The organism is Flagellimonas aequoris, from assembly GCF_003584165.1.
In the GTDB taxonomy this organism is placed as follows: Bacteria; Bacteroidota; Bacteroidia; order Flavobacteriales; family Flavobacteriaceae; genus Flagellimonas; species Flagellimonas aequoris.
Genome location: NZ_QXFJ01000030.1, coordinates 1 through 57,671 on the forward strand (window position 1 = coordinate 1; position 57,671 = coordinate 57,671).

A 57,671-nucleotide genomic window follows, 5' to 3' on the forward strand; every position below is an offset into this window, starting at 1 on the left:
CAAGGTGCAGTACGCCAAGACAGGATTTATAGGATTGTTCGGGATGCTGCTTCTTGTCCAATATGGCCATGATGTAGCCTTGGCAGCTTTCCCCTATGTTTCCGGCCCAGGCAATGAACCTTTCACTGCTCCATTCGCTGACGAAGCGGTGGTGGGAGGGCATGTGCTCGGCCAAAGTGGTATAGCCGTAACGTTTCCTGTTTCTTCGGTGCACGGCCAGCCTTTCATGTTTATGGTAGACCTCGACCATACTGTCGGTATAGACAAGCTTTACCTGTTTGCCGATATGCCTGTAGTGTACGCTGTAATAGTGCTTGTCCCTGCCAAGGTAGATATGGCTGTTCTTGTGCACGGTGGCCTGGGCGTACCGTTTTATCTCATAGCGTTTTTCGGGCAGGGGCATCAGTTCCCGGCTTTCCACCTCGAGGAACAGTGAACGTCGGGAGTATTCCCTTCCCCTGAAGGACATGTCGTTGTGCTTTTCCAACAGTTCCCGGATCGCGGTGTTGATATCGGCCACACTGTGGAAGGTCTCGTTCCGTAAGGGCGCGAACACCCTTGTGTAGATGATGCGCACGGCGTTCTCCACTATGGCCTTGTCCCTTGGCCTGTAGGTGCGCGTGGGAAGGACAGCCGTTTCGTAATGCTCGGCAAAGTCGGCAAACACCTCGTTGACCTTTGGTTCATAGCGGCTGCTCTTGGTAACGGCCGACTTAAGGTTGTCGGGCACCAGTGCCCTCGGCACACCGCCGTAGAACCACAGTGCGTTCTCGGTGCAGCGGATGAAGTCCTCGAGCTTCTGGCTGGCACATGCCTCCACGTAGGTATACTGGCTGCTGCCCAATATGCACACGAACACTTCCAGTTCCTTTAGCTCCCCGGTGTCCCTGTCGACAATGGTGAGCTTCTTGCCCGTAAAATCGATGAAAAGCTTGTCGCCGGCCTTGTGCTCCATCCGCATCACGGGGGAGGTCTCCTTTTGCCATTCGGCGTACCAGTACTTGAACTGTGAGAGCCTGAACCCATCGGGATGCTTGGCATAATATTCCTCCCAGAGCAACTGTCGGGTCACCCCGGTCTTTCTTATTTCCTTGTCAAAGTAGGGAAAGTACCGCTGTAGCTCGACCAGTTTTGGGCTCTTCGGCCTTTGGTCGGCCTTGAAGAGGCCGTGCAGTTCCTCCAGGGTCATCTTCTCAACCTCATAGGCCGTCAGACGGTAACGCTTGAAGAAATCGATGTACTTGGCCACTGTATTGCGGGAGATGCCCAACTGCTGGCTTATCCGCCGCTTGCTCACACCCGAGGTGTAGAGCTTGAATATCCTTTTTATTTTTCGCATGTCTATCTGCTTGTTCGCCATGGTCCTTTTTCACAAAAAAAGACCTTTGGCACATTACAGACAGATCAGGTCCAAAAGTGGCTCACTTTCGTCCGGCGCGGGTGGCTCACTTTCACCGGCCAGCTATGCTCACTTTGGTCCGGCGAAGGTGGTATACTATGTCCGGCGTTTCCACCCAGTGCACGGTTTACCTATAAATTGGGGGGGCACAACAAATTGTCGGTGTTCTACAACCGCAGGGTCGACCGTCCGGGGGAACCGGAACTTCGGATTTTTCCAAAGTACGACGATCCCGAACTGCTCAAAGTGGGCAATCCCTATTTGCGGCCACAGTTCACCAATGCCGTGGAGTTGGCCCATAAATATAGCTGGTCCACAGGATCCATTTTTACGGCAGTGTACCACAGGATGATCAAGGACCAGTATATGAGGGTCTACAGCATTGATGCTTCCAATCCGGACTATGACATTGTCAACCGCATTTACCAGAACACGGGAAGGGCCACCAACACAGGGGTCGAACTGTTGTTGGCCCAGGATATTTCCAACAAGGTAAAGGTATCGGGTACTTTTAATTGGTACTCCAATGCCATTGATGCTTATCAGGGGACTTTGCTATTCCCCTATGAAAGGACTTTTACGGTGGAGGAATCCACAGCAGATGCCTGGAATGCCAAGTTGAATGCGGAGCTTCAATTGGAACATGATCTGGCCATCCAATTGACAGGTATCTATTATTCGGACAAGAACATCCCCCAAGGCAAGGAACTCTCAAGATCTTCAGTGGACCTAGGCCTCAAAAAGGGTTTTTGGGACAAAAAGGCGGAACTGACCTTCTCCGCCACCGATATCTTCAATCGGTTCGGTATCCGCCAAGAAGTAACGGACCAAGGATTTACGGCCCTGTACCAAAACTATTTCGAGACCCAGATTTTTAGGTTGGGGCTTCGGTACAAGCTATAGGGAGGTAAATGAATGGCGATGGGGCCATCTTTAGATTTGCTTTAAACCATCTTTAGAATTGGAGTGTACTTTTAGGTCAGATATAAAAATTGGAACCATGAAGAACAAAAAAATTATTATCGGATTACCCCTCGCTGCCCTTTTGGGACTTGCACTCTTTGCCTTTGCAAGTAACCGTTCCGTGCCCCTTCGGGTAAAGGCAGCCTTTGTTAAAAAGTTTCCCCAAGTGAAGAAAGTGAAATGGGACAAGGAATCGGATGCTGAATGGGAAGCTGAATTCAAAATGAACGGGATGGAATATTCCGCGAATTTCCTGGAAGATGGGACTTGGAAGGAAACGGAACATGAAATTGAACAAAAGGATATTCCAGACGCCGTTAAGGCCACTTTGGACACGGAATTATCCGGGTATGAAATCGAAGAGGCGGAAATTTCCGAAACCGTTGATGGCCTGACCTATGAATTTGAAATGGAAAAAGGCGAGCAAGAACTGGAAGTAAGTATCGATGTCCATGGAAAATTGATCCATAAACAGGTCGTCGATGAAGAAGGGGAAAAGGATCAAGACTAAAGTTTAGGTTTGAGTTTGAGTTGGTTTTTGATGGAGGTCGGGAGTTCATGCTTCCCGACCTTTTTCTACTTGTGGAATCCCATGGGTACTGTCGGTTTTCCTAAAATACGTTGAAGACCATGGAGTGGAAGATTCAATTTTATAAAATGTAAGGAATGAGGATTTTATGGATAAGAGGTAAGCGTTGGCTTGGCCAAGTGAATTTGGATCCGGGAAGGCTCCTGGGATGTTTGCTGCTGCTGGCAGTGGCCTGTACCAGAAAAGTACCTGATACCATCGATAGGGCCTTTACCTCCAAGTTCTTGAACGCAAGGGATATCGAATGGCACTTTAGTCCTGATGGCCATTGGCTGGTAAATTTCTATATGGAAAAATTCGACTATATGACCGCGAGCTATACCTTGGATGGCCTGTTGGAATATTTTGAGTTGGAGCTGCATGGGGAAGAAGTTCCCAAGCAGCTAATGGATAGGGTCAAAAAGACCTATCCCGAAGGTGACGTATACGAGGTTTATGAGCGGAACCGGGGAAATTCGACGGAGTACATCTTTGAACTTGTGGACCACGGAAGGCTTTTTGGGGTCGATTTTTATGAGGATGGCCACAGCCAGATCATTCCCTCCGATGACTATCGTTTTACCTCTAGGATCTTGGTCGGGGACTGACCTAAAATTTACAAAGGGATAACTTTAAATTTCCTTAAGAATTGGATCCTACCTTGGCTTTTTAAAAAGTACCATGTTGACCAAACTCTTTCCGGCCCGGTATGCATTGTTGAGGGCTTTTGTTCTTATTTTTTTGTCCATTTCCCTTGTCGTACGGGGCGTATTGTTGGTTTGGGACTTTCAGGAGACCGATACTGGTCCCTTGTCCCTTATTTGGACGTTTGTGGTAGGTTTTGTGTTCGATTTGGCGACGCTTTCCTTTTTTGTGATCCCCTATCTGGTCTATCTTGTATTGGTGCCCTCCAAATGGTCCGGTTCCCTCTTGGATCGCGTCCTGACCTTCTTTGGGTTCTTTTTGGGCATCTTTATCCTATATTTTTCGTTTCTGGGGGAATTTACCTTTTGGGATGAGTTCCATAGAAGGTACAATTTTATAGCAGTGGATTATTTGATCTATACCTATGAGGTCGTGCAGAACATCAATGAATCCTACCCCTTGCCCTTGTTGATCGGGACCCTTCTGGGACTGGTGGCGTTGACCTTTTGGTTGTTGTTCAGGTTTGGGATCTTTCAAAGGACTTTTTCCCCTGGCACCCATTTCGCACAACGGTCCATATCTGCTGTACCATGGTTGGTGGTCTTGGTGCTCTCGGTATTTTTATTGACCAATGAACAGGCGGAATGGTCAAGTAACCGCTATAACAACGAAATTTCCAAAGCGGGTATCTATTCCTTTTTTGCGGCCTTTCGGAACAATGAACTTTCGTTCCCGGATTTCTATATGACCGTTGACGATAAAGAGGCCTTTTCCCGTGTAAAAAATGGCCTGGGGATGGATGGGGCGACCTTTGTGCACCCAAATACGGATGAAATCCTTCGAACCGTAACACCCACGAACAGTACCGCACAGGAAATTAGGCCCAATGTGGTCTTTATCTGTGTGGAAAGCCTTAGTGGAAAGTTCCTGAAATCGTTCGGGAACGAATTGGATCTGACCCCAAATCTGGATTCCCTGGCAGGGGAAAGCCTCTTCTTTACCCAACTGTATGCAACAGGTACCCGAACGGTTCGGGGGATGGAGGCCATTACCTTGAGCATTCCCCCCACACCGGGGAGAAGTATTGTCAAACGGGTGGACAATGCAGGGCTGTTCACCATCGGGGAGGTGTTCGAACAAAAAGGGTATGAACGGAACTTTTTCTATGGAGGGGACGGTTATTTTGATAATATGAACTCCTTTTTTGGGGGCAATGGTTTCAACATTGTGGACCGTGGCCGTGGATTTTTAATGGATAAGAGCATCCGGACCAAAAGGACCAATATCGATGATGACGAGGTCACCTTTGAAAATGCATGGGGTGTCTGTGATGAGGACATCTACAATAAAGTTTTGAAAGAAGCCGACCGGGCCTACGGTGCCGGGCAGCCTTTTTTTGATTTTGTGATGACCACTTCCAATCACAAACCCTATACCTATCCCGAGGGGAAAATAGACATTCCCTCCGGTACGGGACGGAACGGGGCGGTAAAATATACGGATTATGCCATCGGGGAGTTCCTGCGCAAGGCCAAGGGGAAGCCATGGTTTGCCAATACGGTCTTTGTGATCATGGCCGATCATTGTGCCAGTAGTGCCGGCCGGTGGGAATTGGATGTGCAGAATTACCAGATACCCGCATTGATCTATAACCTGCCCCAAAAAAATACAGGAAAGATCAATAACCTCTGCTCACAGATCGATATGTTTCCGACCCTGTTCGGCTTACTGGGCTGGGACTATACCTCCAACCTTTTTGGAAAGGATGTATTACAGATGACACCAGAAGAAGAAAGGGCCTTCATCGGTAACTACAGAAAGTTGGGGTTGTTGAAAGGGAACCAGGTCATGGTACTTGGAGATCAAAAGAATGCCAATTTCTATGATTGGGATCCTTCCGATAACAGTCTGAAAAGTATCCCCACGGACCGGGTTTTTCTCGATGAGGCCATTTCGTGGTACCAGGTGGCTGATTTCCTCTATTCCAATGGAGGGCTTAAACTTCAAGATTAATGGGGTATCAAAAAATTCATTTTATTGTCAATCCCATTGCGGGCAAGGGGGAAAGAGTGCTCAACGAAGCTTACTTGGAGCAGTTTTTTATCAGGAGCTTTCATCGGTTGATCGTAAAATATTCCCAATACAAGACCCACGCCATCAGCTTGACCAAAGAATCGGTTGCCGAAGGTGCGGATATCATCGTGGCCTGTGGTGGGGATGGGACCATCAACGAAGTGGCCTCCTCTCTCGTGGGGACCAATATCCCCTTGGGCATCATCCCGTTTGGCTCCGGAAATGGCTTGGCCTCCAACCTCCATATCCCCAAGAACCTGCGTGAGGCCCTGGGACTTTTGCGGAATGCACATACCATCCGCATTGATGCTGGGCGGATCAATGATCGCTATTTTTTCAGTAACACAGGAGTCGGTTTTGATGCCAGTGTCATCAAAAATTATGAATCGTCCAATAGAAGGACCCTATCCGGGTACCTGGGTGCCTGCATGACCTCCTTCAAGGAATTGAAGAAACCCAAGGAAATTGGGGTCAAGGCCAATGGAAAGCAATGGAGGACAAACCCCTTTCTGGTGTTTGTTTCCAATACCAATGTGATGGGATACCACCTGAGCCTTACGCCCCAGGCATCTTTACAGGATGGGCTTTTGGATGTATTGGTCATTACCAAGATCAACAGGTTCAAAATGTTGGTATTGGGTGTTCTGCTCTTGATGAACAAGCCGCATTTACTCAAGGAAGCAACGCATTTTCAAACCACAGGTCTTGATCTGTCAAGTCTGCCCGGTGCCCATTTCGATTCCCAGATCGATGGGGAGTTCCATCCCATGGAGGACAATGCCATTTCCATCGGCATTGAAAAGAAAGCCTTGACCGTCATTGTGCCCAGACCAAAAGGATGATGGATGGTACTTCGGCCACAACTTAAAATTGTCTTTAGATTTCAGTACTACTTTGGTTCCATAATGTTAGGGGAGGATTTTTGGTCCCCATCCTTACAAACGAAAGATACCATCATGGAAGTACGGTTTTTTGGAGCCACTGGAATCAAGAAAAACATATCGGCCTTAGGGTTGTTCCTGCTTTTGGCCTGTACGGTTTGGGACACCCATGCCCAGGACAAGACGCTACAAACAGCAGGGGACGTATTGCTGGTTTCCCTTCCGGTGGCCAGTCTTACCGGGACATTGCTCATCGGGGACCATAAGGGGAGTTGGCAGTTTGCCAAAGGGTTTGCATTGAACCAGGCCGTGACCCTTGGGATGAAATATGCCATCAACAAACCAAGGCCCTATGATAATGGGTACCGGGCCTTTCCATCGGCCCATACCTCCACGACCTTTCAAAGTGCTGCCTTTTTACAAAAACGTTACGGTTGGAAATTCGGGGCGCCTGCCTATGCCTTGGCGGCATTTACGGGCTATAGCCGTATCCAGGCCCACAAACACGATGGTTGGGATGTCCTTGCGGGAGCCGTGGTGGGTATCGGGAGTTCCTATCTATTCACAAGGCCCTATAAGGAAGATCGCATGGAACTCACTTTTTCAAGCGATGGACAAGGGGTCGTCCTTGGATTTAATTATGCTTTTTAAATGATACAGACTATTGATATAATCATTACAAAGATTTGGAAAAGGGTATGAAAGAAAAAGATCATACCCATAAATCCGACATACTTCCTTTGGCCAAACAATTCTGCGTGTCATTGTTGAAAGGAGGCCGATGTGGGTCCCTACCGTTCCACAATGTACAACATACCTTGGAAGTGTTTGACCATGTCCGGGTGATCGGGAGGGACGAAGGGCTGTCGGAAAAGGCATTGGAGCCGGCGCTATTGGCAGCCTTGTTCCATGATGTGGGAAATGCATCCGGTTTTGAAGGACATGAGGTCCAAAGCAAGACCATCGCAACAAAGTTCCTGGAATCATGGGAGTATCCAAAAGAAGCATTGCAAATGGTACAGGCCTGTATCATGGCTACTAGAATGCCACAATCCCCCAATACCTTATTGGAAAAGATCCTTTGTGACGCAGATCTGTTCCATTTGGGAACTGTATCCTTTTTTTCAAAGAACGCGCTGTTAAGGGAAGAGTGGCAGCATTTTCATGGGTGGTCCTATTCCGAACGCGATTGGGTCTTGCTCAATATTTCCTTCTTGGAGGAACACAGGTATTTCACCGCCTTTGGACAAAGGGAGCTTGAACCTGTAAAACAGCAACATCTGGCCACTTTGCGGGGCCGACTTGATACGGAAATTATAAATGAACCATAAAATCGATACGTCATGGTAAAGTATGCCATTTTATTGTGTTTTCTGCTGGCCCTGAACAGCATGTATGGGCAACAATTGGACTCACCCGAAGAGATTGCAAGAGAAACCTCCATTGAAAAGATCGGGGATTATGCACAATTCGCCCCAACGGCCTTTTCGTTGATCACCGTTTTGGCCAAAGGGGACAAGGAAGGGTTTTGGCAATTGGGAAAATCGGCAACCGCCAATTTAACGGCCACTTGGATCTTGAAATATGCCATCAACAAACCAAGGCCCGAAGGTAGGCTCGATGGGCATGCATTTCCATCCGGGCATACTTCATTTGCTTTTCAGGGTGCTTCCTTTTTACAACGGAGGTACGGTTGGAAATATGGAATCCCTGCCTATGCCGTAGCCGCCTACGTTGCCTACAGTAGGATTGAGGGGGTGAACGATAGGCACGATGGTTGGGATATTTTGGGCGGGGCCTTGACAGGAATTGCCTCGACCTATCTGTTTACCACCCCCTACATGAAGGAACATTTTGATGTGAGCTTCCAAAGTGGGGACGGTTCCTATGCCCTTGGGGTGGTCTATAAGTTCTAAAAGGGAAGACAACTTGGATCGGGCTTTTCTCGATTTGTGATTATCCATGGATTTTGAAATAGAATGATATATTTGAAAAACAGTAATGGTTTGGTAATGAGGTATTTTGTGTGTATGGTGGTTTTGTTCGGATTGGTACATCACAGCTGTGCACAGGAAAGATCCCTTGGATTCTTTGTGACCAATGCCGAAGAAAATGCCCCTGGACTTTTGGAAAATGCCAACCTTCAAAAGGTAGGGGAACTGCAGAACGAAATCATCAGGGCACAGAACAATGCCTTTCAGGTCAATGCCACCTCAGAAGTATTGGTGGCCCCTTATTTCAACAGTAATGGCAAGTTTTTGGATGTGACCACAAACCCTTCCGTCAATGCCCTGGGGTATGATGTGGGCATTACCAATGGGGGACTCTATTCCGCCCAAGTGAATATTACCAAAAACATTTTCAATAAGACGATTGTGGACAATCTGTTGCTCCAAAACCAATTGTCCAATGCGTCCCTGGCCTTGGGACAGGAGGAAATGACCAGAAATCTGGTCAAGAACATCACGGACCTCTATATCTTCACTTACCAATTGCAACTCCAAAAGGACTTTACCCTTGGTATCATTGAAGATCTCAATAATCGGTTAAAGGTCATGGAGTTGTTGGTAAAGCGGGGCATTTTGGCCGAAAGTGATTATTTGGCCATCCAATCGGATATAGGGACGAAACAATTGGAATTGGATCAGATCGATATCAACTTCAAGAACCTTTATACCCAAATGGGAAACTTGTCAGGGGTATCCCTTACAAACTTCGATCCCTTGGCCGAACCCCAAATTGAAACAACATCCCAAAAGGACACCTTGCTCTTCGAAAAAAGATTTGCCCTGGATAGCCTTCAGATATCCGCCGATCAAAATGTATTTGAGAACCAATACCGGCCACAGGTTTCAGTGTACGGCAACTCTGGATTGAATGCAGTGGACCTGAACAACCTTCAACGTAGGTTCGGACTCAGTGCAGGGCTCCGGTTGACCATACCGATTTACGATGGTCACCAGAAAAAATATAATGAGCTCCAAAATAAACTGAAATTGGACAACCTGGATTATTACAAGAAGTACAATGAGACCCAGGCCCAAAATACCCTTGAAAGCCTTCAGATGCAGATGGAGGGACAAACGGCATATTTGAAACAGATGGAACAACAACTGCAACTGCAGTCGAACATCCTGGATATCTATAAACAAAAAATGGTTCAGGGACTTGCTTCCGTAATCGATTATTTGAACCTGGTCCAAACGTATAAACTGACAGCCTATGCCAAACTGCAGGCCCAGACCAACCTCTGGTTGTTGCGTAACCAATATAACTATACAAACTGGTGATATGATGAAAAAATTAGGGTACACTTTTCTTTGCATATGGGTCTTGACGTCCGTAGGGTCCTGTAAAAGTGACCCCCAAACCACAACCACATCGGAAGTGCCCATTCAGGTAAAGACCGCTGCGGTTCAACAAGGTGACATAAAGGAATATATTACCTTCAATGGCGTGACCCTGTACCAGAAAAAGGAGAATGTGCGTTCCAATGTTACGGGATATGTCTCTTGGTTGCCCCATAAATTGGGGTCCCATATCCGTGCTGGACAAACCTTTGCCACGGTCAGGACCAAGGAACAGGATGCGCTGGCCGAAGCCGTAAGGATAGATAGTACCTTGGCCAAACTTTCAGGGCCTATTTCAGTCATCAGTAATGGTACAGGGGTCATTGCCCAACTCAATGTGCAGCGTAATGATTATGTGGCGGAAGGGGATGTGCTGGCCATAATTTCAGAACCAAGTTCCCTCGTGGTCCAAGTCAACGTGCCCTATGAATATGGGGACCATATCGATATCGGGACCCTTTGCGAGATCATGCTGCAGAACGGAACGGTCATCCAGGCCAAAATATCGGCCATCCTTCCAGTGATCGACCCTATTCCCCAATCCCAACAATTTTTGATTGAACTCCCAGGGCAGGAACTCCCCGAAAATCTGAACGTGCAGGTCAAGACGGTCTACAAGGAAAAAAAGAATGCCATGACCATACCACACTCCGCCCTTCAATCCAATGAATTGTTGACCGGTTTTTGGGTTATGAAGGTCTTGGGTGACACCTTGGCGGTCAGGCAAGATGTTCAGACGGGCCTCAAAAACGATTCCTTGATCGAGGTCATGTCAAAAAAACTGGGAATCCATGACAAGGTGGTTACCGAGGGCAGTTATCAAATGCAGGATTCCACCAAAGTCAGTATCGAAAAATAATGAAGCTATCCTACTCCAAATACAAATACCCACTTTTGGCCATAGCCCTGATGTTATTGATCGGGGGAGCTTTTTCCTATCGGGGACTGAAGACGGGATTGTTTCCCGATATCACCTTTCCGAAGATCAAAGTGATCGCGGATGCCGGTCAGCAACCTGTGGACAAAATGATGACCACGGTGACCATCCCCTTGGAAAATATCATCAGAAGAACGGAAGGGCTACAATATATCCGTAGTACCACCTCAAGGGGCAGTTGTGAGATTTCGGTCTTTTTGGATTGGAGTACCGATATCAATACGGCCAAATCGCAGATTGAATCCTTTATCAACCAGTCCCAAGGGGATATTTTGCCCAATACGACCACATCCGTAGAGAAAATGAACCCCTCCATTCTGCCGGTAATGGGGTATTCCCTGGAAGGGGAGGGGCTCTCCCAAGTGGATTTGAAGAAAATAGCGAAATATCAGATAAAGCCCTATTTGGCCGCAACGCCGGGGGTGTCGGACATTGCGGTGATAGGGGGCAAGGACAAGGAATACCAAATTGAATTGAAACCCTATGTCATCCATACCCTTGGTATTTCGATTGCTGCGGTTACCAGTGCCGTGGTCAATTCCAATATTTTGCAATCCAATGGATATGCCTCGGACTATAATCGGTTGTATCTTACCTTGACCGACAATGCCATCGATGATCTGGATGATCTTCGCAACCTGGTCATCATCAACTCCCCAAATCGATTGATCCGGTTGAAGGATATTGCCGAGGTCAAAGTGACCGAGGCCAAATCCTATACCAAGATCCTGGCCAATGGTAAAAATGTTCCCCTGATCGCTGTCATCAAACAGCCCAATTCCAATCTTGTGGAGGTCAACAACACTATTGAAAAAAAGGTAAGGGAACTGGAGTCCATTCTCCCAAAGGGTGTAAAACTCTTACCCTATTACAAGCAAGCGGATTTTGTCAATACCAGTATCAGCAGTATCAAGGATGTACTTTGGATAGGTCTGGTACTGGCCCTATTGGTGGTCATCCTGTTCCTACGGTCTTTTTCGGCCAGTATGGTGGTACTTTTTACCATTCCCCTTTCCCTTTCCTTGACCCTTATTGTTTTGGATGCCATTGGATACACTTTCAATATCATGACCCTTGGTGCCATTGCCGCTGCCATTGGCCTGATGATAGACGATGTGGTCATCATCGTGGAACAGGTGCATAAGATCAAAGAGGAGCATCCGGACCAGAACGCTGCATGGTGGTCCAAGGAGGCCATTGCCCATTTATTTCCGGCCATGGTAGGGTCGTCCTTGAGCACATTGGTGATTTTTATTCCCTTTGTGTTGATGACAGGGGTGGCAGGGGCCTATTTCAAGGTGATGGCGTTTAGTATGATCATTGCGTTGGCTTGTTCCTTTTTGGTGACATGGCTTGTGGTGCCGGTGCTTTCGATGCTGTTTGCCTCGAAAAAGAAGATCACGAAAAAACATCATACGAATACCCAATGGATCCATACGGTTCTGACCAGACCAATGATTGGGGTTCTTTTTGCCCTCGGATGTTTGGCCATCATTTGGCTGGTTCCCTCGAAATTGGCGTCCGGATTTTTACCGGAAATGGATGAAGGCAGCATTGTTTTGGACTATTACAGTCCTGCGGGGACCACTTTGGAGGAGACCGATCGGATGCTACAGGTGGTCAACCGGATTTTGGACGGGCAACCGGAAGTGGAGGCCTATTCTGCTCGCTTGGGTACACAAATGGGATTTTTTATAACCGAACAGAACCGAGGGGATTATCTAATAAAACTAAAGGATAAACGGAAAAAGACCACCACTGAGGTCTCCGATGAGATCAGGGGCCGAATTGAAGCGGCGGTGCCACCGCTGACGGTAGATTTTGGTCAGGTGATCGGTGATATGTTGGGAGATCTTATGAGTTCCGTACAACCTATCGAGATTAAGGTGTTCGGTGATGATATTGGCAAGTTGGAGGATTTCTCCAGGCAGATCGCAACATTGGTGGAGCAGGTAAATGGTACGGCCGATGTGAGCGACGGAATCATTGTGGCGGGCCCCGAGGTGCTCATACAGCCCAACGTTCCCATTTTGGCACAATTGGGATTGACGCCGTCCGACTTTCAAACGCAATTGGAAACCCAGATCCAAGGGGTGGTCATCAGTAGTATTATTGAAAGGGAGCAGGTAGTGAATATCCGGTTGGTATTTCCCGGCACCAACACCAATTCGGTTTCCGATATCCAACAAATGACCCTGCAATTGCCCAGTGGGGATATTGTACCCTTACAAAAAGTGGCGAAAATTGAAATAGGGAAGGGAGTGGCAGAGATCAATCGGGAAAACCAAAAATCCATAGGGGTCGTTACGGCTCGCTTGAACAACAGGGACCTTGGGTCTACCTTGACCGATATCCGAAACAATCTGTCCACGAAGATCAGCCTTCCCCCGGGGTACCATATTGAATATGGAGGGGAATACCAGCAACAACAACAGGCTTTTAAGGAATTGATGCTCATTTTGATTACTGCGGTACTGTTGGTCTTTACCGTCATATTGTTTCTGTTCAGAAAGATCAAGATTGCTCTTGCCATCATATTCATTGCCATTTTAGGGGTTGCAGGTTGCCTGTTGAGTCTATTATTGACAGGAACACCTTTGAACGTAGGAAGTTACACAGGTATCATTATGATAGTCGGGATTATCGGGGAGAATGCCATTTTTACCTATCGACAGTACCAAGAGTGTGATGTTTCGTTATCACACCTTCAAAAGATCGAATATTCCATAGCGCAACGATTGCGGCCCAAATTAATGACGGCCACTGCGGCAATAATGGCCTTGATCCCCTTGGCCCTGGGTATTGGAGCAGGGGCCCAGTTGCACCAACCTTTGGCTATTGCCGTCATCGGAGGGTTGGTCTTCGCATTGCCATTGTTATTGGTGGTACTTCCAATAATGCTTAAATTGTTGAAAACGTAGAAACAATAAAAAATGCGATTGATTGGAATTGCTTTGTCCGGAGGTGGTGCCAGGGCAGCAGCCCATATAGGGGTCCTTCAGGCCCTTAACGAGCACGGAATATTTCCAGAGGATGTTTCCGGATCCAGTGCGGGAAGTATCATCGCGGCATTGTACTGTTTTGGATATACCCCGTTGGAGATTCTTGACCTTTCACACGAAAATGAGTTTTTAAAGATCTTTAAATTGGGAATCTTCAATAAGGGAGTTACCGAGCTTACCTTTTTGAAGAGATTTCTTGAAGCCCATATTCATATACCTGGGCACGAGAATCCTAGGAATAGACTTCATGTCTGTATGTCCAATATCAATTCAGGGAAGTTTGAAATAGCCTCAGAGGGTAGTTTCATCGTTCCCTTGTTGGCATCATGCGCCTTACCATTACTGTTCAAACCTATTGTTCACAATGGATATACCTATGTCGATGGAGGTTTGTTGAATAATTTGCCCATTGAGCCCCTAGTGGCCAGCTGCGATACTGTTATCGGTTCCAGTGTCTGTCCCCATGAGGAACGATATGATATCCAGGGAAGACGGAATGTTGGCTCACGTTGTTTTCAATTGGCCATTTGGAACACGGTCTATCCGCGTCTCAAGCAATGCGATTTGGCCTTGGAAATTGAGGACAGCTATCGGTTCAATATGTTTGACATCAAGGAATCCAAAACACTTTTTGAAATCGGTTACGAGTCCACCTTGAAGAAAATACCAAAGCTTATGGAAATCCTTGAAGAAAACAGGTAGGGTTTACTTTGATGATTTTTCCGAAAGCATTTTTTTCAATTCCTTGATCTCCTGCATCAAAAGCGCAATTTCCTTTTCGGCCTTGATGTTGACGTTGTAGTCGTTTTCAGCCCTGATCTCCGCTCTTTTGGCCTGAAGGTTTTGCCCCACCATCAACAAGGGCATCAGAAATATCTGGATCATGTTGGAAATGAACAACCAAAGTACAAATGCGGGGTAGGGGTCGAAACGTAAATGGACGGGCGCGAACATGTTCCATCCTAGCCAAGTTACGGTCCATATCAGAATCAGAATAAAAAAACCGATGGTTCCGATCCGATCCGTGATCCATATGGCGAAACGTTCCGATGGTTTTAAATTGTTTTTATAGACGTGGTTGGTGTTCTTGATTTCCATTAGATTTCATTTTTGTCCATGGTATTGGGGAATGTAACGGTGCGTTGGGGGAATGGGATTTCGATACCTGCATCATCAAACCTTTTCTTGATATTCTGTAAAAGGTCGCATTGAAGGACAAAGGCATCCGCTGAGTTGGCCGCCCAGGCCCATACCCGTAGGTTTACGGATGAATCGTTAAGGGCCGTTACCCTGGCAATCACAGGAGGAACTTTGTTCTCCAAATCCTCCTTGTTTCTGGGATCGATATGCAGTGGGTGTTTCGCTACTTCTTCCTTCATGATATCCAAGGCTTGTTCCACATTCGAGGAATAGCCTATGCCAATGTCAACCATTTTGCAACACTTGGTATCCCCCAAATGGGCGTTGATGATCAAATCGGAACTTATCACTGAATTTGGGACAATGATCCTATTGTTCTCAAAGTCACGAATCACGACTTGGCGTAAATTTATGTCTTCAACAATTCCAGTAAAACTTTCACGGATGGTAATCTTGTCATTCACACGAAAAGGTTTAAAGATGACAATCAAGATGCCGCTCATGATATTGCTAAGCGCTTGTTGGGATGCCAGACCGGCAATCAGGGAAACAACACCGGCACCTGCCAAAAGGGAATGACCGACAATTTTGAATTCAGGAATCTGTACCAAGGCACATGCAATGCCCACCACATAGATCAGTGCAGTAGAAATATGTTTGATGAAGAGAAACCCGGTCAAATCCTTGTGATGGTTCAGCAAGGATTTTTTGATAAAACGGTTTAGGAACCAGTTAAAGGCCAAAGCAATTGTAATCGTGAGAAGTATGATAATTACAATCAACGTCAATGTCCTGAATTCTGTAAAAAGCGTTTTGATCATTTTAAATTGTGATGATTTGTTGATTAAAGGTAAAGTTTAAAGTTATTGGATTTATTTCTTAAGAATGAAGTTTTTAGACATAATCCATCAGTCGAGTGATGATTCGAGTGCGGGTATGCAAGAGCCCCACCTTTTCCTTGAAGTGGCCTAACAGGCTTTCGGAAACACTGAAAATGGGGATGCCCTAATATGTACTAAATTGCTCTAATTGCCTATCATCCTTCGATTACCTTCCTATCTTACGTCTTAACAGCTGCGCATTGATGGCCACAATGATGGTGCTCAGGCTCATGAACACCGCACCGACGGCAGGGCCCATGACAAACCCTGAGGAATACAGTACACCGGCGGCCAACGGAATGGCCACCACATTATAGGCCGTTGCCCAAATCAGGTTCTGGATCATTTTGTTGTAGGTGGCCTTGCCGAACAGGATGAGATTGGCTATATCCTTGGGGTTACTGTTGACCAAGATGATGTCGGCGGTTTCCGCCGCAACGTCCGTACCGGAACCAACGGCAATGCCCACATTGGCCTTTGCAAGGGCCGGGGCATCGTTTACACCGTCCCCGGTCATGGCCACGAACTCGCCCTTACGTTGGAGTTCTTCCACTATTTCCACTTTTTCGTGGGGCAACACTTCGGCATAATAGCCATCCAAACCGAGTTTTTCGCTAACGGCCCTGGCCGTTTTTTCATTGTCCCCAGTGGCCATCAATACCTTGATGTCGTTCTTCTTGAATACCTGGATGGCCTCTTGGGATTCCGATCGTATCTCATCGGCCAGTGCAATGTATCCGGCCAGTTTTTCCTCGATCAACACAAATACCACGGTTTCGGCGGCATCGCTATAGGCGTCTTTGGGAATGGGAATGTTGTTGTCCCTTAAAAAACCGGGACTGACCACTTTTACCGGTTTGTCCTCCACGGTTGCCTCGACCCCTTTTCCAGTGATCGCATGAAAGTTCAAGGGATTGGGAATGGTGACCTTTTCCTCTTGGGCCTTTTTGATGATACCCACGGCAATGGGGTGTTCCGAGCTTTGTTCCAAGGCACTTGCCAGGCGAAGGACTTCATCCTGGGAATAGTTGTCATCGACCGATTGGATTCGGGTAACGCCAAAATCACCTTTGGTCAGGGTCCCCGTTTTATCAAATAACAAGGCCGATATCTTCCGGGATTCCTCAAAGGCGGTCCTGTTGCGGATCAATAGGCCGTTTTGGGCGGATACCGCGGTGGAAATGGCCACCACCAAAGGGATGGCAAGACCCAGGGCATGGGGACAGGCAATGACCATAACGGTCACCATGCGTTCCAGGGCATAAACAAAGGGGAAACCCAGGGCCAGCCATACCGCCAGGGTCCCAAAACCAATGGTCAAGGCGATATAGGTCAACCATTTGGCGGCCCTATCGGAAAGGTTTTGCATTTTGGACTTGGTCTTTTGGGCCTCTTCCACCATCGTGATCACTTTGTTGAGGTAACTATCCTTGCCCGTGTGCTCCACTTTGATTTTTAAGGTGCTGTTGCCATTGACGGAACCGCCGATCACCTTGTCCTTTTTCTCTTTCTTTACAGGTTTCGATTCCCCCGTGAGCATGGATTCGTTCAGGTAACTGCTGCCTTCGACGATGGTACCGTCGGCTGGGACCTTTTCCCCCGGCTTGACCAGTATGATGTCATCTTTCAATACCGCTTCCAACGGTATGTCCTCTATGGTTTCCCCTTTGACACGGTGTGCTTCGGCAGGCATCATGCTGACCAACAACTGTAAGGCTTTTGAGGCACCAAGGACGCTCTTCATCTCTATCCAATGCCCGAGTAGCATGATGGCTATAAGGGTGGACAGTTCCCAGAAAAAGTCTTGGCCCTTCAGTCCGAATACGGTGGCCGTGCTATAGAAATAGGCTACGGAAATGGCCATGGAGATCAAGGTCATCATTCCCGGTGCACCCTGTTTTATTTCTGACCAAAAACCTTTCAAAAAAGGCCATCCCCCATAGAAATATACAATGGTGGAAAGCCCAAAAAGAAAGTAAGGGTTGCCGGGAAGCAGGAATTCATATCCAAAAAAATCCTGGATCATAGGCGATAGGAACAAAATGGGTATGGTGAGTGCCAGTGTTGTCCAAAATCGCTTTCGAAAGTCGGCGATCATCATTTTGTGGTGGTCGTGGCCCATTTGGCCATGTGCGGGGTTGTGCCCCGAATGGCTCCCAGGGCCATGGTCCATTTTGGAGTGGTCGGTCTTATCGTGGTTCATCCGTGAATGGTCGTGGTGTTGGTGCTTTTCCATCATCGGTCCTTTTTAAGGGTTATCGTAATTTTTTTCTCATTTTTTCAGAAATGTTTTCGGCATAGACACCATAGGCATCCACCAGGATGCCCCTGATGCCATCTTTGGAGGCTATGGCGTACAGCACGCTGTTGTCATCGGTGCTGCTCATCCCCTCAAAACGATGGGTCTGGTCGACCTTAAAGTCTTCCGGTCGAATTTCGATTTTAAGGGAAGCGCATTCCAGACAATGGGGCTTGAGATTAAAATCATAGGTGTAGCCCTTTGCCTGTAAATCGGATATGGCTTCTGAAAGGGTATCATAATTTTTCATAGGGTTTCGATTTTGGGTTATTGTGATATAACCATTTGTTGTTACAATCTCCATTGATAAATCGTCGTTTTTACAACAGATCAGAATGTATTGTCCTGAAAATGCCCCAGCCATTTAAAGGACGAATGTCCTTACAAAGGGACAAACCAGGGCATAGTGCCCAAGGTGGAAAAAAAAATCAAATCAATAAAGTCCTGTGGAGGATAGGGAGGTTTCGTTCGACCCAAGGGGGGATATAGTCTTTAAAAGGAACAATGCTTTCCTGTAGCCCACCAAAGCTATCGGTATGGTAAAAAATGGAGGTATATGGAACTAAGAGTGTATCGAAATCAAGGTCAAAAGATCGAACCATCAGGTCATTCTTGCCGAAATTGGCATAAGTAGCCGTGCTACAGCAATTCTTTTGCTCCAAAGAACACTTCCTTAAGGGGCTTTTGGGGTTTTGAAGCTTTTGGTCGCAGGGTTTTGCCTTTCCTGTCACGGAAAAACTGACCAATTTGTTACAACAAAAATGGGCGTTGGAAGCAAAGGAAGTCGTACTGACCAACACGGAACAGGCTAGAAACAGGGATAATATTTTCGATATGGTTTGCTTCACCTATTAAAATTAAAAAAAATAGTGCACCGATCATAAAACATATTGAAATCAATTCGATCTTAACTCACTCATACATTAGTAGTTTTTTGTATTCTGATAATGTGGATTGTTCCTGTTTCAAAAGTATGGGAACTACTTCTGAAAAAACATGATGGACATCATGTTTTGGATTGGGTGGAACAACTTCATATGCCCATTCGATTTCTGTTGCTTGGGCAACAGGTGAAGCTAAAGGTCAATGTGCCCGATCCACCGACAGGATGTGGTATGGGACAACCTTTGTGGCCCGGCCTAAGAAATTGGTATACCATATATTCCCTATGGAAGACAAAATAGCATAGCCCGTCCTTCCTTCATTTCTGACATAAGGCCGACCTGAAAAAGCCGTTATGTCATTGCTGGCCAGGGAACGTTTTGTCATACTATATGTAATTGAAAATCAAACCGATGATTTTGTGGGACCTGCTTAGGTTCAGGGCTGTGGAATGGCAAGGATTTTACATGAAATCGCCATAAAAAATATGTTAAATAAAATAGGGTTGTTAAAATTATTGTAGTTTTGTAATCGCATATGAAACTATTTTGGTTCAAAATATTATCTTGTTTCATGGCACTGAATGTGCTGGCCTCCACATTTTCCTTTGCGGTGGGGCAACACTATTGTGGTGAGGATCTTGTTGATTTTTCCTTCTTCGGTAAAGCGGAATCCTGTGGAATGGATGTGCAACAAGCTTCCGATTCGCATGAACATAATCTGCAAAAAAATGGATGCTGTGAAGATGAGACACTTTCTGTCCTCGGGCAGGAAGATCTTCTACTTTCAGTTGAAAATGTAAGTATAGGGGAGCATCAGTTCCTAATTGCCTTCACCTACAGTTACATCAATCTTTTTGAGGGATCACAGGAAAATATAGTTCCTGTCGTACATTACCCTCCGCCCCTTTTGGTCAAGGATATTCAGATTCTTGATCAAACTTTCCTTATTTAAGAGCATATCGATGACGTTTGGCCGTGCTATGGTTTTTGGCATGGCCCTAGGTATTTATTGCCTTTGGAACAATTTCACTATTTCCAACACAATAAACTCATGATATGCTCAATAAAATCATAAAATACTTTTTAGAGAACAAACTGGTGACCGTTCTCGTTTTAATAATGTTGGTTACCTGGGGGATTGTCACTTCCCCCTTCAATTGGAATACGGGCTTTTTGCCCAAAGACCCGGTGCCCGTGGATGCCATTCCCGATATTGGGGAAAACCAGCAAATTGTTTTCACGCAATGGCCCGGACGTTCGCCACAAGATATCGAGGATCAGATTTCTTATCCAATGACGACCTATTTACTGGGGATTCCAGGAGTGAAAACAATCCGTAGTTCATCCATCTTTGGATTTTCCAGTATCTATATCATTTTTGATGATGATGTGGAATTTTATTGGTCGCGTTCCCGGATCCTGGAAAAATTGAATTCACTTCCCACGGGTCTGTTGCCCGATGGCGTTACCCCGACTTTGGGTCCCGACGCCACGGCATTGGGACAGGTATATTGGTATACCTTGGAAGGAAGGGACAAGGATGGCAACCCTACGGGAGGATGGGATCTGCACGAGATACGGACCGCCCAGGATTTTTATGTGAAATATGGATTGAATGCCGTGGACGGGGTGTCCGAAGTGGCTTCGATCGGGGGTTATGTCCAAGAATATCAAGTGGATGTAAATCCGGATGCCCTAAAGGCCTATAATATCCCCTTATACAAGGTCATGGAGGCCGTACGGAAGTCGAACAGGGATGTGGGCGCCAAGACCATTGAAGTCAATCAAGCAGAATATTTGGTCAGGGGCTTGGGGTATGTCAAAAATACGGAAGACATAGAAAAGGCCGTGGTTGCCGTATTTGACAATGTCCCGGTTCGGATCAAGGATATTGGGGTGGTCAGCTTGGGACCGGCCACACGAAGGGGCGTGCTAGATAAAGGGGGCGCCGAAGTGGTAGGTGGCGTAGTGGTCGCCCGTTATGGTTCCAATCCCTTGGCGGTCATCAATAATGTGAAGGACAAGATCAAGGAAATCGCACCCGGATTGCCCAAGAAGACATTGGCCAATGGTGTGGAAAGCCAATTGACCGTGATCCCATTTTATGACCGGACACAGCTCATCCACGAGACCATAGGCACTTTGGAAAATGCCCTGTCGCACGAAATACTGATCAGCATCATCGTTGTACTGGTACTTGTCCTCAACTTGAGGGCCTCTGTGATCATATCCAGTCTATTGCCCGTCGGGGTACTAATGACCTTTATTGTCATGCAATATGCCGGGGTAGATGCCAATGTGGTCGCGCTTTCCGGAATAGCCATTGCCATAGGGGTGATGGTGGACGTGGGGATCGTGTTCGTCGAGAACATTATCCGACATTTGGAAATGCCCGAGAACCATGGTGCCAAGGGCAAGGAACTCATTCAGGTAATATATAGGGCCACCGTGGAAGTGGCCTCGGCAATTACCACGGCATTGGCGACCACTGTCGTGAGCTTTGTGCCTGTCTTTGCCATGCAATCGGCAGAAGGGAAGTTGTTTAGACCCCTGGCCTTTACCAAGACCTTCGCCCTGTTGAGCGCCTTTGTACTGGGAATCGTTGTACTGCCTGCCTTGGCCCATTTTGTACTGGGGGTGGATTATGACAAGAAACGGGTGCGACGATTTTGGTCCATTCTATTGATATCCACCGGGCTTATCTTTGCATTCTATGCCCAGATGTGGTTGCCATTGGTCATTTCACTCATTGGGTTGAACAATTTGATGGAACCCAAATGGCCGGAGCACTATAAATCGTTTCCCAACTATATCAATTTGGGATTGACCGTTTTTATCGCCTCGTTCTTCTTGACCGAGGAATGGATGCCCTTGGGACCCCAAAACGGTATTGTGGTCAACTACTTTTTTGTGTTGTTTCTAGTGGGCATTATCCTGGCCGCTTTGATGGGAATCGTACATTTCTATACACCGGTCCTAAAGTGGTGTCTGGAAAACAAGGGAAAGTTCATGCTCATCCCATTCGTGACCCTGTTTTTTGGGGTATTGGTTTGGCTGGGGTTCGATAGCACCTTTGGAATCGTGGCCAAAGGCTTTGAATCGGTAGGTTGGAAAAGTGTCAGACAGACCTCGGGATGGCAGGCAGCTTCCAAGAGATTCCCGGGAATAGGATCCGAGTTCATGCCATCACTCAATGAAGGTTCGTTCCTGTTGATGCCGACATCCATGCCGCATTCAGGGGTGGAATACAACAAAAGGGTGGTTGGACAGTTGGATATGCTCTTGGGAAGCATACCCGAAGTGGACTTGGTTGTCGGTAAACTCGGTCGCGTTGAATCCGCACTGGACCCTGCACCCATTTCCATGTATGAGAACATCATCAACTATAAACCTGAATTCATTGTGAATGAAGACGGACATAGGGTCCGTTATAAAGTAGATCGAAAAGATAGGTTCATTACCCAGCATAAAGACACTTTGACCAATGAGGAGGCCTTGCAGCGAGGGATTGCCGAGAAGGACCTGATCGTGGATGAGGACGGTGAGTTTTTCCGAAACTGGAGGCCCCATATCAAATCCCCCAACGATATCTGGGATGAGATCGTAAAGGTCACCAAAATACCGGGCATAACCTCTGCTCCCAAATTACAGCCCATTGAAACCCGGTTGGTGATGCTGCAGACCGGAATGCGCGCTCCCATGGGGATCAAGGTTTTTGGACCCGATCTGAAGACCATCGAGGATTTTGGGATGCAATTGGAAGGTATCTTGAAGGAAGTGCCCTCAGTCAAGGCAGAAGCCGCATTCGCCGATAGAATAGTCGGCAAACCTTATTTGCACCTCAATATCAACAGGGACGGGATATCCCGATATGGTTTGAACATTGAAGATGTGCAGCAAAGCATCGAAACAGCGATCGGTGGGATGAAAATCACCTCCACCGTTGAGGGTAGGGAACGTTTTCCCGTGCGGGTGCGCTACCCGAGGGAATTGAGGGACGACCCGGAATCGTTGAAGAAAATTTTGATTCCCACACCGGTAGGGGCGCAAATTCCCTTATCCCAAGTGGTGGATTTTGAATATGTCCGCGGGCCTCAGGCCATCAAGAGCGAAAACACCTTTTTGGTGGGCTATGTGCTTTTTGATAAACGGGACGGTTTTGCGGAAGTCGATGTGGTGAACGATGCCCAAGAAGCCATCCAGAAAAAAATCGATGCAGGGGAATTAACGGTCCCCGCAGGAATAAGCTATAAGTTTTCAGGGAGTTATGAAAACCAAATCAGGGCAGTGAAAAGACTGTCCATTGTCATACCGATCAGTTTGATCGTGATTTTCTTGCTCCTGTTTTTTCAGTTCAAGACGGTCATCGCATCCTCCATCCATTTTTCCGGAGTTTTTGTTGCTTTTGCGGGAGGTTTCATAATGCTCTGGCTCTATGGTCAGGATTGGTTCATGAATTTTGCCATTGCAGGGGTCAACATGCGCGATCTGTTCCAAATGCACACGATCAACTTAAGCGTTGCGGTTTGGGTAGGATTTATCGCGCTTTTCGGTATTGCCACCGATGATGGTGTCATCATGGGTACGTACATCCACCAGGTTTTCGAGGAAAAGAACCCTCAAACCGTACCGGATGTGAGAGCGGCAGTTTTGGAGGCCGGGAAAAAAAGGGTGCGTCCCGCCATGATGACGGCAGCGGTGGCCATTATCGCCCTTTTACCAATACTCACCTCGACCGGAAAAGGGGCCGACATTATGATTCCCATGGCCATCCCGACTTTTGGGGGAATGACCATACAGATCATGACCATGTTCGTGGTCCCGGTACTCCAAGCCTATTGGAGGGAAACAGTCATTAAAAATCGCAACAAAGCATTGAAAAAAATACAGTAAAATGAAAAAGGTAGTGACCATTATATTTATCTTGACAAGTATCCTATCCAATGGCCAGACCTTGGAAGACTACTTTGAGATTGCTGCTGGGAACAACCCGGGGCTTCTTTCACAGTACAAAGATTTTGAGGCGGCGTTACAAAAGGTACCGCAGGTAAAGGCTTTACCAGATCCAAACCTGTCCTTTGGGTACTTCATCTCCCCGGTCGAAACCCGGGTAGGGCCCCAAAAGGCAAGGTTTTCACTGACTCAGATGTTTCCTTGGTTTGGAACCTTAAAGGCCCAAGGTGATGCCGCTGCACTTATGGCAGAGGCCAAGTACCAGTCTTTTTTGGATGCCAGGAACAAACTTTATTACGAGGTTTCAGCAGCTTATTTTCCATTGTACGAACTTAAGGAGTGGGTACGGATCGAAGAGGACAACATTGCCATTCTGGAATCCTACAGGACGGTTTCCAATACGAAATTCAAAAATGGCTTGGGATCATTGGTCGATGTCTTAAGGGTGGACGTGCTTTTAAAGGAAGCCCGGACGAATCTGGGTATCCTTAAACATAAGGAAATCCCCCTTTTGGCGTCCTTCAATAAACTATTGGACCGTAAGGAAGATGAACAAATAAACATCCCTGAGACCTTTGGGGTCAATGTACTGCCCATTGATTATGTCAAAGATTCCTTGGTAGTGGACCATCCGCTCTTGAATTCCCTGGAATTAAAGGTCAAGGCTGCAGCGGCATCCGAAAGGGCAGCCCTTAAACAAGGCCTGCCAAAAGTGGGGGTCGGACTGGACTATGTAATGGTTGATAAGCGTACCGACATGGTGGTTCCCGATAATGGCAAGGATGTATTGATGCCCATGGTTACCTTGAGCCTGCCCCTATTCAGGGGTAAGTACAGGGCAGCCGAAAAGGAGGCCCAATTGATGCAGGAAAGTTATGCACTGCAAAAAAAGGAAGTCACCAATACATTGAAGACCAATTATGAAATGGCCGTTTTTGACATAAGGCAGCAGACGGATTTGATTTCCCTCTTTGATGAACAGATCATGGAATCGGAACAAGCACTCAATCTGTTGTTCACAGCCTATGGGAATTCCGGGAAGGACTTCGAGGAGGTGTTACGAATGCAGCAACAATTGTTGAAGTATACTAAATTGAAAATAAGCGCATTGACGCAATATGAAATAGCGTTGGCCAAGTTTAACTATATCACGGCAAAAAAATAATCAGATGAAATCAGAAACACAAAAAATAGTAAAAATAGCCTTGTCCACCTTGGTTCTTGGACTTTTGCTGGGATGGCTATTGTTCGGGGGCTCGAAGGGCAATGACACGGAGGAACACCAACATACTTCGGTAGTATCGGGAGAAACCATTTGGACCTGCTCCATGCATCCCCAGATCAGACAGACGGAACCGGGAGATTGTCCCATTTGTGGGATGGACTTGATCCCTTTGGAAAATGACAACGGTTCGGAACTGGACCCCATGGCCGTTAGCATGTCGAAAACCGCCATGCAGCTTGCCAATGTCACTACGGAAATCGTGGGCAAGACCGCCCCGGTCAAATTGATCGATCTTAATGGCAAGGTGGAAGCGGATGAACGATCGATCTATTCCCAATCTTCCCATATTCCCGGGAGGGTGGAACGGCTAATGGTCAATTTTACAGGGGAGTACATCAAACAGGGGCAGATCATCGCCTATATTTATTCCCCTGACCTGGTCACTGCCCAAGAGGAACTTTTTGAAGCAAGAAAGGTAGCGGACACCCAACCGCAGTTTTTTAATGCCGCCAAGGAAAAATTAAAAAACTGGAAGCTTTCCGACAACCAAATCGCACAGATACTTCAATCCGGGACCGTTAAGGAGGAATTGCCGATACATGCCGATGTTTCAGGCTACGTTACCGAAAAAATGGTAAACCTTGGCGACTATGTCAACAAGGGCAAGGCATTATATCAAATTGCCAACCTGAACAGCGTTTGGGTATTGTTCGATATTTATGAGTCCGACATGCCCTGGGTAAGGAAAGGCGACGAAGTGGTCTTTACCATACCCTCCCTCCCGGGCGAAAATTTCAAAGGCAGGATTTCCTATATCGACCCGGTGATCAATCCCATGACAAGGGTTGCCAAGGCCAGAATCGAGATCGGGAACACCGGTTTAAGGTTAAAGCCGGAAATGTTCGCTTCCGGAACCGTAAAAGCAAAACAGCCCATTGCATCAGAAGCGATAACCATTCCTAAGTCGGCAGTGATGTGGACCGGGGAACGTTCTGTGGTATACATCAAGAATACCACATCCAATGGGGTGAATTTTGTGTTGCGCGATGTCACCTTGGGACCATCGTTGGGAAATGGTTTCATTGTCAAGGAGGGGCTGCAAGAAGGGGATGAGATCGCGGTAAACGGGACCTTTAGTATCGACGCGGCGGCCCAATTGGCCGGGAAACCGAGCATGATGAATCCTGAAGGTGGGCCCGCCATGACGGGACATAACCACGGAGGCATGAAGATGGGGGATGACAAGGGTACAGGCGGTAGCGATCATTCGGAAATGGATATGGGGGATCCCGGCTTGGAAAACAAAACAGACCATTCTGATATGAACCAGCGAATGACGGCGACAGCGACTTTTAAAAACCAATTAAAACAGGTGTTGAGCGCCTACTTGGAGTTAAAGGATGCCCTTGTCAATGATAATGGTACCAAGGCAAATGCCGCTGCAAAAAAAGTGTTGTCGGCCTTGGAACATGTGGATATGAAACAATTGACGGACAAGAAGGCGCACGGCCATTGGATGACGATATCGAAGGAAATCTCCAGTTCGGCGAATTCCATTTCAAAGATATCGGATGTCAAGGTGCAACGCAACCATTTTAAACAGCTGTCCGCCCATTTATCCAATGGTATCAAGCTTTTTGGGGTGGATCAAAAGATATACGAACAGTTTTGCCCGATGGCCGATAACAACAAAGGTGCCTATTGGTTGAGTACGACCAAAGAGATCACAAACCCCTATTTCGGAGAGGCTATGTTGACCTGCGGTGAAATCACCGATGAAATGTAATTGAACAAATGTAAATGAATGAATGATGAAAATATTGAAATCTAAAATCTTGTTTTTTGTCCTAACTGCCTTGACGACCCATGTTTTTGGGCAAGTGGGGACAAATGGTGAGGACAGAAAAGAGGAAGGTAGACCCGTTCGGGAATACAATCTTGTACTGGAACAGAACAAATTGACCCTCGGTGGGGTCACTGCCGATGCAATGACCATCAATGGGAGTATTCCGGGACCGGTCTTGGAATTCAACGAGGGTGACTTCGCCCTGATCAACGTGACCAATAAGATGGATGTGGAAACCTCCGTACACTGGCATGGATTGATCTTGCCCAATTTTTATGACGGGGTTCCCTATTTGACCACACCGCCCATAGAACCTGGCACAACTTTCCAATATCGGATTCCGATCAACCAATCAGGTACCTATTGGTACCATTCCCACACCATGCTGCAAGAGCAAAAGGGGGTGTATGGCTCGATACTGATCCATCCCAAGGAAAAGACGTTGGACTACGATAAGGATTTGGTCGTGGTGCTCTCCGATTGGACGAACGAAAAGGCCATGAACGTGCTCCGAAACCTTAAACGGGGAAACGAGTGGTACCAGGTCAAAAAAGGGACCGCGGTGCCCTTGAGCAGGGTCATCAAGGAAGGTGCACTAGGTGCACAACTCAAATTTTGGCGAGATCGTATGGAAGGAGCGGATATTGCGGATATCTACTACCCCGCATTTTTGACCAATGGGAAAACATTGGCCGAATACCCTGATTTCAAACCAGGGGAAAAAGTGCGGCTCCGGTTCGTCAATGCCTCTGCCTCCACCTATTATTGGATGGATTTCGGTGGCGGTAACCCCATGGTGGTTTCCGGGGATGGTGTCGATGTGGAGCCTGTTTCCAAAAGTCGTTTTCTTTTTGGCATTGCCGAGACCTATGATGTCATCGTGACCGTTCCTGAAGGCACTTTGGAGGTAACGGCCACGGCACAGGACGGCTCCGGGCATACCTCGTTGCATTTAGGGCAGGGAACGCTTTTTCCCGCAACGACCATCGATAGGCCCGACAAAGTGGCGATGATGAAACAAATGGCCCAAATGGACATGAAAATGGGAGCTCCGGCAATGGCCGGCAACAAGAAGAAAAATACACCCGAATATTTGATGCAAAAGTATGGGATGCAGATGGACATGAAGGATGGCAGCATGGATATGGGTATGCACAATGGGATGTCGATGGATAAGACCGAAATGAGCGGTCAAAAGGATAAACCCATTGCGAAGATGGATGATAAAAGGCCTATGAATGCGAATGAAGATCATAGGCACATGGAGATGGATAAAAAGATGGGGGATATGGCAGGAATGGAAAAGGATTCAACGTCAATGAAATCCACCGGACATAAGGACAAGATGGAAAACCCTATGGTTCAGACTATGCCAATGATGCAGAAAGACACTTCAGCTTTTGATTACGATACCCGTAAAACGTATTTCAACTATGACTTCTTAAAAGCAAAGGAAAGTACTACCTATAATGCCGATCTGCCCGTCAATGACATTCTGTTGAACCTGACGGGAAATATGCAACGGTATATCTGGAGTATGAACGGTGTGCCACTTTCAGAAACCGATAAGATCAAGATCAAAGGTGGGGAAGTAACCCGGATCACCCTCAACAACCTGACCATGATGCACCATCCGATGCACCTCCATGGGCATTATTTCAGGGTCATCAATGAGAATGGTGAAAAGTCACCCTTGAAACATACGGTCAATGTGCCGCCCATGCAGAAAGTGGTCATCGAATTTTATAATGAAGAGTACGGGGATTGGTTTTTCCACTGTCATATCCTCTACCACATGATGGGGGGCATGGCCAGGGTTTTCAGTTATGATACCCCAAGGGATCTGAGGATGAAGGATTTTCCTGTTCAAAAGTTGGTAGATGAAACTGACCATTATTATGCTTGGGGTGCTGCCAGATTGGGTTCCAATTTTAATGAACTCTTCCTTGTTTCAAGTAATATCAGGAATGAATTTGGGGTACGGGCAGAATTTGACTACGACCAAAATGCCGAGGTGGAAGTCAATTATAACAGGTATCTCAATGACTGGGTACGGGTCTATGCAGGGGTAAACACGGAAACCTCCATCCCTGATTCCTATGACCGTTTCAATACAGTGGGACTGATAGGGGTCAAGTATTTTACCCCATACCGCTTTAATATGGATGTGAGTATGGACCACCAGCTGCGTCCAAGAATAAGGTTGGATAGGGAACTATTGCTTTTTCCCAGGATTTTCCTCGAGGGGGAATATGAATTTCGGGCCGATTTTGGATGGGTCAACGATTTGGGGAATTCATCCTATGAAAGTGAGACCCAATGGCTGGTAGGGGCCTCCTATATCCTTTCACGTAATTTTTCAATCCAGGCCAATTACAACAACCGATATGGTTGGGGCGGAGGCCTGCTAGCCCGTTTTTAAATGGCAGAATACAAAAAAAATAGCCTGAGTCTGACCAATACCATTGCTTTGGGAACCGGTGTGATGATCGGTGCGGGAATTTTTGCGCTCTTGGGTCAGGTTGCCGAACTCTCCGGCCAATGGTTTCCCTTTGCTTTTTTAATCGGGGCAGTCATCTCAGGTTTCAGTTCCTACACCTATGTCAAAATGTCCAATACCTACCCCTCTGCCGGGGGCATTGGCATGTACCTCAAAAAGGTTTACGGTAAAACGGCCTGGACCGCTACCGGTGCACTGCTGATGGCCCTTTCCATGGTCATCAATGAGAGTTTGGTGGCCCGGACGTTCGGGACCTACGTATTGGAGCTTTTTGATGTGGAGTCGAAAGGATTCTGGCCCCCGATCCTTGGGGTATTGTTGTTGATCACAGCCTTTATTGTCAATGTGATGGGAAACAAAGCTATCGGGGGATCGTCCTTGGTCATGGCCATACTAAAAATCGGCGGGATAGCGGTTTTTGCCATTGGTGGCCTTTGGGCAGCTGGATTTACCTTTGATCAGGTCGTTCCTTCCCAGTCCTTGACCGAGCATTCCCTGGTGGATTATTTGGGGGCATTGGCACTGTCGATATTGGCCTATAAGGGTTTTACCACCATTACCAATAGTGGGGATGAGATCGTCGATCCCAAACGTAACGTGGGACGGGCCATTGTCATTTCTTTGGTGATATGTACCCTGGTCTATCTCATGGTGGCATTTGCGGTCTCTTCCAATCTTTCCATCCAGGAAATCATTGCGGCCAAGGACTATTCGCTGGCCGAGGCATCCAGACCCGCTTTTGGAAAATATGGGGTCTGGTTCACCGTTGGTCTGGCGATCATATCCACCGTTTCCGGGGTCGTTGCCAGCATTTTTGCCGTTTCCCGGATGACCACCATGCTCACTGAAAAGGAATTGATACCACATCGACATTTTGGGATTCCCGGGGACATACAGAAACATATGTTGGTGTATACCGTGGTGATTGCCATAGGGCTCACCATGTTGTTCGATCTGAGCCGGATCGCTGCATTGGGGGCCATCTTTTATTTGATCATGGATATCGGGATCCATTGGGGGGTCCTAAAAAATCTACGAAAGGAAATCGGTGCAAATCCCATTATCCTCATTACGGCCCTTGTGCTGGATGTACTGGTGTTGGGCGCCTTTATTTGGTCAAAGGCCGGTAGTGATCTTTTGGTGGTCATTGTTGCCCTGGTATTGATGGTGCTTATTTTTTTCGGGGAACGATTGTTTTTGGGGAAAAAGCGTACGGTCGAGGAAGAATAAGGGTAGAGTGCTTGCGTGGGAGAAATGGAAAATTAGATGAAAAAATTAAAATAGTAACAATAATGGGGGATAATACAAATATGCCGACCCCGGGCAATCAAAATCAGGAATTAATCTTAAAATCAATTACAATGAAAAGAACAACAGTTACATTAAGTACAATTGCCATTGCGCTATTGACCGTTACCGTGATTTCCTGTAAGGACGGTAAGAAGGAAACAAATGACAAGGAAGGAGCCCATATGGAGATGGGAACGGAAGAGGGCCATCACCATGAGAGCTCTGCGGGGGAAATGGACCACGGGACCATGGACCATGATATGGGTTCGTCCGATGCACAGGGCACATCTGTGATCGATAGCTACCTCCAACTGAAGGATGCCCTGGTGGCGGACAATAAGGATGAAGCGGCCAAATCGGGCCAAGCCTTGGCCAGTGCCTTGGGCAGCTTTGATATCAGCGGATACGATGAACAGCAACAGAAGGAGCTGTCCGATATCATTGAAGTGGCCAAGGAACATGGGGAGCATATCGCCAAAAGTGATATCGGTCACCAACGGGAACACTTTGAGGGACTGGGCAAGGATATGGTCGATTTTATTGCCATAACCGGGACTTCCAAAACCTTGTACCAACAATTCTGCCCCATGTACAACAACAACCAAGGAGGAACGTGGCTCAGCGCAAGTAGCGAAATCCAGAATCCATTTTTTGGAAGTAAGATGTTGACCTGTGGTAAGGTGCAAAAGGAAATCAATTAAATGAAAGTACTGAAAATCATAGTATTGGTAGTGCTGTTGGGATTTGTGGGCATCCAGTTTGTGCCCACAGATCCCAACTTGAGCGATGTGGTTCCCGATACGGACTTCATGTCGGTGAACCAGGTTGCCAAGGATATCGAACACGATTTGCGGGTATCTTGCTATGATTGCCACAGTAACAACACCCAATACCCGTGGTACAATAAGGTCCAACCCATCGCCTGGTTTTTGGAAGAACACATAAAAGAGGGAAAGGAAGAACTCAATTTCAATGAATGGGGCGACTATTCGGATCGAAGAAAAAGGAGCAAACTAAAGTCCATCGCAAGTCAGATCGAAGACGATAAGATGCCCCTATCTTCCTATACCCTGATCCATAAGGATGCAAAATTATCGGTGGAAGAGAAAGAACGGATATTGACCTTGGTAAATGATCTAATGGAAGAATTGGATAATTGAAAATGACATGGAAATTACCCTAAAACCGGGACAAACGATATTGCTATTGTTGTTGGTCATGTCCGGTTACTATGAATGAGGAAATAAAGTCCTGAAAGGGAGGGGAACACCCAAAGTTGATTGGTTGGTGAGTTAGTTAGTTAATCGTTCCCTTCCCTTGTCAGGCACTAATGGAAAAAAAGGATGAAAGATTGTTGTCGTGACAATGGACCTGTGCAGCCGAAAAAGGCCATTTTAAAAAAATGGTTGGCCCATATCCTATATGGGATCGTCATTTCGATTGTCCTGGGAGCCTTTATCATACAATATATACTAACCTAAACAATGTTAAAACAAACCAATGAAACGTATTACTTTACAGATTTTTCTAATGGCCGTATTTCTCACAGGGACAAGCTTTGGCCAAACAAACCCTAACAAGGAAAACCTAGACCAGGACAGGGCCGCTGTGCTGCGGATAATGGAAAGCTACAAGGAAGCACTGCAAAATTTGACCACGGAAGGCACCTTGGAGCTTTTTGCGAAAGATTCCGAAGTTTTTGAATCCGGGGGCGTGGAAGGCACCTATCAACATTATCTCGACCATCATATAGGTCCAGAACTTGGACATTTCAACAGTTTTAGGTTTTCGGATTATACCATTGAAGTGAAGGTGGAGCTACCCTTTGCCTTTACTACGGAAAGCTATGTCTATACCATTGGCCTAAAATCGGAAAATGGAGGTGAGGGCAAAACGATCAGCAGAAAAGGGGTTGCCACCACCATCCTTAAAAAAACGGATGGGGATTGGAAAATTGTAAAGATGCATAACTCCTCACGGAACAACGGGAAGAACTAATGGTCGGAAGAAAAACATCGATGAAGGTCAGAAAGATACATAGATATCTTGGCCTATTTATTGGGATCCAGTTCCTAATGTGGACCATCAGTGGACTATATTTTAGTTGGACGGACATTGACGAGATCCATGGAGATCAATTCATCAAGGAGCATCCGGACCAGTCAGAATTTGGGAATTTAATTGCTCCCAATGGACACGGGAACGTTAAAATCAAATCTTTGGAAATGAGAAATATAGGGGGAAGTCCCTATTATTGGATCAATGGCGGGGTTTTGATGGATGCACAAACGGGGGAGATCAAAAAGGGTATCGATGAACAACAGGCCTTAGCCGTTGCTTCACAGTATATGTTGCCCGAACTTAAGGTCAAAAGTGTTGAAAGACTCACCCAAACAGGTGGGCAGCACGAGTATCGTGGACGTCCATTACCGGCCTATGTGATCACCTATGAAACGGATGAAAACCTTAAAGCGTATGTCTCAGAGACCGATGGGTCGTTTCAACGTGTAAGGCATCGGTCCTGGAGATGGTTCGATTTTTTGTGGATGACCCATACTATGGACTATGAGGGACGGGACGATTTTAACACCATGGTTTTACGGATTTTTTCCCTGATGGGATTGATTACCGTTTTGAGCGGATTCTTGTTGTGGTATGTCAGCTCACCAACGATCAGAAAATTATGGAAAAGGCGATAGTTCAAACACATTGACATATTATTTGGCAAAGGACTCCTTAGGAGCAAATAGTTGACTATTGTGCCAGTTGAACCATTTTTGGAAAAATGAGCGAACTTAGGAGGCAAAGACGAAAGAAAAAAAGGGGGCTGGCGAAAAAGAAACGGGATAAGGCCAAGAAAAGAAAGGAAAAAAGAATGAAAATCCTTGGCATATTGGCCTTGATGCTGATCGTTATATTGGCAGTGGTCGTCATTTTTTTGAAGGCCCTGTGGAAATTCACTGCATGATATGGAAGTTGGGTCCAGTAAATCGAAAGATGTGTTGTACATCAAAAACATGGTCTGTCCGAGATGCATCATGGCCGTCAAAGGTATTTTGGACGATGAGGGCATTCCCTATATGAATGTGTCGTTGGGTGAAATAACCCTCAATGGGAAAATCACGCCTGAAAAACGGGAAGGTCTCAACGAACGACTTGAGAAAATTGGATTTACGATCATCAACGATCGTAAAGGTCAGTTGATAGAACAGATCAAAAACCTAGTGATTGAGGCGATACACTACACCGGACCCATGGAAAAGGTCAAATGGCCCGAATACCTTTCCGATGGATTGCATCTTGACTATAAGTATCTTAGTTCGCTGTTTTCCGCGGTGGAAAGCATTACCCTGGAGCAATATATCATCAACCAAAAGATTGAAAAGATTAAAGAGTTTCTTGTTTATGATGAATTGGGCTTAAAAGAAATAGCGTTTCAATTGGACTATAGCAGCGTTGCCTATTTAAGCAACCAATTTAAAAAAGTAACTGGAATGACACCTACACAATTTAAGAAAAGTGCCATTCAAAATAGAATATCGCTTGATGATATTTAACCTCTATCGTTAAGGTCGCAATACCTTCCCAAGGAACCAGCCTCCTAAACGCTATTTAAAAAACACCTTTCTTCGCAAATGGGTCAAGGTTTGTTTTTTTTCAAACAATGCCCTTATACAGAAAGTGTTACTTTTCCCATACGTGTTGGAACCAACATTGTTGATTCTAGGTGTAAAATTGTTAAAATAAAAAATGATCACAACATGAAAAGAAGATACCAAATAGAAGGAATGACTTGTGATGGCTGTAGGGGGCACGTTGAAGAAACTCTTTTCAATGTGGCCGGTGTAGCCGATGTAGCGGTCGATCTAAAAAACGCAGAAGCTACAGTGGAGTCGCAATTTGAGGTCCGCCTTGAAAAGCTACAAAAAGCATTGGAAAATAAGGGGGGTCATTATAAAATACAATCGATGAACAAAGCCAATTGAACCGATATACGATAACTGGGACAGATAAATTGTCAGGCCTACAATTGGAATGGAACAATACAATACTCGAAAGTCAAGGAATAATCACAATAACCAGATAAAATTTGCACAATGGAAGATAGTCAAAGAAAATCCAATAATTATTTAAAGTTTTTTGCGATGATTGGTACTTCAATGGTCGCCATGTTTTTTTTAATGTACACCCACTCATATCAAATCATTGATCACTTTTGGTATAGTGAGACTAGATTTTTCATGACTTTGATCATGGGGGGATCGATGATCATTATTATGCTGCTATATATGCTACAGATGTATAAAGACCGACGCAAGAACATGTCAATATTAGCCTTGGGTGTTTTGTTGATTGCAGGTGGGATATGGCTGGTCAGGAGTCAGGTTACCGTATCAGGAGTCGACTACATGGAAGGAATGATACCCCATCATTCCATTGCTATTTTGACCAGTGAACGTTCTCAAATAAAAGATGTCAGGGTACGGGAGCTTGCCAATGAAATTATCAAGGCACAACGCAGGGAGATAATGGAAATGCAGTGGTTGATAAACGACATCAAGGAAAATGGAATAGTGGAAACCGAAGCAGGAAAAGAAAAGCGGCCTATTCCTAAATTCGAGGGATCTCTTAGGGAAGAAACAAAGAATCTGGCCGAATGAGAGGCGATTATTTACTACCAATGTTCTTGTTTTGCCCCAAGTTCACTACAATGGTTTGTCCTATCGAATATATTCTAAACTGATCGGGGCAAATTCTCCAAAAAAGATTGACGTGGGCGAACCTGATTTCATAGATGTTGCCGAATTCTATAAACCACTCACCAATTATAAGTACTTGACGAGGAAAGATAAAAGTTGATTTTTCGGAAAATTCTACAACTCTTTCAGTAAATAACGTAACAGTCCATTTTAGGTCTATTCTGAAATTTGTACCATACAAATTGGAGTAGAAAATGGATGCAATCGATATTATTGAGGACACCGAAAGGAAAGCGAAGACGGTGTCAAAAAAATCTTTCCCGGTCACTGGAATGACCTGTGCTGCCTGTGCATCCAGCGTGGAATCCATGCTGGGCCATACGGAAGGGGTCTACAATGCCAGTGTCAACTTTGCCAACAGTACGGTCCTTGTGGAGTATGACAGTGCTATGGACCTAAGCGATCTTCAAAATGCGGTACGTCAAATCGGTTATGATATAATTGTGGATGCCGAGGATCCTACCGAAGTACAGGAAGAGCTTTCGAAAAAGCATTATGTATCCATAAAAAAGCGAACCCTTTGGTCCGCTATTTTGACACTTCCCATTTTCCTTCTGGGGATGTTTTTTATGGATTGGGTCCCGGGTAGGTGGATTTCATTGGTACTTGCCGTTCCTATCCTGTTCTGGTTTGGCCGAAACTTTTTCATAAATGCCTTCAAACAGGCCAGATTCGGTAAGGCCAATATGGATACCTTGGTCGCACTCAGTACGGGCATTGCCTTTTTGTTCAGTGCATTCAATACCTTTTTTCCTGAATTTTGGCTCAGTAAAGGCATGGAACCCCATGTATATTATGAGGCGGCCACAGTGATCATCACCTTTATTTCATTGGGGAAATTATTGGAAGAAAAGGCGAAATCAAATACATCCTCCGCCATAAAGAAATTGATAGGGTTGCAGCCCAAGACCTTAAAGGTGATAGCAGATGGGGAGGAAAGGGAAATCCCTATTTCTTCGGTTAAGGTAGGTCAAACGATTTTGGTTAGACCGGGAGAGAAAATCCCTGTGGATGGAACGGTGTCCAAAGGAAGTTCCTATGTTGATGAAAGTATGATCACAGGCGAACCCGTCCCTGTAGAAAAGACAAAGGATGAAAAAGTTTTTGCCGGTACCGTAAACCAAAAAGGAAGCTTTCAGTTTGTAGCTGACCGGGTGGGAGGGGAGACCCTTTTGTCCCAGATCATCAAGATGGTGCAGGAAGCACAGGGGAGCAAAGCGCCCGTACAAAAATTGGTGGACAGGATTGCCGGTATTTTTGTTCCCGTGGTAATGACGATTTCACTGGTGACATTTATCACCTGGATGTTCCTGGGAGGTGAGGACGCTTTTACCCATGCACTGTTGACCGCAGTTGCCGTATTGGTAATAGCTTGTCCCTGTGCGCTGGGTTTGGCAACCCCCACGGCCATCATGGTGGGAATCGGCAAGGGGGCCGAACACAATATCCTCATCAAAGATGCGGAAAGTTTGGAGTTGGGTTACAAAGTAAATGCCATTGTCCTGGATAAAACGGGAACCATAACAGAAGGAAAGCCAGTGGTGACCGATATGGTCTTTGCGGACCATGTGACCGATCACAGGGCCCTGGAGCAAATTTTATATGCCATGGAAGGACAGTCCGAACATCCCTTGGCTGAAGCCGTGGTCTCCTTTTTAAAAAATAGAAAGGTAAATCCGGTCGAAATTTTGAACTTCAATAGTATTACAGGAAAAGGTGTTCGCGCTGAGGCATTGGATGGAACCCAATACCTTGTGGGCAATCATAAGTTGATGGTCGAAAAAGGAATCGCCATGGATGACAACCTGGGGCACATGGTCGAAGGGTTAGAGCAGGAAGCCAAAACGGTCATATACTTTGGCGGTGGAGGCAAGGTGAAGGCGATTTTGGCCATTATGGATAGTATAAAGGAATCCTCAAAGGAAGCCATACGGGAAATGCAGGGGAATGGTATGGAAGTTTACATGATGACCGGTGATAACAAGATGACCGCCGAAGCCGTATCACAACAGGTGGGTATCAAAAGCTATGAAGCCGAAGTGCTCCCATCAGAGAAAGCTGATTTTGTGAAAAGGCTTCAAGAAAGTGGAAAGGTGGTCGCCATGGTGGGCGATGGTATCAATGATTCGCAGGCACTTGCCCAAGCAGATGTCAGTATCGCGATGGGCAAAGGGTCCGACATTGCCATGGATGTCGCGAAAATGACCTTGATCACCTCTGATTTAAATGCCATTCCCAAAGCGTTGAAGCTCTCCCATAAGACCGTTATAGGTATAAGGCAAAATCTTTTTTGGGCCTTTATATACAATATCATTGGAATTCCTATAGCTGCAGGGCTGCTGTATCCGATCAATGGATTTTTGTTAGATCCGATGATCGCTGGTGCCGCTATGGCCTTTAGCAGTGTATCGGTCGTATTGAACAGTTTGAGGCTTAAAACGATTAAACTATAGTAATTTTCTAATTTAAAATCGATGAACATGAGTACATTACAATTCAAATCAAATATTAAGTGCAGTGGGTGTGCCAATACCGTAAAACCATTTTTGGATAAGGTGGATGGCGTGACCGATTGGTCTGTTGACTTTGCCTCCCAAGACAAATTGTTGACCGTACAGACTACAAGTGCCACGGAAGAGGAAATCACTTCTGCTGTTGAATCGGCTGGATATCATTTGACCAAGAAATAAAGGAATGTCCAGAAGAATATATTAAATGGTTCGAATAGGGTTGGGGTTACCTTAATCCTATTCGGGTTGTATAAGTTTATTGGATTTTTCTACACAACTTCGGTATAGGCATGGTCATTGGTAGTATTGAAAACATCGCAAGATTCAGGTATCACTGCAATCAAAACCTCTAAACTTGATTGTGTCAATCATGTAAGGTGGACCAGTAATGGCTTGGCTGGAACACCGGTGGCAAAAATCTAAATCTTGTAATTTATACAGCTAGTTTAAAAATGACAATCAAAGTTCTTATTATATCTGCTTGTCGATAGGGCGAATAGATACTCATCTTGTTTGTGATGAGATTTTGAACTCACAAAAATTCCTTTGTCTATTTTGATTTAAAATTAAATAAAACAAGATGGTGTGGTTTGATTTTAAATATCGATATTTACGTTGTGAAAATCATTATTTCACACGAAGATGTCCTATGGGATGTCCTATTTTGGGAAAATCGACATAATATTCTGGATATTAATGGGTTAGCGCCTCTTCAAGAGGTCAGTCATCCCGACTTACCTTATTTAAGTAAAATCAAAACACTGTTAATCTTATGATTTTCAGTGTTTTGTGTTTTTAGGCATATCATCTAAAATCAATTAAAACCATCTAAAATCATATAAAGGGTGTTCTTATCGGGAGCAGAATATTACACTTTATGTTGTAATTTTAGATGACTTCTTGAAGCATTTTGCTTGTGTTTTGACTTTCGCAGTATTAACAGTTTAAAACGTTGCAACATGCAGAAAAACAATCGTTTAACAATTAATTTCTTTACTAGGAAACACAGGATTCATTCTGAGAATCTTATAGTTTACTGTAGGATTACCATCGATGGTGAACGCACCGATTTTAGCATAAATCGGGAAATAAAGGCCAATTTATGGGACAATAACCGTAAAAGGGGCAAGGGTTTTTCCAGTTATGTGATTTCCCTGAACAAGTACCTGGACCAAATTTATACAGGACTACATGAGGCCCATAGATTGATGATGGCGGAAGAAAAAGTAATCACTCCACTATCTATCAAAGCAAGATTTTTTGGGGAAGATGAGGGCGGAAAAACATTGAAACAATTGATTGCCTACCACAATGGAACCATGCACACTTCTTTACGTCCGGGAACAAGAAAGAATTACCACATCACAGAACGATGCGTGGGCCTATTTTTAAAAGAAGAATATGGGATGGAGGATATAAAACTCAAAAAATTGAACTACCGTTTTATATCGGACTTTGAACAGTACCTAAGAAAATACAGGCCATCTACGCGAACCAAATGCACCAATAACGGGGCCATGAAACATATGGAACGGCTTAAGAAAATGTCAAGGTTGGCCGTTCGGTTGGATTGGATAACAAAAGACCCTTTTGAAAACTATAAACTACGTTTTGAGAAAACCGAACGGGAATATTTGACAAAACGGGAATTGAGGTTGATTGAAGAAACCACATTCACAAAGGAAGGGGTTGAGAAATGCAAGGATGTGTTTCTTTTCTCGTGCTATACTGGCCTATCCTATATTGACCTGAAGGCATTGACACCTGACCATGTTCTTAAGGGAATAGACGGTAACGACTGGTTGTTTACAAAAAGGATAAAGACAGACGAGAAACTCAAAATCCCGTTACTTCCACAGGCAAAGGAGATCATTAATAAATATAAAGATTCACCGGAAAGAAAAGTGATGAAAGTCCTACTACCTGTTTACAGTAATCAAAAGGTCAATTATTACTTAAAAGAAATCTGCAAGGATTGTAAGATTTACAAGAAAGTGACTTTCCATACAGCCAGACACACTTTTGCAACTACGGTAACCTTGTCCAATGGAGTTCCTATTGAAACCGTCTCAAAAATGCTCGGCCACACCAAATTGTCCACTACCCAAATCTATGCAAGGGTATTGGAACATAAGATAGGGGAGGATATGCAGAATCTTATTGCAAGTATGAAGCAATGAGAAAATCAAAGATTTGAAGATGGGTTGACTATTTATCTCTAGGAACTAAATAGCTAATAGCTCGTTTAAGCAATAATTTATAAACCCATATATTCTTTAATACTATCTTTTAGAAAGATTAAATCATTTTTTAAGTACTTATAATCTTTGTCGTACAATGTTAAAAGAATGATTTTCTCATTCGAAGGTTTAGTCAATAAATATAATGATCCAACCGGTTCTCCCGTATCCTCTACATTTTCAATGAAATAATCCAAATCAGAAATCTGTTCTTTTTTAATATGGGTTTCTTCGCCTTCCTGAATAATAATAGAAGTAGGACTTATTATTTTTCTTTTGTTATTTTTTTTCAGTTTTATGTATTTGAATATTTCTGCGCCGCCTAGATACATTACCCCTATTGGGATCAATAAGAATAGTTTTTTTGTCAACTTACTACTAGGGCCTATATCTAAGAGCAAGCCTGTTGCAACTATGAAAAGTACTAATCCGACGGACAATAAAACAATGCCCAGAATTAATTTTCGATTATTGTTCAATGATTTTCCAATTTCAATTTGGTTCAAATTCTCATTGTACTGAAAATGGATATTATATCTTTTTAATTTTAGTCTAAAGGTGTCTAATTGTTTCATAAAATTATGGCTGATGGTTAGGGCATTGATCTGGTTAGGATTTAAGTCATGAATTTGGGGTTAGGTACCGATATTTATTTTTTATCCTAAACGGCTATAACATTTAAACATTGTTGTGGTCACTTGTTTTTGGATTGTTTTGCAATTGCGTCTAGCTTTAGTTTTTCAATAAATTCAAAATCATCCAGACCAATCACCCTAGCCTTTTTATCAAATGCATTGATTAATGCATAAATCGTTGCCGTTTCAAAATCCCTAGCTTTAGTATCAACGGGATGATAACACCCATCCTTAATTTCAATTGTAAGTTGAATTCTTTTTCCTTTAATAGCTGAAAGATAGTCTATGAAAAATGACAATACTTTTTCCACCACGGGTTTATGCCCAAGTTGAACCGGCAATTGTTTTTCTTTAACATTCCAAATTACCCAATTCCTACGAAAATCTTCAACAGATGGAGTTATTGAAAGTTCTATATAAGCATAATGTCCAGTGTATTTTTTAAACAGTCCCTTCCCATTAACCTCTTTGTAATCCCAATTCTCAATTTGTTTATTAATGATGTTAAGTTGGTGAGATTCCGTAATTGAATTTTGTAAGTAGTCTTTAGTCATTTTTTAGAAGAATTATCTGGTATCATTGGTCTTTTATTTAGCTATAACAGCCCATATATGCAGTGCTTAAATATTATAATTATGCGCTCGTTCTTTTAATGCCTATTGTCACAGAGAATTCTTATTGCTGGTTCGGTTTCATCCAAAACGGTTATTGATGGACATCCAAAACTAAAACCCAAAAATCCAAAAATAACAGTAGCTTTGTTTTTTAATAAATCTCCGGTCCATTGTGATTGTGGTGTTTCGCTATCATCCCCTTCAATTTTTAATTTCTTCAAATAAGTTCCTTCACTATCATAATAATATTCATTGAATATTATTGAATTTGAGCCTTTATCCACAATTACTAAATGGTAGCTAGCCGCTCTTTCTAAAGGTTTCTGCAAATAGTAATTATACTTTTCTGCCGAAAACTTGAAAGTGCTCATATCAAAATGGCTTTCTTCTAAATTCTTTTTAACAGGGAATTGACTATCATCAATTTGTTTCCATACAATTGGTCTTAATTCACCTAATTGAAATGGGTCTTCTTTACCTATGTAAACTAAATTATCTGATTCCGTTATTTTTTTGCCAAAATCAAATCCAAACTCATATGCATCTTCGAGGTTACTATAATTATCTGAGCCATAAATATTCATGCATGCAATTGTTGGTAAATCTTGAATGTCCAAACTTAAGACAGTGTCTTTTTTCATTAGATAAACAAACACTTTGTCAGATTCGGAAATTTTGAGTTGGTGTATGAGCTTCTTTCTCTGATTTTGATTTAACCTTATTGTGTCTTTCGTTAAATCTGTTTCTGAAAGTATTGATGTTTTGGTTTTATCACCATTTTCATTGTAGGTGTTTTCAAAATAGGTTTCTGATAGATTCAAAAAGGCCGTGCTTGTTCTTTCTACTTTTCCTTGATAAGTATCTTCAGAGAAGGCAGAAATAGAATATAGTTTTATGTCAGATTGAACAAGGTAATATGATAAAAGTCCATCAAAAACGTATACAGTATCCTTTTCTTTTTGAACACCAACCCATTCACCTTTGATTATTTTTTCACCCTCCTTTATTTGGTCTGTAATTTTTGAATACTCAATTATTGTCAATCGGGTGTTTAATGGAAATTTACCCAGAATTTTTCCCTGTGGTGAATCCCTGTAATTTAATCCAGACCGTGCTATTACATATTTGTAATCACGGCGTTGGGGAATTTCCGCCTTTTTTTTATTTGAAACTGAATCTATGGTGGTTTCTAAAGAGCTTTTAACGTCGAGTTGTTTTTCGGCTACATCACTTTTTTGACTTGTTGCTCTTTCTTTACAACTTAAAATCAAAAGTGTTATTGATAGAAGACTTGGTAGTATATAGAGTTTCATTTTTATATTTCACTCGTTTATTCACAATGACGCTCGCAGATAGCAAATCGTTAGTACAGATATTTTCAATAAACATTCTTACTACGATATAACTGATTTCTAGGAAATATATTACAAATTTAGAGTGGACAAATCAGAAACGTCTCAAAACAATTGAGCAATACCTAACTCTCCTTGCCTAAATCTATATGGGGGAATCACTATTGTATTTACCCCAGGTATTGAACAACATTTAAATGAATAAAATTGATTATATTTAAAAGGCTTCTTAGAAGTCCATCGTACGGCATTGATTATTTGATTTGACTTTCCAAAAGTCCGTACAAACCAAAGAATATTTATGTGGCAGCTGATTTTCAATCATGCTGTATTTATTCGGTCCCGCTTGCGGGACGAAGGAATAGCAAGAGGATAGCGCGCTAAAGCGACGCTATTGATTCATTTTCCTTCGGAAAAGCTCTGTTTATAAGGGTTTTTGGAAATTTTTGATTTTAGGAACTGCAAAATTTATTGTTACAATAATGCTGGGGTTTCCTGTAATCACTGAAAAGAATTGTAACAATTGTACCCCTTAAAACTTGAAATATGGATGATTTTAGAGCAGTTAGGATAAAGAAAAGGACTTTATCCAGATTTAAGGTTTTTTCCAAAAAAGTGGGTAAGAGTTATTCCCATACCTTGGATATGGTCATGGACTTTTTTGAGTGGCATGGGTTTTTGCCGTCAGAAAGATTTGAGAAGAGCATTGGCCAAGAAATTATCAAGAACAGAAAACGGACGGATGCTGTCATTGCCATTATCAGGGATATTGAAAAGAACCAGACACTTCCTACCATTGGTATGATGCAGGCCTTGTTCAATCAAGAATTGGACAGTGATGAGGAAGAGGATGATTTTCTTGAGGACATGATTGAGAAGAATCCACCAAAGCCATATCCAAAGTTCGAGGGGGAAGTAATGGTCCCCAGGATCAAGTATGAACATTTGGAGGAAAAGGCAGCATCACTCCAAACAGATTTAAAGGATATCCTTGAAAAGGTCAAAGTGGTCAAGGGTAGTTTTGGGAAGAGTTATCTGAAGCTTGAAATAACGGAAGGAAGGTTGGAACGATATAAACTTGAAGCCAATAGGCCTTTGGATTCGCTTTATTGATAAGAAGTAAGTGCCCGATATTTCGGACCAAACAGTAATGATCTTGGCCCCAACGGAAGGGAGCATATTGGAGGCCAACACCGTCAACTTCAATTGGGAACCTGTGGGCGAAGCCACGGGGTACCAGATACAGGTAGCCACGCCTAATTTTGGGAATGCGACCCAATTGGTATTGGACAGCGTTGTGGAAGTGGATACGTTGGGCTATGTGACTACCCGACTAGGACAAAGCCTTTTCAACGGCAACTATGAGTGGCGAATCAAAGCCTTCAACAGTGATTACGAAACACCTTATACCGCGAGTGCGTTTCAAGTGAACGGGGACGAGGACCAGGATTTGCCCCCACCCAACAACCTGCAATTGGTGTCGCCGACCAATGAGAGCAGTGCAAGCAATACGTTTAATGTGACAGTGTCCAATTGAGCAAAAATGTAAGAACATATGTGCTTTTGGGCCTGGTGCTGATCATATGGGGGCTAATCGGATACAAGGTGGTCAAGGCCCTGTCGCCGGAAGATGAAGCTATGCCAGAATTAAAACCAGTTGTTTTTTCACCCAAACCCACGACCAAGAAAGATACTTTTAGTTTAATGGCCAATTATAGGGATCCCTTTTTGGGAACGCTGCCCAAAACGGAAAGTAAACCTATCAAAAAACAAGTTGCAAAGCAACCGGTTCAAAAGCGCAACATTGTGTATTCGGGATTGGTCTCACAATCAAATTCAGGGAACAGCATGTTCTTCGTGTCCATTGATGGACAACAGCACATCATGTCCCAAAAGGAGGAAGTGGATGGCGTAAAATTACTGTCGGGCAACGGGGAAAATATCAAGGTCCGTTATAATGGCATCACCGAAACCATATCCCGTGCCCAATGACCAAATTGAAAAAAATAAAGGCCGGGGCACTACAGTTTGTCCTCTTTATCGGTGCCATCATCGCCGTACTGTTAATGGCCTTTGTGATGGTCAGCCACAGCCATACACTTTTTAACAAGAAGACGGACATCACCATAGCAATGATCCAGGCCACTGATAGGGGCATGGGCGCATCTTTTGACCAACCCCTCGAAGTGGGAATGACATGGGAGCTTCCTGAACGAGACCCATTGGGAATCGAAACCAGTGTCCAAAAAGACTATTGGGGGCTTTTGGAAAAAAGGGAGGTGATTTCAAAAAAAGGGAAATTGAAGTTTACCAAGATCGGGCTGGTGGGCCTCCGAGATGAAAACCGATATGCCCTTTACCTTGAGGACAACAACCGCCCCATGGTCATTGCAGGGGTTGCCAGGATTTCAGGAGATGCCTTTTTGCCGGAACGCGGCATAAAAATGGGAAACATACAGGGTTTCGGATATACAAAGCCACAATTGGTGTACGGTAGGCGACAACAAAGCAGTTCTCGTTTACCCGAATTGTACCAAGAAGTGGCCCGGCAACTGGGTCAATTGACTGGTTTGCCCAAGGGCAATAACATTAGCTTCAAGAAAGGAGAAATCATTAAAAATAGTTTTCAGGAAGAAACCCAGATCATACGAGGTGCTGTTATCGAATTGGAGAACATATCATTAGTGGGGAACATTTTGGTATGGGCATCCGAAGAGATTATCGTACAGCCCACGGCCAATTTGAGGGATGTAGTATTGATTGCGCCGCAAATCAACATTGTTGATGGAACCATGGGCAATTTTCAGGCCCTGGCAAGCAAACAGATAACCATGGGCCGTAACGGTAACCTAAGTTATCCTTCCGTCTTGGCGGTGGGGAAGAAGGGAAAATTTGAAAAGAACGCCAACAAACAACAGGAACCGTCATTGATCATGGAACCGGGTGCCAGTCTATCTGGGATGCTACTTTATTGGGAGGAAAACGATTTGGAAGGCTACGGTGCAAATATCCAGATCCAGGAAAATGCAAATGTCAATGGAGAGGTGTATTGCCAGGGCAGTCTGGAGCTTAAGGGAAATGTATACGGAAGTGTGACTACCCAATCGTTCATCACCCTGGAAAAGGGGAATGTCTATCAAAACCATTTGTTCGGAGGGAAGATAGAGGCGAACCTGTTACCCCTGGCCTATGGTGGACTGGTATTTAAGGATAAACCTGCAAACCAAGTGATGAAATGGTTGTACTGAAAAAGATAAAGGCATCCACCTTGATGGAGACCTTAGTGGCCACAGTATTGATTGTGATCGTTTTTATGATGGCCAGTATGACGTTGAACGCATTGTTTGCCAATACGATGACCGGCAATACAAGTGAAGTGAGACAAGAATTGTTGTTTTTACAATACCAATATGAAAATGGACAATTGGAGCTTCCCTATTTTGATGAGTTGGGGGAGTGGGAGATCAAAGTGGAGGAACAGGAATGGAAATCCAATGGGAAGGTCAACTTTTCGGCGGAACACCTTTCAACAAAAAAGGAAGTCACTTTCAGTTTGGTAAAATGAACAGGATGAACCAAAAAATAAAGGCCTTCACGTTGAACGAAATGCTCGTGGTCCTGTTGATCACCAGCTTGGTGGTAGGCATGGCATATAGTGTACTTCGGTTGGTGCAGATACAAATGCAGGGCATCTCGGGCAATTATGAGCGGAACACGGAACTGAACTTGTTGCACCAAAGTCTATGGATCGATTTCAACCAAAGTGATAGGATTTGGTTCGATCCTTCCAAAAATGAACTGCAGATGGCCAATGAGTTGAAGGAGACAAGTTATATTTTTCAAGAAGATGAAGTAATTAAAGGCAGGGATACCTTCGCCATTAAGATAACATCCTTGGACAGGTACTTTAATGGCAAGAAAGCCATGATCGGGGAAATCGATGCCCTCGATCTTTTTACTTCTAAAGACCAAGGGTCCCAGCGAATATTCGTATTTAAAAGGAACGCATCGACCAGTCATATGAACCAATAGGATGGGATTCAAGTTAGAATATACCTTGGAAAAAAAGCCAACCGATTCTTCCGCTGGAAAGGGTTTGGATAATCTATTGAAAAGAGAGATTACCTTTTTAGGCTCTTTTTTTAACAACAAGCAAAAGGAAGAATTCTATGGAGAACTGGCTATTTTGTTAAAGGCGAGTGTCCAGCTCCGTGAGGCCCTAAATCTGTTGAAGGAAAACCAAAAGAAAGAAAAATTCCAGGAATTTTACGGGCAAATGGTCATGGAACTTGACAAGGGGTCAAGTTTTTCAGAGCTTCTGAAATCAAGAAAGGAATTTACGGAGTATGAGTTTTACTCGGTACAAATTGGGGAGGAGAGTGGCAACCTACCTACCATATTTTTCGAGTTGGCCTCTTTCTTCAAACAAAAGAACGAGCAACGCAGAAATTTGGTCAACGCTTTGACATATCCCATGATTATTTTGAGCACCGCGGTATTGGTGGTTGTTTTCATGCTCCGCATGGTGGTTCCCATGTTCGAGGATATTTTCAAACAAAACGGCGTGGAGTTACCTACCATTACCCTTTGGATAATCGCGGCTTCAAATTTTATCAAAAGTTATGGTCTGCTTGTACTTTTGGTATTGGCCACACTTGTATTACTTAGGAAACCCTTATTGAAGAGGGAAGATATAAAACGAAGGAAGGATTATTTGCTGTTGAGGGTTCCCTATGTGGGCAATTTTGTACGCTCAGTTTATTTGACACAGTTCACCCAAGCCGTGGCACTGTTGACCTCTTCAAAAGTTCCTATGTTGAACAGTGTACAGATGGTCAAAAGAATGATAGATTTTGTTCCATTGCAGGATGCATTAAGTACCATGGAAGCAAAGATCATGAAAGGGGTTGCCCTCCATGACAGTCTGAAAGGGAACAAGGTTTTTGACAATAAACTGGTCTCTCTGGTCAAGGTTGCCGAGGAGACCAACCAAACAGAGTACATCTTTGATAAACTTCACCAACAGTACGCGACGGAAGTGCAGCAAAAATCGAAAATGCTGTCCACGATAATGGAACCCTTGATTATTGTGGTCATTGGTTTCTTTGTAGGAGTTATTTTGGTATCCATGTACTTACCAATGTTCAGGTTGAGTACGGTTTTGGGGGGTGAATGAATGCAATCTCTTTTAAAATCCAATCACTTTTATTCCGAAATGAAAAGGATATGTTCTTATTCTCATTTTTATCCAAAATGTGCATAAGGTGTACAAGTCCTGTAGTTTCAGTGCTTGTTTCTGATTTGCAATAACACTCAGTCATACACATGGTTCGGTCACCCTGACCAAAAAAAGCCAAGCATATTGCTTGGCTTTTTATTGTGTCTTATCCGTAAAAGTGATTAAAGAATATAGCTTTAAAAAAAGCGTGATTTACCATTCATACAAACCTTTATCTAATAATTTTAGTTTAAATAGATGCCAAACTCATAATTAGGATATTTAAGGGTTTTAGATGAATACCTTGGAAGTACATTTTTAAAGTACAGCGCCTTTGAATTTTATATAAAAAAGGCATTTTCTTCATCAAATCTGTGTTTTATGGACAATTTTATTGTCATACATGGCGTCCAATCCCATCTGCACGCATAGTGCGGCCATGGCCCCTGTTTTTGCGTTGGATATGGGCAGTGTGTTGTTCAAAATATTGTCCCTAAAATCAATCAAGGCTTGTTTGCTAGGGTCCTCATGATCAAAATTTACGGGGATACCCCTTCCCTGGTCCCAGTTTAAGGTGGCCCCGGAAACTCCGTCTACCTCCCCAACTTCTTTTTCAAAACTCCCTTCGGGATAGTACCAAGCTTTGACGTAATCCAAAATGTAGGCTCCTTTATCACCCATCACCTTCACCTTGTAATCGCCCATAGCGTTACTTGTCAAACAAGTGAAGGAAGCCCTCACGCCTTCTGGATAACTATAAATTAGATGGATATTATCAAAGGTTTCCCTACCATCCTTCCAATAATCGATTCCTCCCACGCCCATGACCTTTTCGGGCATGGAGCCCAACACCCAATTGGCAAAATCCAATTGGTGGGAACAAAGTTCGGCCAAAAGTCCCCCTGAAAATTCGCGGTACATCCTCCAATTGATCATGCGTTCCCATTTGGGATCGGGAACGGGCCGTCGCCAGTTGTTGTTTCGGTTCCATTGGCATTCAAAAGCGGTAATTTTGCCAATCTTCCCTTTTTTGATTTCATCCACAATATGGGTGTATAATCGAGAACTATGATATTGGTGACCCGCTTGAAAAATGGTACTTGAGTTTTCCGCAGCATCTACCAACAATTTTATGCCATCATATCCCTTTGCCATGGTTTTTTCGCCATACACATGCTTTCCCGCTTTTAAGGCATCGGTCACAATTTGGGAGTGCGTGCTGAACGGGGTTGCCACTAATACGGCATCCACGCTTTTGTCTTCCAAAAGTTTCCGATAATCCTCGTAGCCTTTGGCTTTGCCTTCCACTTTGGATAGACCCGAACTGAGCCTAAAAGGAATGATATCACTACAGGCCACAACCCTCATATTAGGGATTTGGTTGATAAAGGGAATGAGGCCACCACCACGGTCCCCGGTTCCGATAACTCCAACATTGATGGTTTCATTGGCACTTGGGGTTCCATATCCCAAAACAGTTGGTGCATATAATGCCGCCGAGCTGGCCAAACCACCTTTTACTATAAAATCACGTCGTTTCATTTTTGCTTAAAGTTTAGGTTCCCATCCATTTTCATACTCCCGCTTCCAACCTTGCATGGCCTTTTCACTGTTCAACACCTTGCCGGTTTTTGTGTCAATCTCGATGGTACGCCCAGCATCATAGGCTAAATTTCCTAGATGGCAGAGCATCGTAGAAACGCTGGCATCCCTGATATCGGAATTTAGAGAGGTATCCTTTCTGATGGCATTGAAGAAATTGCCCACATGGTCCACGTCCAATCCGCCAATCCCTTGGGTATTCAGGGTGGCACTGATGTTTGCCTCGTCTTCCTGTTTGAGCAGGTTTCCACCCAAATCATATAACTTATAAAAGTTCCTGCTTAATTCCATCACACCTTTACTACCATAAATGGTAATACCACGGCCAGGTCGCTCTGGTTTCATGATACCACGGCTGTGGGATGTCCATGTGATGAATTTATCCCCAGGGAAAGTATAGGTTACCTGTTGATTATCGGGAAACTCCCAGTCATCATCAAAAGTGTACTTTCCGCCAAATGCCGTCACCGTTTCCGGAAGGTCCACACCCAAGGCCCAACGGCAAATATCAATTTCATGGGTACCGTTGTTGTGAATCTCTCCTGTACCCCAATTTCGGAACCAATGCCAATTATAGGGATGGACATTGTCTCGATAACTTTCTCTTGGGGCCGGACCTTGCCACAGGTCCCAATCCAAGGTATGAGGTACATCGATTATCTTTCCATGTCCGATGGACTCCCGATTATTGGAATAATAAGCCTCGCCTTTGAATACATTTCCAATCACTCCTTTTTTGATGTCCTCCACAGCCATCATGGAAGTTTTGGCCGATCGCTGCTGGTTTCCCATCTGTACCTTTTTTCCATACTTGTTCCGGGCCGCCACCAATAAGTCATTTTCATGGGGATCGTGGCTACAGGGTTTCTCCACATACACATGTTTTCCCGCCTGTAAGCCCATAATGGCCATAGGTGCATGCCAGTGATCGGGTGTGGCAATGAAAATGGCATCCACGTCCTTATCTTCCAAAACCTTGCGGAAATCCTTTTCTACCTTCGGAACATACCCGATATGTTCTTGACACCAGGCATTGTGTTCTTCCAAAATAGTATCGTCCACATCGCAGCTGTACAAAATCTTTGCATTGGTATCTTGATGGATGGCCAATACATGGGCCTTGGCTCGGCTCCTGACACCGATTACCGCACAATTGATTTGATCGTTGGCTCCCAAAATCCGGGCATTGGCCCAAGATGGAAGTACCATGCTGCCCAAGGTAACGGCAGCAGTCCCGGTAGTTGTTTTTTTGATGAAATCGCGTCTTGTGGTCATGGTGTTACTCTTTTGCAGTGGTTTTTATCTTGATGTTCCTAAAACTTACCCTATCTCCATGGTCTTGCAACAAAATGGGACCTGTGGGTGCCTCTCCAAAGTTGGGCCATACCACATACTTGCTTTCAGAAACGAGTTTTTTGAATTCGTCACTTCCCCGTTCGTATTCCAAGACTTTCATACCGTTGAGCCAATGTTCCACATGACTTCCTTTGGAAACAATATGAGCCGTATTCCACTCCCCAATCGGGTTGGCAGGTTTATTGGGGTCTGCTTTGATAAGATCGTAAAGAGATGCTAAGGTCCTGCTCCCTTCATGGTTGCCCAATTTGGCATCGGGATGCACGGCATCATCCAACAGTTGGTATTCCAGACCAATGGATGATCCCGGACCTTTGTTCAAATCCGTGTTCACATAATATTTGATCCCGCTGTTGGCGCCTTTGGTCAGTTTAAAATCGACCATCAGTTCAAAATCACCATATTGTTCAGTGGTCACAATGTCACCACCTGCAGCGGATTCTTCGCCCCCTGTGGATAAAACGGTCAAAACCCCATCTTCTATCTCCCAGCCCTTATCCGGAAAATCATCCAATCGGGCTCCACGCCAACCGTTTGTGGTCTTACCATCCCACAACAATTTCCAACCATTTTTGGCCTCATCCACATTGATATGGTTTTTGGTCACCACAGGTTGCAAGGTCATGGGTTTGGTATATTTTGACAAGCTATCCGTCAAAATTTTGATATTGCGCCAAGCAATCTCCGTTCCTTCCTTTTGATCTTTTCCAATGCTGTGTACCTGTAGTGCAATAAACCCACTAGGTGTTTTATCGTCAACCAAATGGGCCGCAGGAACACCATTGATCCATGTTTTGATGGTATCACCGATCGCTTCGATGCGATAATGGTTCCAATCGTTTTGTTTGAAGGCTTTTTGGGCTTCTGGATTGTCGTCCAAGGTCACGAGCCAACCTCTTCTTCCTTCATCATAAATGCCCGCACTCCATGCCCTATCCGAAGGATCGATTTCAATCTGGTACCCATGCACCCTACCATTTTGATAGTAGGGGAAACTATTGCTCCGAATCTGGATTCCTGAATTCATAGTGGAATCCACTTTGTAATCCAGCTCCATGATGAAATCATCATACATCTTATCCGTGGTCAAAAACGAATTGGGGGTATCATGGACCGTGGAGCCTACAATGGCATCATCTTTAACCGTATAATTGGCTTCGCCACCCTTTTGGTTCCAGCCATTTAGGGTTCCATCGAATAAATCCACCCATGGGGTGTCATCCTTGGGAGCTTCTGTACAGGCCCAACACAGTAGAAGTGCCAGCGCCCCGTATTTTAGTTTGTTCATTTTATGTGTCATACTTAACAGTTTATTTTACAATTCGATTATAGTCCAAACAAGCCTGGTAACCAAAGGGCCAATTCGGGTATGTAGGTGATAAGGAACAAGGCCAAGATCATCGCCCCAAAAAGGGGCAATAAGGGTCTTATCACTTTTTCTATGGATGTCTTTGCAATACCCACCCCTACAAAGAGTACCGAACCGACCGGTGGGGTGCACAAGCCGATACAAAGGTTCAAGATCATGATGATGCCAAAATGGACTGGATCTATTCCCAATTTGGTCACGATGGGCAAAAATATCGGGGTGAAGATGAGCACTGCCGGAGTGATGTCCATAAAGATTCCAACAAACAATAATATCAGGTTAATGATGAGCAATAGGGCAATCTTGTTATCGGTAATGGACAAAAGTCCAGAACTGATATCCTGCGGGATATGTTCAAAGGAAAGGGCCCAAGACATGCTCATGGAAGCTGCAATCAACAACATGACCACTGCGGTAGTGGATGAGGCATTCAAAAAGATCTGGGGTAATTTTTTAAAGGTAATCTGCTTATAAGCAAAACCCAGTAAAAGACTATAAAGCACGGCTATGGCAGATGCTTCGGTAGCCGTAAAAATCCCTGCTACGATACCCCCGATGACCAAAACCAATAAAAATAGGCTCGGGACCGCATCAATGAACGTTTTAAAAACTTGTCCCATTGAAGTTCGCTCCCCAGTGCCATATCCCTTTTTCTTGGCCCAAAAAACCGTGACCACCATCAACAACAAACCCGTGAGTAGACCTGGAATGTACCCTGCCAAAAAAAGTGCCGCTATGGATGCACCACCACTGGCCAATGAATACACAATCAAAATATTGCTGGGAGGAATGACCAATCCTGTGGTGGCAGAGGTAATGTTCACCGCGGCTGCGAATTCCCGGTCATACCCTTCCTTTTCCATCTCTGGCCCAAGAATACTCCCCATAGCTGATGCCGAGGCCATGGCCGACCCTGCAATGGCCCCCATAAACATGGCCGAAATGATATTGATCAAGGCCAATCCTCCGGGTAAAGCCCCTACCAAAGATTTGGCAAAAGCGATGAGTCGATGGGCAATGCCCCCTTGGTTCATCAATTCTCCCGATAATATAAAAAAAGGAATGGCCAAAAGTGCAAAACTATCCAACCCCGTAGCCATACGTTGGGAAATCGTCGCCAATGCGGGCAACGAAGGAACGCTTACCAATAAGGTCAACATAGAGGATATAGCAATGCTCCACGCCACGGGAGTACCGATTGCCAAAAGGCCCACAAAACTGATGATCAATACAAGTAAGGGGATATATTCCATAGGGTTCAATCCGATAGTATGTCAAAAAATTTATAATAAACCACGATTAGCCCGCTTAACGGGATTACGATATACACGTATGCCAAAGGCAAGCCCAATGCAGGGGAAAGCTGCTTTAGTTCATAAGTGGTAAAGACCAACCATCCACCGCCGGTTACCATTGCGGCCAAGCAAAACAGTATAATAAAGCTGGACACACCTCTTTTCATCCATCTTTGGTTTTTTACACTGGCCCGTTTGGACAGCACATCAATGGCCACATGACCTTTTTTCCCCGAAACATAGGCAGCTCCCAATAGGCCCAGCCAAATCATCAAGAAACGGGCAAGTTCATCGGTAAAAGCACTTGGTTCCCCCAGAACATATCTGCTGAACACCTGCCAAAGCACGTTCAGCACCATTAGGCCCATTAGCAACACCAGGAGATGCGCCAAAATACTGTCCAATATTTTTTTGAAGCCCATCAATTTGCCATGGATTTGATCTGTTGTATCATGTTGTTCAATTCTTCATCCGATTCATAGGCCTTGTACATTTCCTTCGTCAGTTGGATGAAAGGTTCCTTATTTGGATGTGAAATTTTTACCCCTGCCTTTTGCACTGCTTGCAACGCTTCGGCTTCCGATTCGGCCCATAATTTGCGCTGATGCTCCAAGGACCTTTTTACCGCTTCATTTACCCATTTTTGCTCCTGTTCAGAAAGTTGGTTCCAAAATTGGGTTCCAACGATCAGGACGTCCGGGGAAAAAGTGTGTTCATCCAATGCGTAGTAAGGACAAACCTCATAATGTTTGGAAAGGTAAAAGCTGGGGGGATTGTTCTCCGCTCCATCCACCACACCCTGTTGTAAGGATGTATAAAGCTCTCCCCAGGAAATGGGGGTGGGGGAGCCCCCAAGGCTTTTGACCATATCCATGGCCGTGACACTTTCCATTACCCTGATCTTGAGTCCCTTCAAGTCATCTGGGGAGTTTACAGGCTCATGTTCCGTGTAAAAACTTCGGAAACCGGCATCATAATAGCCCAAGCCCTTCAATCTAAATTGTTGTGCATTGTCCAGCAAAGCTTGTCCGATGGGGCCATCCAATACCTCAAAGGCATGCTTCCGGCTTTCAAAAAGATATGGAAGTCCCAAAATTCTGGTTTTTGGCGCAAAATTTTCCAAAGTGGCAACCGATACTTTGGTCATGTCGAGGCTACCCAATTGAATCAATTCCAAAATTTCACGTTCGGTGCCTAATTGTTGGTTGGGATAAATCTCTATTTTGAGTTTACCTCCAGAAATATTTTCAAGATCTTCCCCCATTTTTACCATGGCCCTATGCACGGAATGGTTCACATCCAAACCATGGGCCAACCGGATGGTTTTTATACTACCAACCTCCTGGCAGCTAATGGCCAAGAGTATGGAGCCCCATAAAAAGATGGTCAGGATTTGCTTCATTGCTTCCTTTCTCTAATGGTTTCTATCAATTTCAAGGTATCCGTTACTTTTTTCTTTAAAATAATCTTTCTTCTCCAAACGTTACCACTTTTTTCATTCTGTTACTTCTCCTATCAGTTATATCCTAAATTGAAATAGGTCTTGGCATTTTGATAACAAATGTCCTGCACCAAGCCACCTATATGGGCTATGTCATTAGGTACCAGGCCTTTTTTGATATCATTCCCCAATATATTGCACAACAATCTTCTGAAATATTCGTGTCTGGGAAAGGACAGAAAACTTCTAGAGTCGGTAAGCATGCCCACAAAGCAACTTAGCAATCCCATATTGGACAAGGCATTAAGTTGCCTTTCCATACCGTCCAACTGGTCCATATACCACCAACCCGAGCCAAATTGCACCTTCCCTTTTATATTGCCTCCATTGAAATTGCCCGCCATGGTAGCAAACACTTCATTGTGGGCAGGGTTTATGTTATAAAGGATGGTTTTACCAAGCTGGTCGCTGCTCTCCAGGGTATCTAAAAATTTGGCAAGGTTTATAGCCTGCGGAAAATCACCCATGGAGTCAAACCCTGCATCGGGGCCTAGTTGGGCCAGCATTTTTTTGTTCGTGTTGCGGAGTGCCCCTAAATGGAATTGCTGTACCCATCCCAGTTTATGGTATTCACGGCAAAGGTGCACCAAAGTCTCAAACTTAAAGTATTGTATTTCATCTACTTTCAATGGATGGCCATCCATCACCTTTTTAAATATCTTTTCTATATTAAAGGTATTCATCTCAAAATGGTACAACTGTTCCAACCCATGGTCAGAAAGGCGGCAGCCATTTTCATGGAAATATGCCACCCTATTTTTAATGGCCATAATCAAATCCTGATAGGACTTTATTAGAACTCCCGATATCTCTCCCAAACTTTCCAGATAGGATCTGTAGGCGGTATTGTTTTCAACGGCATAAATTTTATCCGGTCTGAATGTAGGCAGCATTCTCGGTAAGGTACCTTCATTTGCCACTTTTTCGTGATGCTCCAACTTTTCAATGGGATCATCGGTAGTACAGATTACTTCTACGTTGAACTGTTGCAAAAGCCCAACTGCACTATGACTTTTCTCTTGTAACTGCTTTTTTGTTTCCTGAAAAACATGTTCTGCATTTTTTTCCGTAAGTAAGGCTTCAATTCCGAAGTAGCGTAGTAACTCCAAGTGTGTCCAGTGATACAAAGGGTTTCTAAGCGTGTAGGGAACCGTCTCTGCCCATTTTTGGAACTTTTCTTGATCCGAAGCATTACCGGTGATGTAGCATTCATCAATCCCCAAAGCCCTCATCGCCCTCCATTTGTAATGGTCACCTGACAACCAAGCTTCTGTGAGATTTTTGAACTGGTGATGGTTTGCAACATATTCGGGCGGCAAGTGGTTGTGGTAATCGATAATGGGCATTTCCTTTGCATAGTTGTGGTATAATTCCTCCGCTTGTGGTGTCTCCAGTAAAAAATTTTCTTTTATAAATGTCATGACAGCAAGGATTTTTCAATACCATACATCAATCCCCTTAATTCTGCAAGGCCCCGTAAGCGTCCTATCGCGGAATACCCAGGATTCGTTTTTTTATGTAAATCGTCCAGCATTTGGTGTCCATGGTCAGGGCGCATGGGCATACGTTGATTCATTTTGTTCCCTTCCCTACGTTTCTTTTGCTCTTCAAGCAAAGCATACATTACGCCATACATGTCCACATCCCCATCGAGGTGGTCTGCTTCGTGGAAATTTCCATTTTTATCCCTTCTTGTGCTTCTCAAGTGAACAAAGTTGATTCTATTTGCTAGTCGTTTGGCCATACCCACTAGGTCATTATCGGCACGAACCCCGTAGGATCCCGTACAAAAACATAGCCCATTGTTTGGGCTATCAAAAGCCGATAACAATTCCATGGCATCATGTTCTGTACTGACGACCCTGGGAAGTCCAAGTATGGAGAAAGGGGGGTCGTCTGGGTGAATAGCCATAAAAACCCCGGCTTCCTCTGCAACTGGAACAACTGCTTTAGTGAACTCGTAAAGATTTTGACTCAAATCATTGGCTGTTAATCCTTTATAAGAATCCAGGGCATTCTGGAACTTCTTAAGCGTATATCCTTCTTCCGATCCTGGTAAACCGGCTATGATATTTTTGGCAAGTTTGTTACGATGCCCGGTTGTCATTCCAGCATAAACAAGTTTAGCTTGGGCCAATTCATCGGAATTATAGAGTTCCGCGGCATCGGGACGTTTTAGAATAAAAAGTTCGAATGCTGCAAATTCAGCAGCATCAAAACGTAAGGCCAAAGACCCATCCTCCATTTTATAGGACAAATCTGTACGTGTCCAATCCAATACGGGCATAAAGTTGTAGCATACCGTATCTATACCACATTCACCTAGATTTCGGATGCTTGTCCTATAGTTTGTTACAAATTTTATGTAATCACCAGACCTTTT

Annotated in this window: 53 protein-coding genes (1 of these 53 running past the window's edge); 36 read left to right on the forward strand and 17 right to left on the reverse strand. The window is 44.5% G+C overall.

Annotated features, from left to right (window positions below; genetic code table 11):
- A partial coding sequence (gene istA, locus D2U88_RS13400) for an IS21 family transposase (protein WP_119639143.1) occupies positions 1-1,360 on the reverse strand: 1,360 nt, incomplete at its 3' end.
- Positions 1,361-1,492: 132 nt separating this feature from the next.
- Here istA and D2U88_RS13405 point away from each other — a divergent pair.
- The 12 genes from D2U88_RS13405 (at position 1,493) to D2U88_RS13460 (ending at position 14,520) form a co-directional block, all read left to right on the forward strand.
- Positions 1,493-2,302 (forward strand): outer membrane beta-barrel family protein, encoded by an 810-nt coding sequence (locus tag D2U88_RS13405; RefSeq protein WP_417935316.1) that lies wholly within the window; start codon positions 1,493-1,495, stop codon positions 2,300-2,302.
- A 97-nt stretch (positions 2,303-2,399) separates the two neighbouring features.
- Positions 2,400-2,873 carry a PepSY-like domain-containing protein gene (locus tag D2U88_RS13410; protein ID WP_119641080.1) on the forward strand — a complete coding sequence of 158 codons (474 nt, stop codon included), beginning with the start codon at positions 2,400-2,402 and terminating at the stop codon, positions 2,871-2,873.
- 155 nt (positions 2,874-3,028) lie between these two features.
- Complete coding sequence (locus D2U88_RS13415) at positions 3,029-3,538, forward strand: hypothetical protein (RefSeq protein WP_119641081.1); 510 nt, start codon at positions 3,029-3,031, stop codon at positions 3,536-3,538.
- Between the two features lie 73 nt (positions 3,539-3,611).
- The gene (locus D2U88_RS13420; RefSeq protein ID WP_119641082.1) at positions 3,612-5,588 is read left to right on the forward strand and encodes an LTA synthase family protein; all 1,977 of its coding nucleotides are present in this window, start codon (positions 3,612-3,614) and stop codon (positions 5,586-5,588) included.
- Entirely contained in the window at positions 5,588-6,490 is a 903-nt protein-coding gene (locus D2U88_RS13425) for a diacylglycerol/lipid kinase family protein (RefSeq protein WP_119641083.1), read from the forward strand. Before D2U88_RS13420 ends, D2U88_RS13425 begins: the two co-directional genes overlap by 1 nt.
- 114 nt (positions 6,491-6,604) lie before the next feature.
- Positions 6,605-7,180: a phosphatase PAP2 family protein gene (locus D2U88_RS13430; protein ID WP_119641813.1), complete on the forward strand. Its 576-nt coding sequence runs from the start codon at positions 6,605-6,607 to the stop codon at positions 7,178-7,180.
- A gap of 47 nt (positions 7,181-7,227) precedes the next feature.
- A complete protein-coding gene (locus D2U88_RS13435) occupies positions 7,228-7,860 on the forward strand; it encodes an HD domain-containing protein (protein ID WP_119641084.1) in 633 nt (210 codons plus the stop codon).
- Between the two features lie 12 nt (positions 7,861-7,872).
- Positions 7,873-8,445 carry a phosphatase PAP2 family protein gene (locus D2U88_RS13440; protein WP_119641085.1) on the forward strand — a complete coding sequence of 191 codons (573 nt, stop codon included), beginning with the start codon at positions 7,873-7,875 and terminating at the stop codon, positions 8,443-8,445.
- 96 nt (positions 8,446-8,541) lie between these two features.
- Positions 8,542-9,819 (forward strand): TolC family protein, encoded by a 1,278-nt coding sequence (locus tag D2U88_RS13445; protein WP_187265373.1) that lies wholly within the window; start codon positions 8,542-8,544, stop codon positions 9,817-9,819.
- A gap of 4 nt (positions 9,820-9,823) precedes the next feature.
- Positions 9,824-10,738, forward strand: a complete 915-nt coding sequence (locus D2U88_RS13450) for an efflux RND transporter periplasmic adaptor subunit (protein WP_220473505.1) — start codon at positions 9,824-9,826, stop codon at positions 10,736-10,738.
- A complete protein-coding gene (locus D2U88_RS13455) occupies positions 10,738-13,737 on the forward strand; it encodes an efflux RND transporter permease subunit (RefSeq protein ID WP_119641088.1) in 3,000 nt (999 codons plus the stop codon). The genes D2U88_RS13450 and D2U88_RS13455 overlap by 1 nt, the downstream gene beginning before the upstream one ends.
- A gap of 12 nt (positions 13,738-13,749) precedes the next feature.
- Complete coding sequence (locus tag D2U88_RS13460; protein WP_119641089.1) at positions 13,750-14,520, forward strand: patatin-like phospholipase family protein; 771 nt, start codon at positions 13,750-13,752, stop codon at positions 14,518-14,520.
- A gap of 3 nt (positions 14,521-14,523) precedes the next feature.
- Here the strand turns inward: D2U88_RS13460 and D2U88_RS13465 are convergent, their stop codons facing one another.
- From D2U88_RS13465 to D2U88_RS13485, 5 genes are all read right to left on the reverse strand, one after another.
- Positions 14,524-14,916, reverse strand: coding sequence for a DUF1003 domain-containing protein (locus tag D2U88_RS13465; RefSeq protein ID WP_072882331.1), 393 nt, complete (start codon positions 14,914-14,916; stop codon positions 14,524-14,526).
- Positions 14,916-15,779, reverse strand: coding sequence for a mechanosensitive ion channel family protein (locus D2U88_RS13470; protein ID WP_119641090.1), 864 nt, complete (start codon positions 15,777-15,779; stop codon positions 14,916-14,918). Before D2U88_RS13470 ends, D2U88_RS13465 begins: the two co-directional genes overlap by 1 nt.
- Before the next feature lie 226 nt (positions 15,780-16,005).
- Positions 16,006-18,075: a copper-translocating P-type ATPase gene (locus tag D2U88_RS13475; RefSeq protein ID WP_119641814.1), complete on the reverse strand. Its 2,070-nt coding sequence runs from the start codon at positions 18,073-18,075 to the stop codon at positions 16,006-16,008.
- Positions 18,076-18,094: 19 nt separating this feature from the next.
- On the reverse strand, positions 18,095-18,388 hold the full coding sequence (locus D2U88_RS13480) for a phosphoribosylpyrophosphate synthetase (RefSeq protein WP_072882333.1): 294 nt from the start codon (positions 18,386-18,388) through the stop codon (positions 18,095-18,097).
- Between the two features lie 178 nt (positions 18,389-18,566).
- A complete protein-coding gene (locus tag D2U88_RS13485) occupies positions 18,567-18,986 on the reverse strand; it encodes an HYC_CC_PP family protein (RefSeq protein ID WP_067029091.1) in 420 nt (139 codons plus the stop codon).
- A 571-nt stretch (positions 18,987-19,557) separates the two neighbouring features.
- On the opposite strand from D2U88_RS13485, the gene D2U88_RS13495 reads away from it, so the two are divergent.
- From D2U88_RS13495 to D2U88_RS13585, 17 genes are all read left to right on the forward strand, one after another.
- Positions 19,558-19,974 (forward strand): HYC_CC_PP family protein, encoded by a 417-nt coding sequence (locus D2U88_RS13495; protein WP_067035961.1) that lies wholly within the window; start codon positions 19,558-19,560, stop codon positions 19,972-19,974.
- Between the two features lie 104 nt (positions 19,975-20,078).
- On the forward strand, positions 20,079-23,915 hold the full coding sequence (locus tag D2U88_RS13500) for an efflux RND transporter permease subunit (RefSeq protein ID WP_067035957.1): 3,837 nt from the start codon (positions 20,079-20,081) through the stop codon (positions 23,913-23,915).
- Between the two features lies 1 nt (position 23,916).
- Positions 23,917-25,140 carry a TolC family protein gene (locus D2U88_RS13505; protein ID WP_067035954.1) on the forward strand — a complete coding sequence of 408 codons (1,224 nt, stop codon included), beginning with the start codon at positions 23,917-23,919 and terminating at the stop codon, positions 25,138-25,140.
- A 4-nt stretch (positions 25,141-25,144) separates the two neighbouring features.
- On the forward strand, positions 25,145-26,986 hold the full coding sequence (locus D2U88_RS13510) for an efflux RND transporter periplasmic adaptor subunit (protein WP_119641092.1): 1,842 nt from the start codon (positions 25,145-25,147) through the stop codon (positions 26,984-26,986).
- 25 nt (positions 26,987-27,011) lie between these two features.
- Entirely contained in the window at positions 27,012-29,468 is a 2,457-nt protein-coding gene (locus tag D2U88_RS13515) for a multicopper oxidase domain-containing protein (protein WP_036385870.1), read from the forward strand.
- The gene (locus tag D2U88_RS13520) at positions 29,469-30,776 is read left to right on the forward strand and encodes an APC family permease (protein WP_119641093.1); all 1,308 of its coding nucleotides are present in this window, start codon (positions 29,469-29,471) and stop codon (positions 30,774-30,776) included.
- Positions 30,777-30,907: 131 nt separating this feature from the next.
- Positions 30,908-31,537, forward strand: coding sequence for a DUF3347 domain-containing protein (locus tag D2U88_RS13525; protein ID WP_072882340.1), 630 nt, complete (start codon positions 30,908-30,910; stop codon positions 31,535-31,537).
- Positions 31,538-31,996 carry a heme-binding domain-containing protein gene (locus tag D2U88_RS13530; RefSeq protein WP_036385864.1) on the forward strand — a complete coding sequence of 153 codons (459 nt, stop codon included), beginning with the start codon at positions 31,538-31,540 and terminating at the stop codon, positions 31,994-31,996. It begins immediately after the preceding gene.
- A gap of 340 nt (positions 31,997-32,336) precedes the next feature.
- The gene (locus D2U88_RS13535; protein WP_119641094.1) at positions 32,337-32,834 is read left to right on the forward strand and encodes a YybH family protein; all 498 of its coding nucleotides are present in this window, start codon (positions 32,337-32,339) and stop codon (positions 32,832-32,834) included.
- The gene (locus D2U88_RS13540; protein WP_036385860.1) at positions 32,834-33,535 is read left to right on the forward strand and encodes a PepSY domain-containing protein; all 702 of its coding nucleotides are present in this window, start codon (positions 32,834-32,836) and stop codon (positions 33,533-33,535) included. Before D2U88_RS13535 ends, D2U88_RS13540 begins: the two co-directional genes overlap by 1 nt.
- 86 nt (positions 33,536-33,621) lie before the next feature.
- A complete protein-coding gene (locus D2U88_RS13545) occupies positions 33,622-33,804 on the forward strand; it encodes a hypothetical protein (RefSeq protein ID WP_119641095.1) in 183 nt (60 codons plus the stop codon).
- A gap of 31 nt (positions 33,805-33,835) precedes the next feature.
- Entirely contained in the window at positions 33,836-34,393 is a 558-nt protein-coding gene (locus tag D2U88_RS13550) for a helix-turn-helix domain-containing protein (RefSeq protein ID WP_313790835.1), read from the forward strand.
- Positions 34,394-34,597: 204 nt separating this feature from the next.
- Complete coding sequence (locus D2U88_RS19570; RefSeq protein WP_182859184.1) at positions 34,598-34,822, forward strand: heavy-metal-associated domain-containing protein; 225 nt, start codon at positions 34,598-34,600, stop codon at positions 34,820-34,822.
- 336 nt (positions 34,823-35,158) lie between these two features.
- Positions 35,159-35,497 carry a DUF305 domain-containing protein gene (locus tag D2U88_RS19725; RefSeq protein WP_235855789.1) on the forward strand — a complete coding sequence of 113 codons (339 nt, stop codon included), beginning with the start codon at positions 35,159-35,161 and terminating at the stop codon, positions 35,495-35,497.
- Between the two features lie 293 nt (positions 35,498-35,790).
- Positions 35,791-38,049, forward strand: a complete 2,259-nt coding sequence (locus D2U88_RS13570; protein ID WP_119641097.1) for a heavy metal translocating P-type ATPase — start codon at positions 35,791-35,793, stop codon at positions 38,047-38,049.
- A 27-nt stretch (positions 38,050-38,076) separates the two neighbouring features.
- Positions 38,077-38,286 (forward strand): heavy-metal-associated domain-containing protein, encoded by a 210-nt coding sequence (locus D2U88_RS13575; RefSeq protein ID WP_051947607.1) that lies wholly within the window; start codon positions 38,077-38,079, stop codon positions 38,284-38,286.
- A gap of 779 nt (positions 38,287-39,065) precedes the next feature.
- Positions 39,066-40,286 (forward strand): site-specific integrase, encoded by a 1,221-nt coding sequence (locus D2U88_RS13585; protein ID WP_119641098.1) that lies wholly within the window; start codon positions 39,066-39,068, stop codon positions 40,284-40,286.
- A gap of 77 nt (positions 40,287-40,363) precedes the next feature.
- Here the strand turns inward: D2U88_RS13585 and D2U88_RS13590 are convergent, their stop codons facing one another.
- The 3 genes from D2U88_RS13590 to D2U88_RS13600 all read right to left on the reverse strand — a co-directional run bounded on the left by D2U88_RS13590 (position 40,364) and on the right by D2U88_RS13600 (position 42,908).
- The gene (locus D2U88_RS13590) at positions 40,364-40,921 is read right to left on the reverse strand and encodes a hypothetical protein (protein ID WP_119641099.1); all 558 of its coding nucleotides are present in this window, start codon (positions 40,919-40,921) and stop codon (positions 40,364-40,366) included.
- A 119-nt stretch (positions 40,922-41,040) separates the two neighbouring features.
- Positions 41,041-41,535: a hypothetical protein gene (locus D2U88_RS13595; RefSeq protein ID WP_119641100.1), complete on the reverse strand. Its 495-nt coding sequence runs from the start codon at positions 41,533-41,535 to the stop codon at positions 41,041-41,043.
- Between the two features lie 95 nt (positions 41,536-41,630).
- Complete coding sequence (locus tag D2U88_RS13600) at positions 41,631-42,908, reverse strand: SH3 domain-containing protein (protein ID WP_119641101.1); 1,278 nt, start codon at positions 42,906-42,908, stop codon at positions 41,631-41,633.
- 585 nt (positions 42,909-43,493) lie between these two features.
- Between D2U88_RS13600 and D2U88_RS13605 the strand changes: the two genes are divergently transcribed.
- From D2U88_RS13605 to D2U88_RS13630, 7 genes are read left to right on the forward strand one after another with little or no spacing between them, the layout of a single operon-like run.
- Entirely contained in the window at positions 43,494-44,060 is a 567-nt protein-coding gene (locus tag D2U88_RS13605) for a BfmA/BtgA family mobilization protein (RefSeq protein ID WP_119641102.1), read from the forward strand.
- Positions 44,061-44,103: 43 nt separating this feature from the next.
- Positions 44,104-44,484, forward strand: a complete 381-nt coding sequence (locus D2U88_RS13610; RefSeq protein ID WP_147378590.1) for a hypothetical protein — start codon at positions 44,104-44,106, stop codon at positions 44,482-44,484.
- Positions 44,481-44,939, forward strand: a complete 459-nt coding sequence (locus D2U88_RS13615; protein ID WP_147378591.1) for a hypothetical protein — start codon at positions 44,481-44,483, stop codon at positions 44,937-44,939. The genes D2U88_RS13610 and D2U88_RS13615 overlap by 4 nt, the downstream gene beginning before the upstream one ends.
- Positions 44,936-46,195, forward strand: a complete 1,260-nt coding sequence (locus tag D2U88_RS13620) for a hypothetical protein (RefSeq protein WP_119641105.1) — start codon at positions 44,936-44,938, stop codon at positions 46,193-46,195. Before D2U88_RS13615 ends, D2U88_RS13620 begins: the two co-directional genes overlap by 4 nt.
- Complete coding sequence (locus tag D2U88_RS19415; protein WP_147378592.1) at positions 46,183-46,512, forward strand: type II secretion system protein; 330 nt, start codon at positions 46,183-46,185, stop codon at positions 46,510-46,512. Before D2U88_RS13620 ends, D2U88_RS19415 begins: the two co-directional genes overlap by 13 nt.
- Positions 46,513-46,517: 5 nt before the next feature.
- The gene (locus D2U88_RS13625) at positions 46,518-46,979 is read left to right on the forward strand and encodes a PulJ/GspJ family protein (RefSeq protein WP_182859185.1); all 462 of its coding nucleotides are present in this window, start codon (positions 46,518-46,520) and stop codon (positions 46,977-46,979) included.
- A gap of 1 nt (position 46,980) precedes the next feature.
- The gene (locus D2U88_RS13630) at positions 46,981-48,123 is read left to right on the forward strand and encodes a type II secretion system F family protein (RefSeq protein ID WP_119641107.1); all 1,143 of its coding nucleotides are present in this window, start codon (positions 46,981-46,983) and stop codon (positions 48,121-48,123) included.
- Positions 48,124-48,531: 408 nt separating this feature from the next.
- Here the strand turns inward: D2U88_RS13630 and D2U88_RS13635 are convergent, their stop codons facing one another.
- The 8 genes from D2U88_RS13635 to uxuA form a co-directional block, all read right to left on the reverse strand.
- On the reverse strand, positions 48,532-49,707 hold the full coding sequence (locus D2U88_RS13635; RefSeq protein ID WP_119641108.1) for a Gfo/Idh/MocA family protein: 1,176 nt from the start codon (positions 49,705-49,707) through the stop codon (positions 48,532-48,534).
- A 6-nt stretch (positions 49,708-49,713) separates the two neighbouring features.
- Entirely contained in the window at positions 49,714-51,042 is a 1,329-nt protein-coding gene (locus D2U88_RS13640; RefSeq protein ID WP_119641109.1) for a Gfo/Idh/MocA family oxidoreductase, read from the reverse strand.
- 4 nt (positions 51,043-51,046) lie between these two features.
- Positions 51,047-52,411 (reverse strand): 3-keto-disaccharide hydrolase, encoded by a 1,365-nt coding sequence (locus D2U88_RS13645; RefSeq protein ID WP_119641110.1) that lies wholly within the window; start codon positions 52,409-52,411, stop codon positions 51,047-51,049.
- A 38-nt stretch (positions 52,412-52,449) separates the two neighbouring features.
- The gene (locus D2U88_RS13650; RefSeq protein ID WP_119641111.1) at positions 52,450-53,745 is read right to left on the reverse strand and encodes a TRAP transporter large permease; all 1,296 of its coding nucleotides are present in this window, start codon (positions 53,743-53,745) and stop codon (positions 52,450-52,452) included.
- Between the two features lie 5 nt (positions 53,746-53,750).
- Entirely contained in the window at positions 53,751-54,209 is a 459-nt protein-coding gene (locus tag D2U88_RS13655; protein ID WP_119641112.1) for a TRAP transporter small permease, read from the reverse strand.
- The gene (locus D2U88_RS13660) at positions 54,209-55,189 is read right to left on the reverse strand and encodes a TRAP transporter substrate-binding protein (protein ID WP_119641113.1); all 981 of its coding nucleotides are present in this window, start codon (positions 55,187-55,189) and stop codon (positions 54,209-54,211) included. Before D2U88_RS13660 ends, D2U88_RS13655 begins: the two co-directional genes overlap by 1 nt.
- A 113-nt stretch (positions 55,190-55,302) precedes the next feature.
- Positions 55,303-56,709: a glucuronate isomerase gene (uxaC, locus tag D2U88_RS13665; protein ID WP_119641114.1), complete on the reverse strand. Its 1,407-nt coding sequence runs from the start codon at positions 56,707-56,709 to the stop codon at positions 55,303-55,305.
- Positions 56,706-57,671 carry the 3' portion of a mannonate dehydratase gene (uxuA, locus tag D2U88_RS13670; RefSeq protein ID WP_119641115.1) on the reverse strand. The gene runs 222 nt beyond the window's last position, so 966 of the gene's 1,188 nt are visible here — the last part of the coding sequence; its start codon lies off the right edge, out of view; its stop codon occupies positions 56,706-56,708. Before uxuA ends, uxaC begins: the two co-directional genes overlap by 4 nt.

Excerpts from the sequence above, each read along its gene's own strand:
- D2U88_RS13635 (WP_119641108.1), bottom strand. The coding sequence starts at position 49,707 with ATGAAACGACGTGATTTTATAGTAAAAGGTGGTTTGGCCAGCTCGGCG.
- D2U88_RS13430 (WP_119641813.1), top strand. The coding sequence starts at position 6,605 with ATGGAAGTACGGTTTTTTGGAGCCACTGGAATCAAGAAAAACATATCG.
- D2U88_RS13455 (WP_119641088.1), top strand. The coding sequence starts at position 10,738 with ATGAAGCTATCCTACTCCAAATACAAATACCCACTTTTGGCCATAGCC.
- D2U88_RS13620 (WP_119641105.1), top strand. The coding sequence starts at position 44,936 with ATGACCAAATTGAAAAAAATAAAGGCCGGGGCACTACAGTTTGTCCTC.
- D2U88_RS13435 (WP_119641084.1), top strand. The coding sequence starts at position 7,228 with ATGAAAGAAAAAGATCATACCCATAAATCCGACATACTTCCTTTGGCC.
- D2U88_RS13505 (WP_067035954.1), top strand. The coding sequence starts at position 23,917 with ATGAAAAAGGTAGTGACCATTATATTTATCTTGACAAGTATCCTATCC.
- D2U88_RS13410 (WP_119641080.1), top strand. The coding sequence starts at position 2,400 with ATGAAGAACAAAAAAATTATTATCGGATTACCCCTCGCTGCCCTTTTG.
- uxaC (WP_119641114.1), bottom strand. The coding sequence starts at position 56,709 with ATGACATTTATAAAAGAAAATTTTTTACTGGAGACACCACAAGCGGAG.
- D2U88_RS13595 (WP_119641100.1), bottom strand. The coding sequence starts at position 41,535 with ATGACTAAAGACTACTTACAAAATTCAATTACGGAATCTCACCAACTT.
- D2U88_RS13545 (WP_119641095.1), top strand. The coding sequence starts at position 33,622 with ATGAGCGAACTTAGGAGGCAAAGACGAAAGAAAAAAAGGGGGCTGGCG.
- D2U88_RS19415 (WP_147378592.1), top strand. The coding sequence starts at position 46,183 with ATGGTTGTACTGAAAAAGATAAAGGCATCCACCTTGATGGAGACCTTA.
- D2U88_RS19725 (WP_235855789.1), top strand. The coding sequence starts at position 35,159 with ATGTCAATATTAGCCTTGGGTGTTTTGTTGATTGCAGGTGGGATATGG.
- D2U88_RS13540 (WP_036385860.1), top strand. The coding sequence starts at position 32,834 with ATGGTCGGAAGAAAAACATCGATGAAGGTCAGAAAGATACATAGATAT.
- D2U88_RS13660 (WP_119641113.1), bottom strand. The coding sequence starts at position 55,189 with ATGAAGCAAATCCTGACCATCTTTTTATGGGGCTCCATACTCTTGGCC.
- D2U88_RS13460 (WP_119641089.1), top strand. The coding sequence starts at position 13,750 with ATGCGATTGATTGGAATTGCTTTGTCCGGAGGTGGTGCCAGGGCAGCA.
- D2U88_RS13645 (WP_119641110.1), bottom strand. The coding sequence starts at position 52,411 with ATGAACAAACTAAAATACGGGGCGCTGGCACTTCTACTGTGTTGGGCC.
- D2U88_RS13640 (WP_119641109.1), bottom strand. The coding sequence starts at position 51,042 with ATGACCACAAGACGCGATTTCATCAAAAAAACAACTACCGGGACTGCT.
- D2U88_RS13530 (WP_036385864.1), top strand. The coding sequence starts at position 31,538 with ATGAAAGTACTGAAAATCATAGTATTGGTAGTGCTGTTGGGATTTGTG.
- D2U88_RS13655 (WP_119641112.1), bottom strand. The coding sequence starts at position 54,209 with ATGGGCTTCAAAAAAATATTGGACAGTATTTTGGCGCATCTCCTGGTG.
- D2U88_RS13495 (WP_067035961.1), top strand. The coding sequence starts at position 19,558 with ATGAAACTATTTTGGTTCAAAATATTATCTTGTTTCATGGCACTGAAT.
- D2U88_RS13450 (WP_220473505.1), top strand. The coding sequence starts at position 9,824 with ATGAAAAAATTAGGGTACACTTTTCTTTGCATATGGGTCTTGACGTCC.
- D2U88_RS13625 (WP_182859185.1), top strand. The coding sequence starts at position 46,518 with ATGAACCAAAAAATAAAGGCCTTCACGTTGAACGAAATGCTCGTGGTC.
- D2U88_RS13630 (WP_119641107.1), top strand. The coding sequence starts at position 46,981 with ATGGGATTCAAGTTAGAATATACCTTGGAAAAAAAGCCAACCGATTCT.
- D2U88_RS13535 (WP_119641094.1), top strand. The coding sequence starts at position 32,337 with ATGAAACGTATTACTTTACAGATTTTTCTAATGGCCGTATTTCTCACA.
- D2U88_RS13470 (WP_119641090.1), bottom strand. The coding sequence starts at position 15,779 with ATGATCAAAACGCTTTTTACAGAATTCAGGACATTGACGTTGATTGTA.
- D2U88_RS13575 (WP_051947607.1), top strand. The coding sequence starts at position 38,077 with ATGAGTACATTACAATTCAAATCAAATATTAAGTGCAGTGGGTGTGCC.
- D2U88_RS13510 (WP_119641092.1), top strand. The coding sequence starts at position 25,145 with ATGAAATCAGAAACACAAAAAATAGTAAAAATAGCCTTGTCCACCTTG.
- D2U88_RS13590 (WP_119641099.1), bottom strand. The coding sequence starts at position 40,921 with ATGAAACAATTAGACACCTTTAGACTAAAATTAAAAAGATATAATATC.
- D2U88_RS13475 (WP_119641814.1), bottom strand. The coding sequence starts at position 18,075 with ATGGAAAAGCACCAACACCACGACCATTCACGGATGAACCACGATAAG.
- D2U88_RS13480 (WP_072882333.1), bottom strand. The coding sequence starts at position 18,388 with ATGAAAAATTATGATACCCTTTCAGAAGCCATATCCGATTTACAGGCA.
- D2U88_RS13425 (WP_119641083.1), top strand. The coding sequence starts at position 5,588 with ATGGGGTATCAAAAAATTCATTTTATTGTCAATCCCATTGCGGGCAAG.
- D2U88_RS13570 (WP_119641097.1), top strand. The coding sequence starts at position 35,791 with ATGGATGCAATCGATATTATTGAGGACACCGAAAGGAAAGCGAAGACG.
- D2U88_RS13515 (WP_036385870.1), top strand. The coding sequence starts at position 27,012 with ATGAAAATATTGAAATCTAAAATCTTGTTTTTTGTCCTAACTGCCTTG.
- D2U88_RS13585 (WP_119641098.1), top strand. The coding sequence starts at position 39,066 with ATGCAGAAAAACAATCGTTTAACAATTAATTTCTTTACTAGGAAACAC.
- D2U88_RS13465 (WP_072882331.1), bottom strand. The coding sequence starts at position 14,916 with ATGGAAATCAAGAACACCAACCACGTCTATAAAAACAATTTAAAACCA.
- D2U88_RS13520 (WP_119641093.1), top strand. The coding sequence starts at position 29,469 with ATGGCAGAATACAAAAAAAATAGCCTGAGTCTGACCAATACCATTGCT.
- D2U88_RS13650 (WP_119641111.1), bottom strand. The coding sequence starts at position 53,745 with ATGGAATATATCCCCTTACTTGTATTGATCATCAGTTTTGTGGGCCTT.
- D2U88_RS13440 (WP_119641085.1), top strand. The coding sequence starts at position 7,873 with ATGGTAAAGTATGCCATTTTATTGTGTTTTCTGCTGGCCCTGAACAGC.
- D2U88_RS13420 (WP_119641082.1), top strand. The coding sequence starts at position 3,612 with ATGTTGACCAAACTCTTTCCGGCCCGGTATGCATTGTTGAGGGCTTTT.
- D2U88_RS13525 (WP_072882340.1), top strand. The coding sequence starts at position 30,908 with ATGAAAAGAACAACAGTTACATTAAGTACAATTGCCATTGCGCTATTG.
- D2U88_RS13500 (WP_067035957.1), top strand. The coding sequence starts at position 20,079 with ATGCTCAATAAAATCATAAAATACTTTTTAGAGAACAAACTGGTGACC.
- D2U88_RS13445 (WP_187265373.1), top strand. The coding sequence starts at position 8,542 with ATGAGGTATTTTGTGTGTATGGTGGTTTTGTTCGGATTGGTACATCAC.
- D2U88_RS13605 (WP_119641102.1), top strand. The coding sequence starts at position 43,494 with ATGGATGATTTTAGAGCAGTTAGGATAAAGAAAAGGACTTTATCCAGA.
- D2U88_RS19570 (WP_182859184.1), top strand. The coding sequence starts at position 34,598 with ATGAAAAGAAGATACCAAATAGAAGGAATGACTTGTGATGGCTGTAGG.
- D2U88_RS13415 (WP_119641081.1), top strand. The coding sequence starts at position 3,029 with ATGAGGATTTTATGGATAAGAGGTAAGCGTTGGCTTGGCCAAGTGAAT.
- D2U88_RS13600 (WP_119641101.1), bottom strand. The coding sequence starts at position 42,908 with ATGAAACTCTATATACTACCAAGTCTTCTATCAATAACACTTTTGATT.